The sequence below is a fragment of the Herbiconiux sp. VKM Ac-2851 genome, from assembly GCF_013205105.1.
Classification (GTDB): Bacteria; Actinomycetota; Actinomycetes; order Actinomycetales; family Microbacteriaceae; genus Herbiconiux; species Herbiconiux flava.
Genome location: NZ_JABMLJ010000005.1, coordinates 1 through 53,613, shown reverse-complemented (window position 1 = coordinate 53,613; position 53,613 = coordinate 1). Strand labels below are relative to the sequence as shown.

Sequence of the window (53,613 nt, the reverse complement as noted above, 5' to 3'; positions counted from 1 at the left end):
GACGATGCCGCGTGAGCCGTAGTGCGAGTACAGGTCCGGCAGGTTGCGCCACCGGCAGACGTTGGCTGCCTCATCCAGCACGCCGAGCATCGGCACCGACAGGCGGCCGCCTCGCTGAGTGGTGGCCAGCTCTTCGGCAGCCTCCACAGTGATCGCGGTCAGCGCGGTCACGAGCGGGCCGGCCGAGCCCTGGCCCTCCATCGACAGGCTGTAAAGGGTGTCCCGGCTCCGCACGAAGGCCTCCGGCGAGAACTGCGGCCGCGGGTCGGCGGCCGAGTCTCCACCGAGGGCGGTCACCCACCTGGCTATCTTGCCGATCTTCAAGCAGTCCACCATTCGCGCCGCGGTTCCGTACACGCTGTCGCGGCGCTTCGGCTCGCCGTTCACCTCGCCTGCCACGGCGTCGGCCATGCCGATGAAGCCGTGGCGCTCGAGGATCTTCACGGGCTCGATTTCGCCGGGCCGTGTCGTCCAGGTGAATATCTGCGTGATCGGTCGCCCATCGAGGGCGGCCGCGAGCAGGAAGCCGGCGAGCAGGTTCTCGCCGGCACGGTTGAAGTAGGACGAGTTCTCGGACGCTCCGCCCGTCATCGTCGACGACGCGAAGTGCGCGGCCAGGCGCGCGGCACGGGTGTCGTCGGTGACGTAGGACAGCGGATTCCACCACCAGGTCGGTTCCTCCCGCGCGATGCCCTGCGGATCGAACACCCAGACGGTCGACCCGTCCGCGGCCCGCACGTCGCGGGTGGCGTCCACGACGTCGCGCTTGTTCGATGTCGTGACGACGGCGCCGGGAGCGTCGACGATCGCCGGGATGACGTACGACGTCGATTTGCCGACCCGGGGGCCGGCCACCATGACGATCATGTCCTCCGCGGAGGCGTAGAGCTTCTGCTTGCCCACGATGGTGACGCCGATCGTGACGCCGATCCAGCCGTCGACGCCGAGGCGCTGCGCCGTGGCGCGTGCGTTCTTGGCCGACAGCGAGGCGAGATCCTTCCCCTTGCCCATGAACCGGGCGGCCTCATCGACCCGGGTCCACTTGGATCGGGAGCGGGCGATCGCCACCCACAGCAGAATGCCCAGAGCGACGATGACCGCCGCGGCCGCCACCGCGATCCACGTGGCCGACCCTGGCCAGGTGACCTTGCCGCGGAGAACTCCGAAGAACAGCTCGAACGGGTCGCCGCTGAGGTCGGGATTCACGCCGTCGAGCTTCGACCCCCACGTCACTGCAGCCCACACCGTGCCGAGAACGAGCACCGCCAGCGTTAGCCCCACCAGGAGCAGGATCGTCGATCCTTCGAGCCCGGGTGCGCGGCGCCGGTTCGAGGTGCTCATGCTGCGCCTTCCTCTGCTCGAGCAGCCCCGGGCACTTCCGCCTCGAATTCGCGTTCCACCTCGTCGGCGCTGTCCAAGCCGATCACCGGGTTGGACTCGTCAGGCTCAGGGAACGAATCGGCCGGGTGCCAGAGCTTGTTCGTGTCGTTGATCGCGCGCTCCGCTTCGATGAGCTCGACCTTCACGGGGATGCCCGGGTGGCCACCGACCTTGATCAGGAACTTGCCGCGCCCGGGAGGCTCGGCCTCGCGGCCCGCGCCGGTGTCCCAGGCGCCCGGGTCCTGCCATGAGGCCAGCAGCTCCTGCTCTGCTCGTGACAGCGGGACGGCGCTGGTCAGCATGGGCATCTCCGCGCCGGGCAGACCGCCCGCGATGACCATGCCGCTGCGCTCGACGAAGCCGCGCGCTTTCATCCGGTCGGATTCGGTGGGCAGGGCGAGCAGGTCGCTCATGGTGTGGGAAATCATGGCCAGGCCGACGCCGCGCTGCCGATTGAGGCGGGTGAGCGCGTCGACGCGATCGACCATGCCCTGACCGGCACGGAGGGCACGCCACAGCTCGTCGAGCACCACGAGGTAGTGGCGCCGCGGCTCCAGCCCGGCGTCAGCGAGGGCGTTCGCGATGTTGACCGTGCCGAAGCCGGCAGACCAGCAGGCGAGCAGGATCGCGGCCTGCATGTCGGTGTCGGAGTCGTCGATCGAGGACACGTCGTAGACCACGGGGCGGTCGCGCATCATCGGCACATCGGTGTGGTGGGCGAATGTCTCTCCCAGGCGGCCGCCCGTGGTGAGGCTGATCAGCGACGCTTCCAGCTCTTCGGTGATGCGCCGGTAGCGGTCGTCGTCGCCACGGTCGAGAGCGACCGCGCGCACTTCGGGCGGGGCCTCCTGGATGACCGCCAGCAGGTCACCGAGCACGGGGACGCCGGCCGCCCGCTCGTCGAGCACTTTCAGCGCCCGGTCGATGATCGCCTCTTCGCGGGCGGAGGGTGGGTTCTTCCGCAGGATCGTCAGCAGCGCCGACACCATCGTGTGCCGGCGCCCGTGCGCGTCCGCTAGGACAATCGCTCGCTCTTTCTCCTTGCCGGCAGCTCGCAGCCGCTTGGCGGCCGCTGTGGCTTCGCCGGGGTCGAGGATGTTGAGGTGGCCGCGGCCGCGGCCAAGGGTGATGACCTGGCCGCCAAGGGCCTTGATCATGTCCACGTAGTCGGGTTTCAGATCACCCAGCACCAGGGGCAGATTACCGAGCCCGGCACCGCCCGCGGCCATGCGGCGGATCAGGGTCGACTTGCCCAGGCCGGGAAGGCCGAGGACGAACACCGAGGGGTTGGAGATGAGTCCGGCGTCCTGGAACCACGAAATCGGGTCGGCGCACACGGTCGCGCCCGTGAACAGCTGCAACCCCAACGGAACACCGATCATCGGAGTTCCCGTGCCAACCGAGAACGGGTGCAGACCGCAGACCTGCACGGTGGTTCCGCGCCACTCGTCGACGGGCTGGATGACGGACGCCTCACCTCGAGCACGACCCAGCCACCCGCGAGGCCCGGGCCGCTTCACTGCGGGCTTTTTCTCCCGTTCGCGGTCGGCCTTCGACGGCTTGGCGGGCGCGAGTTCCTTCGGCTTCGACGCGCGGATCTTGCGACGGGTGTTGTCGATCGCGGGCATTACAGCTGCTCCCTGACCTCAGTGGGGATGCGGAGATGCTTCGGCAGCACCAAGCCGAGCGGCAGTGCCGCCGCGAATGCGGAGTCCTGCGAGCCGTGGACGACGCGCAGCCGCAGCCGTGCGGTGGCCGACAGGCTGTCGATCGCCGCTTTCGCGTCGGCCTCCTGCGCGGCATCCGTCACCGTAGCGGTGACGAGCATGCCGAAGTTCACCAGTCCCGCCCCGGACGCCTCCTCCTGAGCGGTCGCCAGTGCATACTTCGTCGCGGTAACGCTCCGAGCAGTGGGCTTATTCGAGGACTGGAGGTTGAACATCGCCGCACGCGCATCCGCCTCGACGAGCGCGGCCGCCTTGGCCGCGTCGATCGGGCGGTACAGCAGCGTGATCCGCTTCCGGGCGACGTCGCGGTGAGGTGCGAGCAGCCTGGCCAGGATGCTCGACGGCACGTTGCCGCGCGGGCCGCCGCTCATCATCCACGTCACCGACAGCGCGGAGTCGTGCCGGTAGGTGTCCCAGTTGGCCTGATGAGCGGTCGGCCCGACCTCTGGCCAGTACAGCTCGGGAGGCTCGCCCGCCGCGTTGGCGTCATCGATCAGCCGGGCGGCCGCGGGGTCGTAGGCCACGCGGATGACCTCGCAGAGCTCCTGGGCGCTCAGCGGGTGCGTCGCCCCGGCGCCGGTGGCGGAGAGCCCTTGAGTGAGGCCGGGAAGCCGTGAGGCGAGCTCACGCCCCATCTCGTCCGGGGTGCGCTTCTTGCCACCGGCCCGCGCGGCCGCGTTGAACGTGATGGCCACGTACGCCTTGATTGTGGCCGATCCGGCCGGGTAATGCTCCACCAGGTCGTTGAGGATGCTCCTGGCGAACTCGGGGGCGTTCGGGTCAATGCGCGAACTCACCTCGCGTCGCAGCCTTGTACCGGTGTCAGGTGCCGTCTCGACCGTCACCGACACCGCCTCGATGCCGGGCTCATCCCCGAGGTTGGCCAGCCACATACCCCACTCGGCCACCCACACATCAACCTGCTCGCGGTCGACAAGCGCGGCACCATCCGGCTCGGTGCCAATGACGACCGTGAAGTCCGACGTGTTCGGCACCTGCACCAGCGCGAACGGCCGGTTGTAGCTGTCGCGCCACTCGGTCAGCCGCGACCCCGCGGCCAGGCCGGGCAGCTGCGTCGTACCCCACTCGGCGCGGCCAAGCGGCCCCGACCGATAGATGTTCGATCCCTTGCTCTTCGTAGCCATCCATCCCACCCGTGTTGTGGCCCGCATCAGCAGACTCTGACCGTGCTTGTCCTTGACGGAAACCGTCAGAAGAAACAGCCCGAACACCAGAGCGGTGAGCAGACCGTTGACGATGGTCGAAACCATCGTCACGATCACACTGAACCCCGCCCCGAAGAACAGGATCGCGGTTCCGATCGTCCCCAGGCCGAGCAGCCCGGCCGTCTTGGGCTTGGTCCAATTCCCGTACGCCGGGGGCGCACCATCTGTCGTTGTCATCGCACGAACTCCCTATGCTCCCGTTGAATCATCCGCGGCCGACTGGACCGCACCTTGAGCGGCATCACCTACGGCCTTGGCTCGCTCCTTGACCATCTGTGCCCCTATCACAACCGGGGCAGCGGGCCCAGCCGCAGCGGTGCCGGCACCCGCGCCCGCAGCAGCACCGCCCGCAGCGGCACCCGCGCCTGCGCCCGCAGCAGCACCCCCACCTGATGCCCCGGCGCTCGCGGCGCCGCCGCCGGCTCCGGCGCTGGCACCTGCGCCAGCAGGTGACGGGACCGGCGCGCGACTACCCCTGCCCGCCGTGGTTGCTCCGCTGGGGCTCGCATCAGCGTTGCCGCCGCCACCGCCGACCCCTCCGCCGCTGTTACCGGAGCTGCTCATCGTGCGGACGGCTCCGCTGGCGACCTCGCCTCCGGCCAGTGCGGCGGCACCGGCAAGGGCTGCGCCCGCGGCACCGCCACCGGCCGTCGCTCCCGTCATCGGCGCAACGAACTTCATCAGCGCCGGCAGTGCGATCAGCGCCATAAGCATGAGTGCGAGGCCGGTGAGGATCGAGTAGATGCCGCCACCGTCTTCTTGAAAGGCGCCTGTGCCGGCGAGACTGAACGCGGCCGCGTAGATCAACGCGGCCGCAGGCTTGTAGAGGATGAAGGCGAGCGTCCAGCCGATCATCTTCCCGAACCACTGCTTGCCCATCTGCGTGTTGGTGAAGCTCGCCGTCAACGGCAACGCGCCCGCGAGCACCACGAGCAGGCCACCTCGGATGACCATCAGGGCAACTTGCACGTAGGTCATCAGCAGCGCGATCGAGCCGAGGATGAGCACGCCGATCACGCCGATAGGCGACGTGGAGGTCAACGTGATCAGCGCGGCCATGTTCGTCCCGAAGCACTGGCTACCGGCCGCAGACACGTCGCACCCGGTCGAGCCTTGAAGAATCCACACCGAGAACTCGTCGGCCGCCGTCGTCGCGAGGATGATGATGCCGAGGCCGGTGCCGGAGACCACCACGAGAGTAACGAGCGACTGGATCAGGTCCTTGCCCGGCTGCGCGCGCTGTTCCCACACCATCCGCACGCCGGCGATGATCACAGACAGGATCGCCAGGCCGCCCACCCAGTACCAGAGCGCATTCTGCAGAAACCCGACCGTCGATGACGACCCTTCCGGAGCCCTCGCAGAGAGCAACCCGCCGACGACAGCAGATGCGCCGGAGATGAGCAGGACGGCGATGAAGATCACGCCGAGCTTGCCGGCGTTGCGGATGCCCTCGCCGCGCCGCGACTGCAACGTGATGAGGGCACCGAGAGCGACGATCGACAGGATGGCGATCGCCAAGCCGATGAACGTCACGTACGAGAGGATCGTCGAGAACTGTTCGGAGCCGGGGTTGTTCGTGGGGAGCACGCCCGTGCCGTTGCCGGCGGTCAGCACCGGCGTGGGCACGTTGACCCACATCGTCCCGATACTCGCCAGAGCCTTCCCCAGCCCCTCCAGCACACGGTTCATCAGCTCCTGCACGGCGTCATTCGACGCCTGCGAGATGATGTCGCCGACACCGCTCGACGCGCACTCCTGAAAGTGCGTTGCGACGTAGAGCGGGTTATCGCATGGGCTGGGCTTAGCCGCCAAAATCAGACCCCCGCCCACGGGATGTAGCCTCCGAGGTTCTGGATCTGCGTCGGCGCGTACGGGAGTCCCGCGTCGGAAATGAGCAGTCTCCAGTCACCGTCCTCCCACCGCACCACCATCGGCAGGCTGATCAGCGCGCCCTGTTGCGTGGTGGAGGACCAGGCCACGTCGATGGTCGCCTCTTCGGCCGTGTAGCTGTTCACCTTGAAGCCAGCCACCTGCAACCGCTCCGTGGACGGTTCGCCCTCCTGGGGGGTGGCCTCCAGTTCGTCACGGACGTCGCCGGCAGCCAGCAGCTCGTAAAGCCGTGATGCGTTCCGTGCGTCCGAACTCACAGCCACGTAGCCGACGACAGCGAACAGCGCTCCCTCGGCCGTATGGGCGTAGCAGGAGCGGAACGTGCCATCGACCTCCCCCGGGCCAGCGTCCGACCCTTCAGCGGGCGCCGCCATTGTGCCCACGAGCTCCCACTCGTTCTCGGGCGCAGTGGTCAGGCTGCTCTCTTCCTCGAACCCCTCCAGGCCGCAGACGCTGGCATCTGCCGAGCTTGGTTCGGTGCTCGCCGCAGCTGTCGGCGCTGCGGTGGTCACTGGGTCGCCGCCGCGGGTGAGTGACGTGACGAGCGCGATGATTCCGGCCAGGACGATGATCCCGACCACGACGGCCGCGGCGATGAATCCGCGGCTCCTGAACGGGCTTTTGGTCTCGGTGCTGCTCATTCGTGTTTTCCTTCGGCAGAGGTGCGGTGGTCTATGAACCGGAGAGGAATCCGACGAGGGCGGTCGCGGCGCCGATGATCATCACGCCGATCAGGATGGCCACGAAGGTCTTGATGTGCTCGCCGCCCTCACCGCGGCGGGAGTTGAACATAAACATCACGGCCACGGCGATCAGAGCGAGGATGGCGGCGATCAGGCCGACCCACTTGGCCCAGCTGAGGATTGTGGCCACGCCCTCGAATCCGGGAGGCGCTACCGGGTCAGGATCGGGCAGCAAGCTGGGGTACTGGCCGGCCGCGGTGAGCACGTGTGCAGCTACGAGCGAGAGAGACAAGGCATGTCCTTTCAGTGGTGAGCAGGAGTGCTCGAGGTTGTGATCTGAAGATCGGAGAACAGCTGGCGGAACTCTTTAGGCAGTGGCGAGCGAGAATCAACTGGGCCGACGCGCCAGGCATCGATCCACGGCAGACGCCACATGTGCGGTACCCCGCCGGCAACAATTCGCTCGAAGTCACGCAGTGGCTTCGGGATACGGCCGGGAGCGTCAGCAATGACCACGAGTCCGGCTAGGTCAATCCCGTCACTCAAAGCGCTGGACGCCCATTCGGTGGCGGCGAGGCGTGCAGCGCTGATACCGGCGTAGTTGCTGCGCGCCACCAGCACCACACGATGCATCGTGCCCGGCGTAATCGGGATCGGCCACGCGTGCCCAGCCGGGCGAGAACCAGCGGCGAGCGTCGCGAGGGTCGACTCCCCCGCGCCCCCGTGCGCACCCAGCCACCAAATCGTGGCGGGCCACACCACATCACGGCGCGGCAGGCGATCTACCACGTTCGGTGTGCGAATACCCGGCTGCGGAGACGACACCCCGGTTCGGGTGCTCTGCGGGCTCAGTGCCTGCCCTGATGGCCCGCCGTTTTCTGTCGCTTGATCCTGATCAGCAAGCCACGGATTTCCAGTCGGCAAGATGACCCCCTTCGCATTTGAGACTTGATTTGACGAAGCTCGTGTTCCTTGCATCAATCTCGACACTGGTAGAACATGACCTAACACCCCCCGTTGAGGGGTGCTCCGAGGCGCGACACTCACATTACCTGAAGCAAACCCAACCGCACGCAATGATACGCATATGCCTATGTTCGGTTACGCTCGAACCCATGAACCTCCCCGTTCCGACCTTCCCCAAGATCGAGGCCACAGTGAAAGCTGACGCAACTGGGACCGTCTCCGTCAACGGGCACGTGCAGGATGTCTCAGGCGCAACGGACTCTGCCGTCCGTGCGGAGATCGTGGCTCTCGTTACCGCAACGGCGATCGAATTCGGGCGCCCCGTCCGGCTTCACACACGTGACCCGTTCGGCGAACAAGACCTTGCAGTGCACCCTGACGGACACATCGAACCCCTGTCGGGACTGGACACCGCTGGAGCCGTAGAGCCGACCGGGGCGCCCACATTGGCACACGCCGACATTTCACGGGCGGCATTGGAGTCCCCAACGTCACAGATGGCTGTGCGTCGGCCGCGGCCAACACTTGATGACCTTCTGCAGTCCCGCCCGCCCGCCCCAATCGGGCCGGCGACGACGGGCTGGCAAAGCGCAGTCCGCAAACTCACCGGCGGTCTCATTAGACCCGCCCCCGGTGCTTTCGAGCTCGCCCACCGCGCCGCCATCGAGCGCGTCTCGCGCAGCCTCAGCGGCCCGCGCACGATCGTTGTCATTAACCCCAAGGGCGGGGCGCACAAGACGACCTCGACCATGCTCCTGTCGGCCACGTTCGGCATCCACCGTGGCGGCTCCGTGCTCGCCTGGGACAACAACGAGACGCGAGGCACGCTCGGGTGGCGCGCCCAGCCGGCCCGCCACCAGAACACGGCCGTTGACCTCCTGCGAGATCTCGACCGCTTCAACGACATTCGCAACGCCCGGGTCGGCGACCTCGACAACTACGTGCGGGCCCAGAACCCCACCCAGTTCGACGTACTCGCCTCCGACGAGGACGCAGCCGCCTCGAGCACGATCGACGCCGGCGCCTTCGAGAACCTACACCAGACCCTCAGCCGCTTCTACCGCGTCATCGTCGTTGACACCGGCAACAACATGCGCGCCTCGAACTGGGAAGCCGCCCTCGCCGCCGCCGACCAGGTGGTCATCGTCTCCACCATCCGCGAGGACACCGCCAACTCAGCCGCCTGGCTCGTCGACGGCCTCTACGAGAAGGGCCACGAGGACAAGGTGCGCAACGCCGTCACCGTGCTCGCCTCCCCCTCGAAAGTGGCCGATCCGCAGCTCGTCCGCCGCCTCGACTCGCACTTCCACTCGCTCACCCGCGCCGTGCACCACGTGCCCCAGGACGACGCGCTGGTCGACGGCGGCACTCTGAACTTCGACGCCCTGGCGCCGGCCACCCGAGAAGCGTGGCTCCAGGTCACCGCCACGGTGGCGGACGGCCTGTGAACCGCGCCGCCGCAGCGCTGCCCCTGATCGCAGCGCTCGCCCTCACCGGATGCGTCGCAGACCCCGTGGACAACACGAGGTCAACCAGCACCATCACCGCGGCGCCGAACGCGTCCACGAGCCCCAACCCCACGCCGCCCGTCGACGACGCCACAGTCATCCCCGTACCCGAGGCCGGCGACGACAGCCAAAAATCGGCGCTCACTGCAGCCGAGAAAGTGGTCGCCACGTTCGCGCAGCCGACGCTTGACCCGGAGACGTGGATGAACAACCTCTACCCGCTGATGAGCCAGGCCGGTGCGGCCGCCTACGAGGGCACCGACCCGGCGAAGGTGCCCGTGCACCAGGTCACCGGCGCCGGCAAGATCCTCGACGGCTCCACGGAGGTGGCGCTGATTGTCGAGGTTCCCACCGACGCCGGCCCCTACAACGTGAGCCTGAGCCGTACCGGCCCGGATGCGCCGTGGCTCGCTGACCGAATCCGGCCCGCGCAGGCGTAGCCCATGGAGGAGCAGAGCAAGGGCACGGAGGCGCTGATCTTCATCGGCGCACCCCTCATCGTGCTCGCCACGCTCTTCCTGCTCGTCGTGCTCGTGTTCACCGGAGGCGGCGCAGCTGCATCGTGCGCCGCGGCCGCGGCCGCGGCCGCGAACGCGATCGACCCCGAGAAGGTGCCCACCGAGCCGGTCGCTGGATTCCAGGGCGACCAGCTCAAGAACGCCGCGTACATCATGAACGCCGCCTCCGCGCTCGGCCTCGACCGTAAAGCGCAGGTCATCGGCGTCATGACGGCCATCGGTGAGAGCACGCTCGTGAACCTCGACTACGGCGACGAGGGCAACGGCGTCACCAACCCGGACGGCACCCCCACCTGCTCGGTGGGGCTCTTCCAGCAACAGTGGTGCCTAGGCACCTGGGGCACGCGAGAGCAGGCCATGGACCCGACCTACGCCGCCACGTCGTTCTTCCAGCGGCTCGTCGGCGTGGCCGACTGGCAGAACCTCGAACCCACCCTCACCATCCACAAGATCCAGGGCAACGCAGACCCGTTCTACTACGCACCGTTCTTCGAGCCAGCCGACGCCATCGTGTCCGCGCTCTCGGGAGGCCCCACCGGCACCGGATGCGCCAGCGGCAGCGTCGTGCTGCCCCTCTCCCCCGGCTTCAACATGACCGACGACTTCGGCCCCCGCGGAGCACCCACAGGCGGCGCATCCAGCTGGCACGCCGCCGATGACCTCCAGCACTGGCCCGGCAACTGCAAAGACCCCATCTACTCGATCGAGAACGGCACCGTAGCGCTCGTCGAGGGCTACCAGGTGTCCATCAAGTCCCCCGCCGGCTACACCGTCTCCTACCTGCACATGGACCTCGCCGATGTCACCGTGAAGGTAGGCGACGCCGTGACCGCTGGCCAGCAAATCGCCCTCACCGGCAACGAAGGCCCCTCAACCGGCTGCCACCTCGATATCCGCATCAACGTCGATGGGAACACCGACCCCCAGGTGGCCACCCTGCCCACCTCAGAGACGCTCGGCGCACCCGTCGCCGGATTCATCGACCCAGAGAAGTTCTTCGCCCTCTTCGGTGTCGAGCTATGCCCCGCCGACAGCTGCACAAGGAACTACTGATGAGAAGAACCGAAAGCATCAGCCCGCGGCCTGCACGCAGTCCACAGTTGGGACGATGTGTCCAAAAGTGCGTTTCGGACCGGGCGCCCGAGAACCGATCCTGGGATGATACTCAATACGAGCCACGACCTGGCCACGCCATGGACGAACGTCAGCTGTGCCACAACTCTGACCGCATCTCCTACAACCGAGACCGGACGACTCATGACACACCCGCCCCCCGCCGACGAGGAAGACGCCTACTGGGCGTCCTATCCGCCAACCTTGACGACCGTACAGGTAGCCAAGATCCTCAGCGTGGGACGCGTCACCGTCTTCACCCGGCTGTCCAACGGAGTCATCCCCGCCTACCAAATCGAGCGCAGTTGGGTGATCTTCCGGGACGAAGTGCGCGCCTGGCTTGCCACCACCAACAGCCGTGCCCCCCAGACCCCCGTCCCGCAAGTGGACGTGCTACAGAGCCTCAACGACGAGCTCACCTACCGCGACCTCATGACCTTATTCTCGAAGTCCAAACCAACCGTCTACCGGTGGATGGAATCTGGCGTGATTCCCGCCTTCCACGTCGGAAGCCGCTGGGTCGTCCAAAAATCGCAGCTGCGACAGGCCCTGCACGACTACAGCAACCAGAAGTCGACCTCAGCCCCCTAACCGGAACTGCGACTCCTCAACGGTGGACAGTTGACTCGTGCGGCTCGAGCGCGCCCAAGCGATTAAGAATCAGATTCAGAAAACCGTCGACACACCGGCCGCCCTCACAGAATCTGATTCTTAACGCCCATAGATTCAATGCCATGACTAGCCAGCGATACCGAGGCGGCCGGCAAAGTAAAGGCGACCGCCAAGCACTCATCTCCCGTGTCGCCACCCCCCTCGGCGAAGCTGTCCGCGAAAAAGCCGAAGCCCGAGGGATGAGCGTCAACGACTACATCGCCTCGGTCCTCGCCCGCGAGGTCGGCATGGCCGAGCTCGCCCCCCAGTCCCCCATCGTGCCCCGCTACCAGGAGTTGCCGATCTCAGAGGTGGCTTAAACGAAAGAGCCCGCCGCAACCGCGACGGGCATCTCCCAATAACAAGCTCGAACCAACCAGCTTCCAGGCACGATGGCTCGAGCTCAACCAGATCAACCAACCCTCACGGGAGGTCTCTCTATGTTCAGGATTGTAGGCTCCGCCACAACTGAGCACAGCGGCAACACCGGCGTGTCACCAAATACCCACGTCCTACAGCTCGCAGCGGCAACCGACCGCGTGCGCCCCCTACCCAAGGAGGCCCGCGTCACAGCCGCTTAACAAGAAGCGGCCCGCCGCAAAGCGACGGGCCAAAGCCTCTCAGCCACGAACCTGCGAAAAGTTTGGCGACCCGAACAGGTACCGCGGCCGATCTACCAGCAAAGACCGGATCATATCCGGGCCATTGCCGTACCCACCCACCGGAGTGGAGGTAACCCCATCGTAACGCGCCAACCCCCAAATAATGCTGCACAGCCGGGCGGTGTGTCACCAAATACCCACCCGTCACAAGATACCCTCACCGCCTGGCAGCTGACCCGCAAGGTCAGCCCCCGCGACCAAGTCCGCATTATGGTCCGCGAAGCCGACGGCCAGCTCCACGCCAACGAATACCCCCACCTGCACCGCCTAAGCCCGCATATACCCAGTACCCCCTGGTGCATGAGACTCGCCGACGAGCAGGGCACATTCCGGCTTCTCTGCTTCGACTTCGATGCCAAGATCGACGAACCCGAGACCGCAGCCGATGACTGCGACGCCCTCAGCACCCTCCTTACCACCCACAACATCCCGCACCTGGTCTGCGAATCGTCCGCGTCCGGCGGCCGGCACATCTGGATCGCCCCCCAAGGCGGCCTCCCTGCCCGCGCAACCGCCGCCCTGGCAACCGCCGCCCGCGCCCACTACCGAAGCCTCGACCACGGCATGCTCCTTAACGCCCGCGAAGGCGCCGCCCGACCGCCCCTATCGCCCCACCGCAACGGAAGCCACTCCAGAGTCCTTCGAGGCGCCATCGACAGCCTTCTTGACGCTACCGCCGAGCGTGCAGCGCTCACAGCACTCACAGCAGCCCTCGAGGACACCGCCCCCAACACCAGGACCGAACAGAGCAGCCCCTCGGGACCCACCAATGACCACAGGCCCCATCGAAAACTCACCGCCTGGGGCCAATCCCACATGGCCACCGTCCGAGGTGGCAGCAATCCCTCCTGGACTGGATTCATGTGCCTCCTGGCCGCTGCAACGGCCGGCTGGACCACCAGTGACATCGAGCACGCCGCCCGCACCGCCCCCGGCATGGAGCACTACCGCACTAAGAACACCGGCCGCGGAACGCGTCGCCCACGAGCAACCCGAGAAGCCACAGAGCGCCTCCACCGGCAATGGGTCAAGGCGCAGGAAATCGCATCGTTCCGCAGCAGCCTGCCGGCCGACACCCGAATCAACGACCTCACCCAGCTCGACACCATCATGGCTACCGCTCAGGCGCTCCTGCAGCGCCTGAGCGCAAGCCCCGGCCGATGGGGACGCACCGAAGCGGCCGTCAGCGAACGTTCCGTCCTTCTCGCTCTGACCTACCTCAGCGTGCACACCGGCAAAACGACCGTCGGTGCCTCAATCCGCGACCTCGCCCTGCTCGCCGGCATCGGCCGCACCACAGTCAACCGCGCCCTCGCAACTCTCACCGCAGACGGATGGATCGAGACCGTCCGAACTGCAGATGGTCCCAACGCGCGCGAATTCAGGGTTACCCCGGACTTTTCCACACCATCCGACAAAGTCCGGTCACAACCACCTAAGAACCCCCGCCCCCCGGGCCAACTCTTCAGCCTTCGCACGGTCATTCTCGACAAGCTCACCCACCTCCTCACTGACGGCCGGCACGACCTCTTCACGCGAGCTGGCTATGGTCACACCGCGGGTCGCGTCTACGCGGAGCTCCGCGATCAGGTAGACGCGATCACAGTCGATGGAGCCGCCCGTTTGCTTGGGCTAGACAGACGAACGGCCGCGACAGCTCTCAGCCGTCTCAGGCACTCACGGCTGGTCATCAAACGGGGAAGTGGCTGGGTGAGGTCAGTTCGAGATCTCCGCGACGCGGCGGCACGCGCGATCGGAGTACTGGGAACGTTGGCGGCTCGCGCTCGACGGTACGCTCTCGAGCGGGAAGTGTGGGCATGGTGGCTCGCAGAATACGACACGATGCACAGCAGCCCCCGGCAACGCGCCACCCGTCCCCACGTGTCAGCCAGACCATTGTTCCGCGACGACGGCTTTGGAGAGCGGACCTGGCCCAGATACCCACGGTCCGCCGACGGTCTAGCCAACCATAGGGAGGCGCGACACTACGTCGAGGCCGGCTACCTCCGACCAGGGAGCCGCTGGACGTTGGGCGACGTTGCCTAGGCCAAACGCGGCTGCAGCGCTTCCCAGCAGCTAGACCTGCCGCTCAATCAGCCGTCACCAAGTACCCACAGCCGCCGGGCTCTATATCGTGGGCATTTGATGACGCGAAGGAGCAAGGTCGGCGATCGCCTGCTCAAGCATCCAGCTATGGGTAGTTGGTGACGCAGTCTGCCAGCAGATCGTGGGTATCTGGTAACGCAGACGAAGGTGTGTATTTCGACCCCTCAACGTCACCAGACACCCCCCGCTAATACCGTGGGTATTTGGTGACAGACGTGGGTATTGGGTGACGAAGCCGTGGGTAAGTCGTGACATCACCGTGGGTGATTGGTGACAGTGGGCCTCGAACCGAGGGGCTCCGATCCCTGAGCTTGAGCGACAGAGAGTCTGCAACTTACATCGCATCTGCGACCTGACGCCTCGACATAGAATCTGCCAACTGCCCATCGCAGGCCGTCTCAGGGCCCTTAGACCCTGCTTTGCATCATCCTGAACGCCGAGCGCCCCTTGAGGGCCTCACGGCGCAAATGTGGACTCGTAACAGAAGCTGACGGGTGGGTAACTGGTGACGACGAGTGGGTAGTTAGTGACGGGGCTCACCCTGGGTACCTAGTGACATGTTCAGCAGCATCGCCGCCGTTTGCCGAGGACTAAAGCAGCTCCACTCTTCGCTTTGTCGGCGGAATATGCGGGCGCGAAGGGCGTAGCACCAGAAACTCCTGAGTCACCTCGACGTTCAACTCGGGATACACCAGTTTCACTTCGTGCAAATTCTTTATGAAAGCCGCCTTGAACTGACGTATTGACCCGTACTGGCCACCGAACTGATCATTCAGCTCTGTCCAGCGAATCTTCGCCGGACGCGTCAGGGTGAACACCCGGTACGTCGCCCATAAATAGATATCGAGCCGCATCGGTGACGAACCCAACGCTCGCATCGCCTCCAGATGCACTGGAACCGGCGCATCAACGATCGACCGGTAGAACGACTCCGATAAGGTCACCGACGATGACCACAATCCCTTGTTCTCGTCACCGACTTCTTTCGAGAACCACAACTGGACGGTGTCGGCGATCTGGAAGTACTTCACCATCTCCCCGCGGCCGCTCTCGTTCATCGCCAGCCCACGCACGAACAGCTGCGAACCGAACAAGCGCTGCAGCTGCTCGGTGAGCCGCTTCGCATCGCGGCCGCCCTTAGCCAGCCCGATCTTCTGCATGAACGTATTCATGCTCGAGCCCAGCTGAAGCACCGGGCTCTGCGTGCGGACCGCCTCAGTCGCGATCCAGGTGAGCGCATGTCGTGGCAGCAACCCGTACGCGAATCCTTCGTACTTCGAGCCGTCCGGATTCGACAGAAGAGCAGGACGCATCGTCAGCTCGACATCGCCGTTCTTCCGAGTCCAATACGGAACGTCGCCCGGGTCGCGGTACGGCAGAGATACTTGAGCCCATACACGGGCGCTGTAGCCCACGAGGGGATTGCTGTCGTCCTGCTCTTGAGCTGCAGCGAAATTCAGAGCCTTCAGGCGGTCGCGCGGAATTCGGGGGACCGCCGGTTCGATGGCGCTCACGACGGATCCGCCTTCTGCGCCCCGCTCCCCCACGTGGTTCGAATAGCGGTTTCGACCGCCGCCCGCAAGCTGATTCCCTCACGGGCCACCACCTCGTCCAGCAACTCGCGGTAATCAAGCGACACGCGAGTGTTCAATTGAACAGCGACATCACGCTTCTTTGGGGGCCTGCTGTCGATCGCTGTCATCGTTCCTCCACAAGAGTTGATAGCACGCTAGCGTGCTATCAACTCTGGCGGCCATCATCCCGTTCGAGCGGATTCAACCGCGGCGCGTCGAAGCGAGGTCCGGGCCACGAAGGACATGCTGACCGGTCAATCCCCTCGGTGTCGTCCTCGTCGACCGGCTCGACCTCGACGGGCTGAGCGTCACCCGCCGCAGCCTGCTCGGCGCGGCGATGACTTCCACGAATTCGAGGAGTAGCCGACCCCCGGCGTGGCAGTCCCCCACTACTGTCACGCCGGGACCACTCCCCCGGCCCCGGCACGGAGGCCGGACCCTCCGCCCGATATCAGAACAGTTTCACCCTGGTATTAGAACGAAAGCAGACCAGTAGGGAGCCGTAGAAGGAACGCCGGCGCCGCCGGCGCACTGCCCTGGCCGGAATGGAGCCGCCCGCGGCGGCACTGCCTCGTCGTCATTTTTCCGTCTGTCTGGCCACTTCACGATAGTTCGCTCCCGGCCCTTCGTGCCCACCGATTCGGACGCGCCCTGACGGGCTTATTTCGCCCGAATCGGCGCGCGCTACGGGCCGTCCGCTCTCAATCGCTGCGCTTGCCAGACAGGCAAAAAAATCGGTTGAGGGAGAGAGAACCCATGAGCACAACCCTTGAAAACATCGTGCGCGGCCACATGGTCGCCTATCTCGTGGGGCGGGTCATCACCTGCCCCGTGGCCGGAACCGTGCTCGACGCGCGCACCGCCGTCGCGTTCACCGATGCCGACGGCGACCCGGCCTACGTCGTGTCCCCCGAGGCATGGGCGGCGATCAAGACCAACCCCACGGCCCGGGCCTACTTCGAGGGCACCCACGGATTCACCCTCCCCGAAAACTAGGAGGCGCCGTGCTGATCCTCACCACACCAGACGGCGACACCATCACCGCCGCAACCGACGTCGAGCTGGCTTCCAAGTGGCTCGACAAGCAGCACGGCGCCAACTGGGCCTCCGGCCTGATCCCGTTCGACGAGCACGACGCCATGAACTCCACCATCGAGGAGCTCGCGCTGATGGCCGACGGAATCTTCCCCGGCTACACCGTCACCGAACCCACCACTTTCGACCACTGAGGAGAGACACCATGACCACCACCGACACCGCCACCCACCGGGGCATCCTTATCGAAGCCGACCAGCTGCAGCATGTCGCCGTGCCAGCCGACCAGACGTGGAAAGCGATTCAGCAGGCGATCGGCGCACGAAACTTCGACGTGGTTCGCTGCCGCGACGGCATCGACCTGTACGTGGACGATGAGGGCGCGATCAACGGGGCGCCGTTTAACCTGCCGCTGACGATCATCGCCCACGCGCTCGGGCACTCCGCCGCCCTGTTCGGCTCCGCCCTCGCGCTGACCGCCGACGCCGAGGGCGATACCCAGGGACTCAGCGACGAGCAGGCCCAGGCCGTCACCGACGCCATCGGGCAGAAGCCCTCCTCCGAGGTCGTCGACGCCGTGGTGGCCACACTGAGCGTGCACCCGGCGTTCCTGCCGATCATCGCCATGCTCCGGTCGATCTGACCAGCCCGGGTGCGGGGCCGCCACGGAGGCCGGCCCCGCACCCTCCACACGCATACCACCAGCCCCGAGGAGGGCCCCATGACCACCGAACCGCCCACCATCCCGCTTCCCCCGAAGGTCGCGGCCGCCGTCGACCTGATCCAAGCCCAGTGCATCCGTGAAGAGTGGATGCTTGCCAGCGACCTCCCCGACCAGGCCACCACCTACCGGTACGTCACCGATTCCTGCTACCTCCCCGAACGCGGCACCGGCTACGGCAAACCCGGCGCCGGGGAATTCGAGGACTACGGCGACGAGTACGCGCACGCCTACCTCATCGTGCTCGCGTGGGAGCGCGTCGAATGGGACCTTCACGAGGACCCCGACCACGAGCACGCGGGTGAGCTGACCCAAAACGAAACGTGGCCAGCCCAGGGTCTCGTGCAAGTGCGAACCCGAGAGCTCTTCTGTCCGTCGAACGGCATGTTGCACCGTCTCGGCGGAACCGTACTCGCCCCGATCTGCCTCGACTGCGAGGTACTCGACTAGCCAAGGCGGCCACCCACCCACCGACTGAGCGCGACCAGCGCGCCGAGCTACTCAGGGCACGCTGATCGCGCTTGCGTGCGCCCGGTCCAGCTCAGATCGCCGCCGGCACGGGACGGAGCCCGCGCCGGCTAAAGGACGACCGGCGCACCGGCCGACTGTTGCCATCGGAGATGACCATTTTTTTGCCGTGAAGCCTTCGGCAGCATACGGTCGGCCAGCCTTCATGCAAGCGCTTTCGCGGCATATCCTTCCTCGCTGCGCTCCCTCGGTATTCCACGGTCGCTTGCACTCCCGCCAGCTCGCCCTAGCGGCGGTAAACCGCCTTCACGGCAAAGAAACGTGAGGGGTGTTTGAGAGGAGAAAGCAATGCGCAAGGTCAAGAACAGCGGGCCCCGCACGTGCCCCGAGGAGCGTCGCGCCCAGGCCGAAGAGCTGCAGGCATCGATCGTGACCGAAATCGAAAAACTGCGCGACAGCGGCGAATGGGAGCGGTACCTGACTTTCGTCCAGGCGTTTCATCAGTACTCGTTCAATAACCTCGTCCTGATCCTCACCCAGTGCCCCACCGCTACCCACATAGCCGGATTCCGCAAATGGCAGCAACTCGGACGACAGGTGCGCAAAGGAGAACGCGGGATCCGGATCTTCGGATTCCGGCAGAAGAAACTCAGTAGCGACGACTCAGGTGAAGGCGAGCAGGCCGAACCAAGCGAGAACAGCGAAAAGACCCTCACCTACTTCCCCATCCTGTCCGTGTTCGACCGGGCACAAACCGACCTTATCGACCCCACACAGCCCGACCCCGCCGAACTGGGCCACCGGCTCACCGGCGGCGACCCAGCAGGCATCTACGACACCACCGTCGACTACCTGACGTCAATCGGATGGACAGTAACCCGCGAAGCGATCCCCGGCGAGGCCAACGGATTCACCACCCGCGACGGGAGCACCCGCATCGTCGTTGACGCCAACCTCTCCCCCGCCCAAGCCGCCAAAACCATCCTCCACGAAGCCGGGCACGTCCTCCTCCACACCGACCAGGATCAAGGAACCCACATCGAGCATCGCGGGACCACCGAGACCGAAGCTGAGAGCGTCGCCCACATCGTCGCCGGGCTCCTCGGCCTCGACACCAGCGCATACAGCATCGGCTACGTCGCCGGCTGGAGCAACTGCGACGCCGACACCATCCGAACCACCGCCACCCGAGTACTCCGAGCAGCCCACACCCTCGCAGACGCCCTCACTGGCGACCCCGAACCGACAGAACCCAACTGATCCCCTGCACCCACCAGGGCCAGCAGAACCTTACATGCTGGCCCCGGTGGGCGCGGGCGAGCGGAGCCGCCGCAGGCGGCGCTCTGTCCCGGTCAGCCCAAGGGGCGGCCCGGACGTAGCTTTCGATCCGTGCCCTCGAACGGACGGCCCCCGTTGTACACGCGCTCCCGGCGGATGCACTCGTTCTCGATGAGTGTCGCGAGCATTCCACCGAAGGACACGTCGCCCTCATCCTCGCCCGTCAGCTTGAACATCGTCCGAGCCCGCATCCGCAGATCCGAGTCGAGCTCAAACGTGACCTTGATCTTATGCCGGCGTGGCTCCGGAGCATCGAACTCCTCCCCGGTTGACCTCTGCACACCGGCAGGCTGCTGCTCAGCAACCGGAGGGTGAGGAATGACGGGTGCCGTTGGGATGCTCGCAACCGGTTGAGCTACGAGAGGCTCGACGGCCGCAGTCTGCTCAGACTCGGCTTCGTAGGTCGACTGAGCGGGCGCCAGCGCGGACTCGATCGCCTGGATGCTCTCAGGCTCGGATTCTACGGCAACCGCGGGCCTGGAGGCTCGGGTCAGACCACGCGCCTTGCGCGGTGGCGGAGGCGGGCCGCCCACAAAACGGGACGCATCATCAGACATTCGTTTCCTCCGCTTCTGCTTCAGCCTCGAGCTCGGTCAACCGGGCCACCAGCTCCTGCGTGATGGCCTGCAAGTCATCAGCAACACTCTTCGAGGACGCAGGTCCCACCCGCTTCGCCGGCTCCCCCTTACGAAGTGACACCCACCACTTGTCGGCCTTCCGCACCTGCTCATCCAGTTCGTGCACAAGAACGCCCTTGTTCCGCGCCGAGTTCGCCACGGCCTCCGCATTGCGGACGAAATTGTCGAAGATCGACTTCTTGGCCGCGTCCCGCTCCTCAGAACCCGCATCATCGCTGACCAGCACCTCGACGATCTGCCCGATGAACTCTTCGCGCACCTTCACCGCCGACGTCGTCGATGAGAACAGCACAATGCCAAGCAGGTCAATGTCCGGATTCAGCTGATATATGGCGCTGAGGCGGTTCGCTGTCAGAGCCAGACCCTCCAGGCTCGCCCGGTCCGTTTTCACCGGAACTAAGACGTAGCGGGCCGCCGCCACAGCGGCAGACTGAATCACATCGCTACTCGGTGGGCAGTCGAGCAAGATGATGTCGTAATCGCCAGCGATAGGTTCCAGCGCCCGCGCAACCGACAGGCGGGCATCTCCCCTCTTCGACGCAGATGTTGGCTGTGGACCGTTCGCGTTCTCGAGCAGGCTGCCCCCCACGACGACATCCAGATTCGGTCGCACCTCGACTGGGTGCAGCTGCTCGTTCATGATCAGCGCTTTCAGTAGATTCGCGCCGTCATCATCCTTCTCCGTGTTCCTATATCCAAGATCCAGTCCGGCATTCCCCTGGTGGTCCAGATCAACGATCAGAACCCGCCATCCCGATGCCGCCAGGAGACCACCAACGTTCGTGGTCAGGGTCGTCTTGCCGACACCGCCCTTGTTGTTGATGACGGCAACGGTGCGTTGCAGAACACTCCGGTCTATCTCAGCCAAGGCGGTCTCCTAAACAAGTAATGCAAGTGATTCTGGCAATCCAGGTAAACCCAGGTTAGCAAGCAACGCTTGCAATGGTGGTATTTCAAGTTCGACCAGTTGTGGGCGCTCGCATCGATCTCAACGAGGTGTTAGCCGACCTTCCTCTCTCATAAATGCTGGTGTTTACGGTATTACCGGGAAAACAATATATGCAATCGAAACCAGTAACACGTGCAAAACCATAAAAACCAGTAATGCAACCAAAGGGTCATCCGGAAGGGCCGCCGCATTCTGGTGCGGAATTCGCTCAGAACGGACGAACAGAGGGCGCCATGGGTAGCCGGCCCATATCGAGGGTCAAATCGGCTCCAAGTACCGCCAGAGGCCGCAGAAACAGTCGCAAAAATTGGTGACTGCGTGCGCGTTTGGGAACCGCATGTTTGGAGGGATCGAGAGAGAATCGAACATCCGTTCGCCGCACGGGGGAGTGCTCGCGGTGAGCTTTCAGAAGTAATCGACACCCGCGCGTTCGAGTCCGTACTGTTGGGTCGCCCTGAAATTGACTGTCGAAGTCGGAGTCGGCGTCGAAGCGGTCGGCTACGGAGTGACCTTGGAGCCTACTTCCGCACTAGGAAACGCTGTCGCATGTTCGATCTCGTTCATGTCAAAGCGAGGCTCGCCACCGGAATCGAAGTTCTAGTCCGCGATGGGGGGATAGCCGCCGTCGCGATGTGGGAGCGCATGCATCCAGAGCATCGCCAAACCGGCCGACTCCAAGGCCGCCGTGGCGGTCTCAATGGCCGTGACCGAGTTGTGCCGACGGTGCTCTAGCTGTCCTGGGACATGACGATCCGGCCTTCGCCACCAAGTCTGCGGAGCGGTCGGAGTGAGGCGCGTACGTCTTCTCTGATCGCGTCCACCGGTTCCGTCGTGGATTCAGGGCGATGGTACGCCGCTGACCTTCGTTCGTTGCGTACTTCTGACCTAGTTGGACCGCTCGCCTCATTATGCCAACAGCTCGTCGGCATAATGAGCCGTATTCAGTTCTCTTCGATATCCCGTTCCAGCGCGGCTGCAAGTTGGGCGGCGTTGGGGAGGCGGCCTGCTCGCTCGCTGGGAGCGACTCGTATGTGTAGGTGGACGCCGCCATCGGTGAGTCTGTGCGTCCGAGCGAGCAGCGGACGGTGTGTTCGTTACGACTACCGCAGATCAGAATCCCTACCGTTGGTGCGTGGGTTTCGCGTCGCAGGCGGTCATCGACGAGAGCGACGTAGAAGCCGAGCTTGCCCGCGTACCCCGGCTGAAGCTTGCCGGTCTTGAGCTCGACGACCAGGTAGCGGATGAAGGCCGACGCGGAAAGCTAGGCCACGGGGGCGGATACCAAGCGATATCAGTTTCAGACCGATATCAATGTGAAAGCAGACTGAAGGCATGGGAGTGCGCGATGCAATCGACACCGGGGGAGTGCGGTCGGCACAGCGGCCGGACGCTAGCGGAGCCGCTGCGCGGCCCTGTAGAGCATGACTGTTCTTCACCTGTCTGGCCGTTCACCGTAGCTCGCTCCACGCCTCCTGTTCCGGGCTTTCGCGGCATATCCTCACTCGCTGCGCTCCCTCCGGTATTCCACAACCCGGCACTCAGGCGCTCCCGCTCACAAACGATTCCCTCTGCCAGACAGGCTCAAAAAAATGTTGGCGGGAAGGGGAGAGGCAATGGCTGAGACAACCGTCACGATCTACACCAAGCCCTCTTGCGTGCAGTGCGCTGCGACCAAAACGAAGCTGGACGCCAAGGGCATCAAGTGGTTCGAGTACGACGTGATCAAGATCGCAGCGGCGCTGGAGTACGCGACCGAAGAACTTGGCTATGCCCAAGCCCCTGTAGTCGTCGTCGACGACCAGAATCACTGGTCCGGATTGCGCCCCGACGTCATCGACAAGCTGTCCTCACCGCACGATAACCGAAGGAGAAGAACCAGTGTCCACACGTACCATCACCGGGAACCTGGCCGCCGACGTCGAGGTCGTCAAGGCCGGAAGCATCAACATCACGAAGCTGCGCGTAATCGAGAACACGGGGAGTACCGGGGAGGCAAGTACTTTGAGCACCCGGACGCCACCACGCATTTCGTCGAGGCCAAGTTCGAGCTGGGGGAGAACGCTGCGGCCACTCTGCACCGCGGAGACGCCGTAACCGTCGTGGGCCGTGAGTACGCGACGAGCTGGGGCCCGGAAGGGAGCAAGACCTACGGGCGCGTGTTCGAGGCCGACCGCATCGGCGTCGACCTCGGGCGCCAGGTCGCCCAGGGTCCGCCGCGTCACCCGCGAGGACGACGGCCAGTAGCCAACGTGATCGGTCGCGTTGTGCTCGTCTTCTCCGACGAGTTGGGCAGCGCCCGACGCGATGCTCTCTTAGCGGCCCTTGCCGCCTACGCCATCGCGCTCGAGCAGGATGCCGGCAGGGCCGGCGCCCGCAGCATGAAGGCGCGGCTTGCCCGCGAACTTCTCGTGGAGATAGAGCAGCAGCTCGACGCTAACCGCCCCAGATCCGGCACCGCCCCCGACCACCTCTCTCTTCCGGCCGGGGGCGTTGCTCTGCCCACATAATGGGGCCATGACCATCCCCGAGCCGATCCGCCTCTGGTGGTACGACGGCCCCGGGGTGCGCGTTATCCGCTACAGCTCCCGGCAATGGGGCATCTACGTTCTGGTCTGTGCTGCCATGATCGGCGCCATTTTCATCCCAGCCGAAAACAGCCTTTCCCAGGGCCTCCACGCCGTCGTGCCGGTCCCTGCCATACCGGCCGGCCTGTTCGCGCTGGCCTGCAACTGCGTCGCCAGTGCCCGCACGAGGCGCTTCCGAGCGGGTATCCGCTAACTCTTCCTCCCGGGATTCGTTTAATCGAACATGCCCTCTGATGTTGGGGGATGGGTCAGAACCGCCGCTATCCCGGCCACGCGATCGACCGCGAGATTGAAGAAGCCGTGACCCGGCCGCAGCCGGTGTCACTCACCGCCGCCGAGGTTGACGCTGAACGCCACCCGATCGTCACCCCGGCTAAGCCCGTACCCGTCGAGGCATGGGTGCGGTTCCATGAAGCGACCGTGCGGCCGCGCTGCGAGGCGATCGCGTGGAACGATTACGCCGTGCAGGTTCGGTGGACGATGCGGAACGGGCGAACCGTCAGCGCGTGGGTGTGGCGCTCAGCCGTCGGAACGCCGCCTGACTAAACCCGTACCCGCACAGCTCGACGTCTAAACAGCCGGAAGGAGGTTTCTCTTGGATGGCAGCACCGCTCCAGCGTTCTACCCCAGCTCAGAGGAGATGATCGCGCGCAGCGACGAGCTGTACCGGAAAGCCGACGCCATCCCGCCCGGCCGGTAGCGATGGGCCGATGGCGTCGAGGTCACCGATCACCCCGAGCTATGGACGGATCGGGACCGCTTGCCGCACCGCGGCATGAACCCGATCGTCTGGGGGAGGATCCAGCGCGACGTCGACGGTCTGACTGTCGACTACGCCGTGAACGCCGCCGGCCACGCCAACGCGGAAGAAGCCGCGCGATCGGTCATCCCCGACGGCTGGACGCTCGTGGGGATCCGCACGCAGCGTCGAATAACCTAGTCAGCGCTCGACACGGTAGGAAAGCACCTGGTAGCCCTCAGACGCCTGCGCGTTCGCCGCTTCCCGAGCCGATTCGTAGTCCGGGGCGCGAGTTGATCGACCTGACACTGGTCGAGCCCATCGTCATCGAGATATCCGCTGATACCGCCTGGTCGGGCAGGTCCTTCCGGTACCTCGTGCGCTACGTCAGAACACGACTCGAACTGCAGCCAGCGGACGTCACCCCGCCCGCTCCGCCAGCGCCGCCAAGGCCTCGTCAGGAGAATTGAACTCACCAAGCTCGAACAGCCGAACCGTTTCGCCTGCATCATCAGCATGGCTGAGGCGGTAGCCGGCGCCCTCGCGCTCAATCCGCCACGGTGTTTCGACTAGTGCATCGCCGACCTCTTCGACCACCCCGTAGTGGTGGTCTTCGATGCCTCGGGCCAGGAACAACATCGCCCGACTGTAGGGCGTATGCGGGCGACCCGATATTTCGGGCCGCCCGGCAAAGAAACACTTAGCCCCAGCTCATCAATAGAACTGGGCAGGGAAGGTAGTGCCCACGAAGACGTAGGCCAGCTTCTTGAATGCCTCCGAGCGCCTACCTGCCTTCTCGAGCTCAATGGCATCCGCAACCCGCTTCGCGTCAGCAGCGAGCATCGTAACGGCGGTCGAGCGGTAGTTTTCCGTCGATGCAGCGCGGAACCGGCCTGTTACCCCTGTGGGGTCGTTCATGTCAGCCAAATTGCTGTTGGCTAGATCACGAATCAAATAGGCGAAGTCGAGATATGGAATGAACGACGATTCCTTTGACATTCGCTGCGCCGCTCGCATCTCCAGGTAGAAGGACGAGACTTTGGCTCCGCTGGTGTTGGCGTACTTCCAGGTCTTCACGAGCCGAGCAAGACCCTTCGCGCCGCCCTGAGGAGATCGATTTTCGTCCGTAACGTAAGCGAGATGCGCGGAGGGAGCGGTCTCTATCCATCCTCCGCCAGGCGCGGGAATGCTGTAGACGGAGTGGTTACCGTTTGAGCGCTCGTAATAGCCGGGAATTACTTCCCAACGCTCATCGCCGCCTGCGAAATCGACGACCACGGCGGGACGGCTAACCCGAATCGGAGTGAACGGGAAAGACCAGGCAAGCGCACTTCGGACTCGTTCGAGTGCGGTGTCGGAGCTTGCGGGGCGGCCCCCGCCGAGACTGACTAGGACGTCCACATCAGAATGCCCTCGAACTGCCGTCCCGTGACGGAAGGAACCGGTCTCTCGTAGTCCAAAATTCTCTAGTTGGGAGAGGGACTTCTCGATAGAAGCACGGTGCCGAGCCGCGGCTGATCGCTCACCTTCCGTCGGCACCTTTCTTGAGAGCAGTGTCTCGAAGGCGGTTGCGATCGTGCGCTCGGGCATCAGTCCGCCGTCTCATCGACGATGACCGTTTGCCCACCGGCTTTGATATTGCGACCGGCTTTGCGGTATGCCCGAGGAGAGATGGGCTCAGCGGACCTGTTCTGCTCGTCCATCCGCTCTGTCAGGCCCTGCAAGATGGCGCGGCCATCTTCGACATTCATCCAGGGTGTGTCGACCAGGCGAGCCCGGCGCGCAGCATTCTGCAGTTCGAGGTATGCATTCGCTGCGGCTGTTGCCACTGTCGCGCGTTGAGAGGCGTTTACGACAGTGAGAACTGCGCCTCCGGCGGCGGCAAAGAGTGCGAGCACTCCTCCTAGGAGGTCGAGGCCGGAGGAGGCAAGAACTAGAGCCCCAGATATTGCGGCAGATCCCGCGGCAAGGGACCCGAGCCAGAGATTTAGCCGTTGCCAGCCCTTCGCTTGCTCGAACTGGCCTTGTGCGCTCCACATGGTGCGGTTCTCGACCTCTGCGAGCTCACGCAGCAGCGCCCGACGTTGCGTGCTGTCGTCGCCATCCATAGCGAGAGAGTAGCGGTACGACGAGAACATATCCGGGCCAACGCGCGCGGTGGGGCAAAGCACCATTTAGTGAGCTGAAGGCGACGATTGATCTTCTGCTCCGTATGGAGTCGGGCCGCTTTCCGCAACATGGCCGGCGCGCTTTCGAGTCCGCGCCGCCGTAAACGATCGGTTCTGCACTAGCGGTGGTGTCGGAAGTAGCTGCCAGGCTGACCCTATGACTGCGCGTAAAGGTCTTTCCCCGCTCGTGTCGCTTGCGACGTCGATGCACTCTCAGCCCGGCGTCTACTCGGTCCTTCTTGGTTCCGGTGTTTCGACTGGGGCGGGTCTCCTCACCGGGTGGGGTGTGGTGCGGGAGCTTGTCGCTCGTGCCGCAGCCGCCGCCAGTCCCGACGATGACAACGCCGTCGCCGCTGCGCGAGCCGACCCTGAGGCATGGTGGGCGCAGCATGGCGATGGAGAACTCGGCTACGCCTCCCTCCTTGAGCAGTTAGCTCCCTCCGCTGCCGCCAGACAAGGCCTGCTTGCAGGCTTCTTCGAGCCCACCGCTGATGAGGACACCCCACCACGACAGCCGAGCAAAGCCCACCACGCGATCGCGAAGCTGGTGCGCCGGGGATCTGTAAAGGTCATTGTCACAACCAACTTTGACCGGCTCATGGAACAGGCTCTCGACGCCGTGGGCATATCCCCGCAAGTCATCTCCCGCCCAGAAGCGGTAAACGGCATGGCGCCCCTTGCACACGCAAAAGTAACTCTTCTCAAGCTTCACGGCGACTATCTCGACCTCGGCACCCGAAACACCCCCACCGAACTATCGGAGTATCCCGCCGAATGGACCGAGCTCCTTCACCAGATCTTTGATGAATACGGACTGATCGTCTCCGGCTGGTCGGCAGACTGGGACGTTGCCCTCGTTCGGTCATTGGAGGAGTCGACGTCGCGCCGCTATCCGCTGTTCTGGGACCAGCGCAGCAGCCGCGGCGAAGCTGCCACGAGGCTCATCGCGGGTCGCGGCGGTATTGTCCTGCCCGTCTCGAGCGCCGACGACTTGTTCACCGAATTGCTTGAGAGCCTCGAGGCTTTGGATCGCTTGTCAGCACCGCCTCTCACTACGGCAATGGCGATCGCGCGGCTGAAGCGATATCTGCCGGACCCGGTCCGGCGTATCGACCTCCACGACTTGGTGATGGGCATCGTAGACGATGTCGTCGAGGCAATCGCTGACTCGCCGCAGGGCGTTTCAGACAGCGGGCAGATCACGTTCGAAATGCTCGACTCCACCATCGACGGTCATCTTCGTTCGATGGATCAGCTAGCGCCAATGCTCATCGAAGGTGTGCGACACGACCCGGAGGGCATTCACGATTCTCTGTGGGTCGATGTGGTGCAGCGCTTGGTAGATGCGGCAACGGCCTACCCCTCCAGTTACGTTCCAGCGCTGCATTCCTTGAGGCGTATCCCCGCCTTCGTTGCCCTTGCCGTGGTCTCCATCACAGCAACGCGGCGAAACCGCGAAGACCTATTGCTATCAATTGTCTCCAATGTCGAGGCCCAGAACCGGCCAGGCGGCGGGGAAGCTAGGGACGCGGCGGAGACCCTTCACTACTTACGTCTGGCTGAGTCGGACCATGTGAAGCAGTTGCCTCGATGGGGCGGCGTTCGATGGATGTACCCCACCAGCCATCTCATGAAAACCGAGATCCGCCACTTCTTCACAGAGTTCATCCCCGCGGATGATGACTTTGACGCCGCCTATCACGGGTTCGAATACCGTCTGAGCCTTCTCCAGCAGCACCTCCGTGACGGAGGTGTCTATCGTCACAACGCGATGAGCGGCGAGTTTGTCGGTGAGAGGGCTTGGTACGGCAACCAGCTGCTCCCTGAAACGGATTTCCGCCGCATGATCGAACGCGGTCACGCAGCGGTGTGGGTGTCATTTTTCGGCACGCCGGAAGCAATGGATGCGGCGCTAATCAATCAGGTCGAGATCCTCAAGGGGTACCGCCGGCACTATTAGGCCGCACGCTCATGGGCACGCCCTGTCACACCCCACGGTGCGAAAACGATCGTTTGTCGGCAGGTCGACCTCGACCGGCTTCAGCCTTGAATTCCCGCGGGCGGCCGTCTGTTCAAAACCCGTTGCCGAAATCAAATCTACCGAAACTGCCTCCTAGAGGTTTTTGGACAGATCGGGTAGAATGTTAACAACCAGATTGGAGCCGTCATGAGCATTGCGCACGCACGTACAGCACCCGCCGCCGACGAGGCCGACGTCGAGCGCCGGATGAGCTTCGCTGACGCCGCTCTCGGCGCCGCCGGCCACGAGGTCACCGACCCCACCGTGCGAGCGATCAGCCGGCGCCTAGCCGCGGGTGAGGTCACGGGGGATGAGGCTGCAGCGCTCGTGAAGTCGCAGCTTCTCGGCGCCCGCTAACCGTGGCAAAGGAGTTTCGTACCTGGGATGACTATTTCATCCCAGGTACTTCCGTTTTAAAGAACGTCGAGGGCATCACCGATGGCGACCAGCTGCGCCGCTACGAGGAAGCCCAGGCGCACGTGCGGCTCGTCGAGCTGGCCGACGCACCTCTACCGGCAGCGTTCGATTACGACCACATGAAGGCCATCCACCGGCACATCTTCCAAGACGTTTACGAATGGGCGGGGGAGGAGCGAGTGGGCCCGGACGGGTTCATGAACAAGGAGGGCCACCTGTACTACGCGGCCGGCCCCGCCCTGACCGAGGCGGCGCACGCGGAGTACGGCAAGCTCGAAAGCAAGGACTTCCTCCGTGGCCTCGGCAAGGTCGAATTCGTCGACGAGCTCGCAGAGCGGTGGGGTGAGTTGAATGTCATCCATAGCTTCCGTGAGGGCAACACCCGAACGCAGTTCGTGTTCTTCTCCCAGCTCGCAGAGAACGCCGGCTACCGGATCGACACGGACGCCTTCAAAGTCGGCTCGCCGCTGCGCGACGAGTTCGTGGCGGCACGGTTCCACAGCCAGGACACCGGCAGCAACGGTCGGCTGGCCGCGGTCCTCTCAAAGGCGGTCGAGCCTATTCAGAGCGGACCGGCCACGCCGCCACCGCTCGACCCTGAGCTGCAGCGCATCGTCGACCTGAACAAGCGGAATTTCCCCACGAGTGCGACGGAGATCCGCGCCCCCGAACCGGGCAGCTCGACACCTGGGCGCGGGCACCTCCCGCCGCGGCAGGGACTTAGCATCGATCACGGATACGGAAGGTAGGAGCTCGTGGCCGTCGTCGGATACACCCGCGTTTCGACCCAGGAGCAGAATCTCCACTCACAGATCGACGCCTTAAAAGCGGCCGGCGCCGACCCTATCTTTTCCGACAAGCTCATCGGCAAGAACGCCGCCCGCCCCGGCCTGATCGACGCGAAAAAGTTCCTCCGTACGGGAGACACCCTTCTGGTGTACTCGACCGACCGGCTCGGCCGGTCGATGATCGACGTCGTGACGATCGTCACGGAGCTGGGGGAGCGGGGCGTGGAATTCAAATCGCTCACCGAACCCTTCGACACCACCACCCCAGGCGGCGAGCTGTTCTTCCACATCTGCGCCGCTTTCGCGCAGATGAACGGGCGCATCATCTCCGATCGCACCCGCGCCGGCCTGGCCGCTGCCAAGGCCCGCGGCCGCAGCGGCGGCCGACCCACGGTCATGACGCCGGAGCGAATCGCGCTCGCCCGTAGGATGCGCGCCGACACGCCTCGAGCGACATGGGAGACGATCGCAGCCGCCCTCGGCGTCGGCGTCTCTAGCGTCCGCCGGGCCCTCGAGCGGGACGACGATGACGGTGCGGCGGTAGCGAGCTGATGGGCGCTCTCACCCAGCTTCCCGAGTGGCCGTGCCCAGAGCCGTGGTGCGACACCGTGTGCGTCGGAGACACTCTCGGCGCGGCGGCGATGAAGCTCTACGAGCACGGTCAGGACGTACACGGTGTGGCGGTCGCGATGTGTGCTGAGTCCGCACCGGTGGGCGACGGGCGGTGCGTGCTCCCGGCTGATCACACATCTTCGCACGAGACTTTCACCGACCCGATGACGTGGGGCCGGTCAGCCTCCGTCGATGCCAGCCCAGGGTCAAGGCCGTCAGAAGCGGTAGAGGCGCCGCGGGGTCAGCTTTCGTCGAGCTGAATGGGTTCGAGTAGTGCCGGGTCGTCCCACTCTGGCCGGGCGCGCACATTGTTGATCGCCTTGCTCACGGGATACGTCGTGATCGTGGACGCCACCTGCTCAGAGGACGCCTTCAACATCTCGAGCGCCTCGGCCGGCTCCGCGAGATCATTCGGGGCGAGCCAGGTATCCCATGTCTCGGGGGTCAGGAAAGCAGGCATCCGGTCATGGATCTCACCCGACGCATCTCGCGCTTCCCGGGTGATGATCGCGAACCGCACGTCCCAATCATCTCCGCTCTTGACCGGCACATAGATGCAGGCTGCCGAGAGCAAATCGGCATCGGAGTGGATGAAGTACGGCTGCTTCTTCCCGGCGATGGTCTTCCACTCGTAGTAGCCGAGCATTGGCACGATCGCCCGTCGGCCGATGAAGGACTTCTTCCAGAGGTTCGAGCTCGTGAGGTTCTCGATCCTGGCGTTGATCTGCGGCGCTGGCGTCTTCAACCATGGTGGGCGGAAGTCCCAGATGGCGTCCCAGTCGACCTCGCGTCCGATCTCCCCCGTGTCGTCGTCGACGCGGTCGCGGATGATGACCGACGGGTTCGTGGGGGCGACGTTGTAGTTCGCCGCCCAGTCGGAAGGGCGCCAGTCCTGCGGCTTCCCACCGGCGTGGACGTAGTCGCTGATGGCCTCATTGACCTTGCCGTCGATCGCGAATCGCCCGCACATGCGTCCCACCGTACAACTCGCATAGCGGCTACTGCGTAGCAGCGTCGACGGAGCGACGCCGTATGGGCGCCGGCGCGGCCGGCGGCAGCCCTTATGGGTTTCTGTGCATCTCCGGGTGGAGACCGTAGTTCGCTCCCGCGTCTGCGTTCCGGGCTTTCGCGGCATATCCTCCCGGGCTGTGCCTGGTCCGGTATTCCACGTCCCGGCACTTCGACGCTCCCGCTCTCACCGGTTCTTCCCGCGGAGACGCACAGAAGAACGATCAGCCAACACTGAGGGAGAACAGATCATGTCGGACATCATCACCATCACTGGGACAGTCGCCACCGACCCCCGCCACATCGTCACCCAGGCGGGCCTGGACGTGTCGAGCTTCCGGCTCGCATCCACCCACCGCCGCTTCGATGCCACCAGCCAGACCTGGGTGGACTCGGACACGAACTGGTTCACCGTCACGGGGTTCCGTCAGCTCGCCGTGAACGCCACCGGCAGCCTCCGCCGGGGTGAGCACGTGATCGTCACCGGGAAGCTTCGCGTCCGCGCCTGGGAGCAGGACGGAAAGACCGGCACCAACGTCGAGATCGAAGCCGGCGCCATCGGACACGACCTCAGCTGGGGCACCACCGTTCACACCAAGAACCCTCGTCGTGAAGACGCCACCGACAGCACCGACACGGTCGACACTCCGACCGGCCAGCACTGACACCACCCAAGGGGGCGCACCAGCGCGCCCCCTTCCTACTCTTTCGAAAGGAACAGTCATGACTAACCTGCCCAACCCCATCCGGGCCACTCACGTCGACCTCTCGCAGACACCCGCTCGAGCCCACGATGCGGTCGACGCTATCCGTCGCGCAGCACCTGCCCCGCTATCGCATAGTGATGCCGTGATCGCGCGTGTCGCATGGTCGGTGATCGTCGAGCCGGGCGACGTCGACGCCGGAACCCTCATCCGACAGCACGGCCCAGTGGCCGCGCTCCGCCTGCTGCTGAACCCGTCAGAGGTTGACGTTCCGGCGCGGCTCATCGAACAAGTGGGGCGGCAATACAACCCGTCCAGGGTCGCCCGCAGACTCACTCTCACTGACCAGCACGAATTCAGCATCCTGACGCCCGAGGATGACGCCTGGCCCGCCGCGCTCCACGACCTCGGAGACGCGGCACCGCTGCTGCTGTGGTGCGACGGCAACCCCGACGTGCTGAACGCAGAGCGGGTGACCGCGATCGCAGGATCAAGGGCTGCCACGAGTTACGGCGAGCATGTCGCCCTCTCCATCACCACCGACCTCGTCGCGGCCGGGCACGCGATTGTCACCGGGGCGGCGTATGGCATCGACGGGATGGCGACCCGCGCCACACTTGCAAACTCGGGAACACCCATCGTCGTTCTCGCCGGAGGAGTTGACCGCCCTTACCCCGCGGGGCACCACGATCTCATCGCCCGCGTCGCCGCCCGTGGTGGCGTGGTGATCAGTGAGCTTCCGCCGTCGTCCGCGCCTACTCGATGGAAGTTTTTGCAGCGGAACCGCATTATCGCGGCCCTGTCTCACCAGGTCGTCATCGTCGAAGCCGGGGCGCGCTCGGGCACCCTCAACGCCGCGGGACACGCCAACGCCATCGGACGTCCTGTGTTCGCGATCCCAGGCCCCATCACCTCGGCCACCAGTGCCGGGTGCCACCGGCTGATCCAGGACGGCCATGCCCGCCTGGCCGTCAGCGCCATCGACCTCGACGTCCGGTGATGGCGGCGGCCGGCCCCACCCCGGGGACCGGCCGTGAGGGGCGGACCCCTCACACACCCCCGCGCAGGCCGAACAACCTGGCGTAGACCGGGCGACCCTGTCGGGGTTACGTTCGGTTCGTGGACGAGGAGATCGAGCGGCCGGCACCGGAGTGCCCACTGTGTGGTGCCCGGATGGTGTGGCACCCGTATGTGACTGAGTCCACTGTCCTTGATGGGTACCGCTGCGGGTGCTTCGAGGGAGGCTGGCGCTTCGCCTAACCGGCCGCCCCAGGGTCTTGGCTCAGGCTGGTGAGGAAGTTCTGCCACCCGGCGTTGGCGTCGTCGGTGGATGGGTAGTTGCCGAGCCAGTAGTCGCCTTCGGGGAGGCCCTGCAGTTTCATGCGGACGTGGAGGGTGACAGTGGTCCCGGCGTCGCTGAAGCGTGGGGTGAGGGCGGTGATGTGTTCCGGGTTGAACCAGAACGCTGCTGTCCCTGCAGGCTTGCCCTTCGCGGGCAGCCACACCAACTGCACCATCACCCCACCCCCTCCATGGTCACGATAACGGGCCACGCTCCGGCCAATCCAGATCGGGGCGTACGTCGTCGTCGCGCGGTTCAGTTGTTGGGGGTGATGGTTGGTCCGGCTTTCGCGCGTGCGAGGTCGAGGCCGATGTGTTGTGCGTCGATGATGCGACCGTAGTGACGGTTGGTGTCCTCGCCCCAGGACTCGGTGTGTTCGGAGCCGATGACGATGACGGCGTCGCCTTTGTTGAGGGAAGCGAGAGCGTTCTGGCCGAGCTCGAAGCGTGCTTGGATGCGGTGGGTGGTGGGGGTGTCGTGGGCGACCCATTCGCCTCGGCGGTAGTCGCCGGTGTTCTCGATGACCCGAAACGACACGATCTCGATCGTGCCAGCGGTGACCGCTTCCGGGTCGGCGGCGAGGTTTCCCGTGATGGTGCGTGTGGACATGATGGTTCTCCTATCGAGTGGTGGTGGCGTACGCGTGGAGCACGAACGTGTTGTAGCGGATGGTGCGGGGGCCGAGGGTGTGGAACGCGGGGCCTTTGTCCTGGGCGCGCCACCGTCGAAGCTCGGTGACCGTGCAGCCGAGGACGGCGGCCGCCATGTTTGGTGTGAGCAGGAGGGGCGTGGTGGGGGCGTTCATGCGGCGATCACTTTGACGAGTTCGTCGATCTTGTCGGGACGGAACCCCGACCAGTGGAACCCGGTGGTGACGACTACCGGTGCCTGCAGGTAGCCGAGCTGCTTGACGTGCTCGAGCGCGTCCATGTCGGTGCTGAGGTCCACGACCTCGTAAGCGATGGCCTTGGTGTCGAGTGCACGCTTCGTCGCGGTGCATTGAACGCAGGCCGGCTTGATGTAGAGCGTGACGGTGGTATCCATCGGTGGTGCTCCTCTCCCTCTTCAACTCATTGCCTTTTGGCACCCGCCAAAAAACTCGTCGGAGGCGCGGAGGCAAGGGACCGTGGAATACCGGAGCGCAGCGAAGCGGAGTGAGGATATGCCGCGAAAGCCCTTGCCGGAGAGCAGCCGGCGCGTACGCTCACCCGGTGCAAAAGGCAACGTGTTGCCGCACGACAAAGCCCCGCCGAGAGCGAAGCTCGACGGGGCTTTGTCAGCAGAACGGAGAGCCGAAGGCTCACACCTCAGACGTGGTGGACGCGGATGCTCGGGACCGGGCACGGCGGCCGACCTGACCCGGTGCACGGACACCCGTCGCCCGAAGCTCCTTCTCTGACCAACCCGCTTTCAGCGCCGCGGTCCACGCCGACTCATGCGCGGTCGCCGCGTCCTTAGCAGCGAGTTCGGCTGCGTCAGCGGTGTTCGCTGCCTCCGCCAGCAGTCGAACCACCTCGACCTTCGCGTTCACTTCCGCTTCGATGAGGGCGCGCGCCTTATCGGCGGCGTCTTGGGCATTCACCAGTGCATCACTCATACCTCGAGATTAACTGGCTGCGAGCCATGTCACTACGTGCAGAATGGCACCCACCGGGTGCAGGCCCGCTGTGCGAGGGCGCTCCATCGGGGCGGAGTCCTAGACGGAGCAAGCTATGAAGTTACCCAGGGTAACTTGCTCGTTCCTCTCGACGCCGCAGCGTTCTCGTGGGCATACTGGACGTATGGTCCCCGAAAATTCGGGGTCGCTGCGCTGGGCCAGGAAGGGCGGTGGAACGATGGCTGAACTCGACAAGGGACGCCTCTTCGGCCGCTCCCGGCGCAAGAACGCCGCCGGTGCTCGGCAGAAGTTCTACAGCGTTTACGTCACCCCCGAAGAGCAGGTGCAGCTGGAGGCCCGGGCGGCGGTTCGTGAGGTGACCGTGCCGCGGCTTCTGTTCGAATCTGCGATGGTGGCGGATGTCGAGACGGACACCGATCGGAAGGCTGCGATCGTGGAGATGTTTGAGGTGCGCCGGCTGCTTGCGAGCATTGCGAACAACGCGAATCAGCTTGCCCGGTTCGCGAACACGGAGGGTGCGTTCCCCGCCGAGGCGGAGTCGATCATCACCGAGTACCGCGCCATCGTTCCTCGCCTGTCGGCCGCGATCGAGACGCTGGCCGACGCATGATGCCCAACATCAGCCGGGGCGATCGGATGGGTGGACTGATGGTCTACCTGGCCGGCGCGGGTCGATCGAACGAGCACGAAGAGCAGCACCTCGTCGCGGGGGATTCCGCGATCGTCACCATGCACGGGTACGGAGTACTCGGCCGCGACAGCGCTTTGGCGATCGCGAAGGATCTCGACGAACCGCGTGTGCGGCTCGGCGTTGACGTTACTCGCCAGGAGCGGATCGCAGACCCGGAGACGGGCGAGGTCACGAGCACCACCGTGCCGGCTGACGTGTGGCACTGCTCGCTTTCGCTCCGTGCGGAGGAAGGGCAGCTCTCCGATGAGAAGTGGGGGGCGATCGCGCAGCAGTTTGTCGACCGCATGGGCTTCGCCACCGAGGGCGGCAGCAGGGCTACGTGCCGGTGGGTTGCCGTCCGTCACGGCCTGTCGACTAACGGCAACGATCACATCCACGTGGCCGTCTCGCTCGTCCGCGAGGACGGCACGAAGGCGAACACACATAACGACTATCAGCGGGCGCAGAACATCTGCCGCGACCTCGAACGAGAACACGGCCTCGAGCAGCTGGAGTCGCGGGAGCGCGGCATCGGAGAGCGTGGCGTGAAGCCGGCCGAGCGTGCTCGAGCAACACGCGCCGGTGCCGAGGTCGGAGTGCACCGCCTCGAGCGCACCGTACTCGCGGCGGCCACCGCGTCACTGGACGAGGCAGAGTTCGTGCGCCGGCTACGCCGCGGGGGAGTGCTCATCAGACCCCGGTTCGCCGCGGGCCGCGACGACGTGGTTGCCGGCTATTCCGTGGCGCTGCGGCCCGAGCCAGACAAGCAGGTCGTCTGGTACGGCGGGGGCCGCCTCGCTCGCGACCTCACCCTTCCCAGGCTGCGCGAGGGATGGCCTGACAGTGTGCACGCGGCCCAGGGCGCCGTCGACGAGTGGAAGGCCACCGCGAAGAACCCGTGGCAGTACCGGCCCGTGACGCCTGGCCGCGAAGAGTCTGCGCCCGACCCGCAGCTGTGGAAGCAGTACACGGCCGAGATGAAGCAGCTCCGCGCGCAGATGCGGGAGGTGCCGATCGATGATCGGGCCAGCTGGGCGCACCTCGCTCGCGACACGGCCGGCGCGTTCGCCGCGTGGTCGCAGCGCGTCGAGGCGACACCCGGGCCGCTCGCTCAGACGGCCCGCGAGCTGTCCCGAACAGCGCAGATCCGCGCCCACCAGTCCAAGCCCCGGCCGGCCGGTCATGTGTCCGTCGCCGGTGCCACGATGATGCTTCTCCAGGCGGCCGACCAGGGCAAGGGTTCGATGGTCGAAGCGCTCATGCTGCGACAGCTCGCCGCGACCGTGCGCGCCGTGATGGAGATGCACGAAGCGGTCGGAGACGCCCAGCGTGCCGCGCAGCTGGACCGCATCCTGCGCGAGCAGTACACCACCGTGCGCGATCGCCTCCCCGCGATCCCCAAGACCGGTGCAGCATCCCAAGGCACCGCCATGCCGGGCCCCGCCGAAGGCATCGACCCCGAACTCGCACGCGTCGTCGAGGTCGCCCAGCGCGGCCAGATCATCCCCGGCACCGGGAACCCGATACCGAACCCGATCGAGCAGCAGCGACCCAGAACCACCGCCACGCCCATCGAGCGCGACGGCCACGAGAGATAACCAAGGAGGCAACGACGATGGCTGAGGACAACGACGGCATGGGCGACGCGCTCGACGGTCAGCTCCGTACGGCGCTTGCCGTAGCTATGCAGCTTGCGCAGCGGTTCGCGCGACTTCGCGAAGAGCTTGCCCGCGCGGCCCAGGTACGCACCGAGCAGCAGACCCGCGAGCTGCAAGCCCGCTTCGACGCCGAACGCTCCGCGGCCGCCGCGAGCCTCGCACCCGTGCACCAGGCCGAGTGGTGGAACCACGCCGGCGTCGACGACATCGCGGCCGCGTACGAAACCGCCGAAGCATGGCGGCCCGTCGACGCCGACATTGCCCGCACCGCAGACCACATGCGTGACGAGCTCCGATCACGCTACGGCGTCGACGTCGACGAACTCGGAGCCGACCCCGCCCGCGTCCGAGACCTGCTCGAGCGCACAGAACGCGATCGCGCAGACGCGGCCGCGCAGCGTGGTGAGAGTGGGAAGGATGCCGCTGAGGGTGCCGTGCTGCTCACCACGGCCGAGCAGCTCGAGCGCGAAGCCGAGCAGCGCGACCAGGAGCAGCGCGAGGCGCAGGTCGACGAGCCGACGCCGGGACTCACCCGCGAAGAGATCCTGGCCGAAGCGGCGGCTAACCGTGACGGCTCCGCTCACGCCTACGACAGCGCGGAACGCCGGCAGCAGAGCGCCGCCCAGCTGGAGAAGTCCGGCCTCGACCCGGAGCTCGTTCGGATGAGGACCGTGACCGACCGCGACAACGCCGTGCCGGCCACCGCGGCAGTGGCCACCAAGCCCGGCAAGCAGAACCGAGCGCGCACCGCGACCAAGACGCCGCGCATGCAGCGCGAACGCGGCGGCCTCAGCCGGTAGGCTCTTCCGGCCGGTCGTCCTCGTCGCTCTCCGCGACGGCGAGGACCGATCGCAAATTGCCGCCATCTTGCGATCAACTCCACACTGGCATGCGGTGGATCAGCGTTTCGGTTCGCTGGTCCATAGTAGAGTCCGGTGACCCGACGCAAATCGGACGATTCGTCCGCCGAGTCGGTCCGTTATGAGTGACGGTTCCTGTTAGAGGTTGCGGGTGCGGTCGACGAGTCGTGCCACGACGGCGTAGAGGTTCCGCCTATTGCGAATGTTCTGACCGTGCTGACCGACAAGGAGCTTATGAGCGACAAGACAGTTGACGCCGCCCCAGGTGATGGCCGGGACGAAACGCCGAACGAGCGCTATGACCGCAACTGGTCCGAGCTGCTTCAAGAGTTCCGGGTCCTGCAAACCGGAACCCAGATCCTTGCCGGGTTCCTGCTGACCCTCCCGTTTCAGCAGCGGTTCACGGAACTGAGCGCCCTCGACCACACCCTCTATCTGGTGCTGGTCGTGCTCGCCGCTGTTCTGACCCTGCTCGCTCTTGCCCCTGTGACGTTGCATCGCCTTCTGTTCCGGCAGAGAGCGAAGAAGGAACTGGTGCAGGCATCGAGCGTCATCCTCATCGCTTGCCTCGCGGCTGCATCGATACTGTTCATCGGCATCGTGCTGTTCGTGTTCGATTTCGTTATCTCACCGGAAGCAGGGCTTTGGGCCGGCGCCAGCGTGCTGGTATTGGTTCTCCTCATCTGGATCGCAGGCCCACCGGCCCTTCGAATACTGCGCCAACGCAACAGCGACGCCAAGTAGGACAGCCGCGCTGAGGCATTCAAGAACGCCCGATGTGGCCATCACGGTTGTCAGTGAGGGCGGCGATTCCACTCGCTGCTGCCTTGGCGGAGAGTGGTTCCCAGGGCAGCCCGGCGTCGGGTTCGGCTTGGAGTTCGGGGCCGTACCGGGTCATCGAGCCGATGTCGTGGGGGCTCTTGTCGGGATCGACGGCGACCAGGTGGAAGTCGGTGTTGTGGGTGCGGAGTACTTGCTCGAAGTCGGCTGGGGTGGCAAGGCCGGGGGATTCGACGCCGTGTTGGAACATGGTGACGGAAGCTTGCTCATACCGACCGTCAGCTAGGTAAGCGTCGAGGGAGTTCAGCGCCTCTCGGACAGGAAAGTATGTCCAGAACGGGACGCGGCCGGTGGCGAAGGTGCGCCAGGGGTCTGCGATGACGAAGGAAGAGACGAGCAGTTTGTCGGCTGCACCGCCGCGGGCTATGGTCCATTCACGGATGGTGTCGGCCACCGGGGCGGATGCCTCCTGGGGGCCGGGAAGGACCACGCGAATAAGGGGATGATCGTGTGTGGCGCACCACTGGGCGACGGCATCGGTGAAGTCTGGGTCTGCGCCCCATTCGGCTTCGGGCGCGACGGTGGTAGCCGCGGGAGTGTGAGGCCGGGCGAGATGCTCTTCCGGAGTCAGTCCGCCACGGCCTCCCGTTTGGAACACGTGGCGGGGTCCGGCTTCGGTGACGGGCCAGGTTGAGCGGTCATCGACGAGGAAGACTGGTGCGCCAGGGGCGAGCCTGGTGTCGAGGAATTCCCGGTATGCGGGCGGGAGCTGAGTGTATTTGGTGCGGAAGTACGCCATCCGTGTCGTCATGAGCGCGTCTTGAGCCATGTCGTGCATCTGATGCAGCCGCACGTGTGGGTTCGCATCCAGAAATCGCGGCCCGAATTCTTTGCCGAATTCCAGCGCCCGGTTGGGGCGGTCGCCGTCGCCGACGTGGTGCACGGGTATTAGCACGGTGCCGGGGAGCCACGGTGCGCCCATCGCGGCGGCGAGGTGCATGATTGCCCCGTTGCTCGCTCCGACTACCACCGCTGGATACGTCTCCGCCGCGAAAGGTTCAGCGAAGCTGTTGGCGACCGAGTCCATATCGACCTCGGGCAGCGTGTCCGGGTTGATGCCTTCCGCGCCGCCGATGCGGGTGTAGAGGCTGCGGAGGATCGGCCATGGGAGGTGCCCTGCGGCCCGGATGGCGCCGGCGTAGAGTTCCGAGTTCCCGAGGTGGGGGAAGGGCTGGTGGTTGAGGGCGGCGACGAGAGCTGCGTGGAGTTCGCTGGCGGAATCGAATGTTGCGACGACCTTTTTCGGGTCAAGACTCACGACACATCTCCTCGATCAGGTCGGCGAATCCGGTCGGGTCGCCGTAGGGCCATGAATGCGGCTGGTCATCAAGCGGGATGAAACGAGCGCCGGCGCCGGCTGCGAGCTGACGGGCCCATTCTCGGGTGGTGAGTGGATCATGCCCGGTGTGCACGATGGTGGCGGGCACGTGGACGTGCTGCAGTTCCTCCTCTAGGTGCAAGCGCATCGCTCCACGCATCCCTCGGAGGACACGGATCACTCCCGCGCGCGCCCAGTCCGGGACGTGGTTGCGCAAGCCCGGCCCGTTGGGTCCTTCGCTCCCGAAGAACCAGGCCCTCAGCAGTGGTGGCCAGGTCCGCCTTATCGGATCGACCGTGGGGCTGACCAGCAGCAGACGCGCAACGGATGACGAGTTCGAGGCCGCGACCGCCGCCGCTTCTGTACCGATAGACAACCCGACGAGAACATCGACGCGTTCTCGGCGCTCGATCAAGTCGTGCGCCAGGAGTTCCCCATAAGCCCGCACGTCGACCGGTGTTCCGCGCCAGCTCGCCGGTCGCAGAAGATCCACCCGATGACCGCGGCAGCGCAATTCCGCGACGGCGGCGTCAGCGTAGCGGCGCACCGCCAGCCCGGGAACGATAATCACACGAGCCATAGATTCCTACTTCACCCCGTAGATGCTCACCAGCCCATATTGGGCTCAGCCTACGTCGATTCTTCGCACACGGCTGGTAGCTCTAACCCTCTTGCTGACCTCGGCTTTGGCCAAAACCGCGCAGTTCGCTTCAGAAGGTGAGGGTGCGGTCGACGAGCTGTGCCGCGACGTCGTTGACGTTCTGCTTGTGCGTTCGGGCGTATTCGCGGAGCTCGATGAAGGCGTCTTCGGGATGAATGCCGTGCAGTTGAGCGAGAACTCCCTTGGCTTGCTCGATCACGACCCGGGCGCGCAGCGTAAGGCTGAGCTGCTGCTGCAGCAGATCGGTGTCGTGCAGAACCCGCTCGTGGAGGATGCTGATGGTCGCCGCGTCCGCGAGGGTCTGAGCGGCGCGCAGGTCGCGGTCATCCGGATGGGTCGTGTGGTCGCCGTAGAGCGAGAGGACGCCGATCGTGGTTTCGCGGAACCTCATCGGCATCGCGACCACCGACTCCAGGCCGAGCGCGAGTGCGGCATCCCGGAATTCCGCCCACTCCGGTGGTGAATCGGCGATGTGCGGATCGGAGACAACCTCACCGGTCAGGTAGCACTGGTGGCAGGGGCCGGCGTCGGCGCCGCGCTGCATGGTCTCGACCAGGTCACCGTTCTCCCGAGTGGAGGTGACCACTTCCAGGCGGTTGCCGTCGTCGGCGAGGAGCAGTCCGACCTCGGCGGCGCCGGTGATGTCTTTGCAGATCTCGACGACTGTTTGGAGGAGTTCGATGAAGTCGCAGTCGTGCACCAGCGTGTGGGTGAGCGTGGCGAACGCGTCGTTGAGGCGGCGTTCTTTCTCGGCATGCGTCATCATCGGTCCTCACTGCCCATGCTAAGCGGCTCGAACGTCAATCGTCTCTCCAGAATTTCTGCGGCCACGTGCCGCATGGTCGTGTTCTCGGCGAACGCGTGACCTCGGATGAGGAGCTCTGCCTCGACTGCGGAGACATCGGCTTGAACGATGACCATGCCGGTTGCCTGATGAATGGTGCGTCGGGAGTGCAGCTCGGGCAGCGGGTCGCTGCTGTCACTGGCGCGTTCCAACGCGCGCCGCAGAAGCAGCGCACTTACCGTTCTGGCGAGAGCTTCGGCTTGTGTGCCCTGCTCGGCGGTCAGCTCCATAGGGGTCCGGGAAAGAAAGGTGATGGCGCCTATGTCGAGGTGTCCGATGCGGAGCGGGAAGACGAACATCGCGCGCACGTCTTCGCGCGCGATTGCTTCGGAGAACGCGGTCCACACCCGCTGGGGTGCGTCACGAAGATTCGGCTCGAGTACGGGAAGCGATTCGTGGAGGGTATCCCAGGCGGGGCCCTCGCCGAGGTCGAGCTGCAATTCGTCGACGCGTGCCGCGAGCGGGTCGGTGGCCGACACCGTCGTCGCAGGAAGAATACCGAGAGTCATTACCGAAACGCTGGAGATGGAGAAGTGGGGAGCGATCAGGTCAGCGATGGAGGCCTCATCACCGGTGTAGTGCCGGAGTAGGTCGAGGGTGTCGCTGAAGGAACCGCTCATCACCTGACCGTAGCGTCTTTGCACAGCCACTGCTGACCTCCCGCGTCACGGTCAACCGCATGGTGCAACGGGCGACACCGCCCGCGCGCTCACCGATGCACTGGAGGTCGGGTACCGCCACGTGGACACCGCGAGTTACTACCGCAACAAAAGCCGGCGTCCGCGAAGCGGACCGCACCTCCGTGGGACTGTTCGACTGTGAATGTGATGTCACCATCAGCCCGCCGTCACAGCAACGGCTCGTCCTGTTCCGAACGGATACCAGTGGAAAATTAGGCAATGCTGCAGGTCATCGGTACATAACAACTCCAGCTCAATTGCCCGCACGAGTGTTGTACCCGTCACCCGGTCCTCAGCCGCCGGCTTCACGCTGTCGGGTGGGGGCAGCGAGTGGTGTGCGGCGGCGGCGCCGCTACGTGGTCACCGTTCGTGACTTTATACGCCTGCTTCTGGTGTGTTCTTGTGGTGCATCCGCAGATGTGCGGGTGCGGGTGCGGCAGTCAGGTTCTGCAAGCCGACGACTCGCAGTAAGTCTAGTTGCTCACGCGCTCCTGTTCCCACGATGGGAAAGAAGGCGATGACCTGCAGGCCGGTGTCGGGTGTGAGCACGATCTCGCAGCTCAGGTCGAGCACCCCGACTTCGGGGTGCTGCACTCGTTTGTGATCGAAGCGCCGCAAGGCGACTTCGTGGTTCTGCCACAGCTCGGCGAACTCATCGCTGACCTGTTCGAGTTCAGCGACGAATCGCTCGACGTCGGGGTCTCCGGCGCGGAGAGACGATGTCGCTCGCAGATCTCTTACGTGAGCTAGGGAATGCGACGCCCAGTCTTCGTCGGGGAACCGCTGTCGAACGCTGGGGTTCGTGAACCATTCCCACACCAGGTTCCCTGCGCGTGGGTCCGCTGTCCTCTCCGGTTCTCGGAAGTGGCCGAGGAGCACGGTCGCGAGTGTGTTCTGGAGGAGGACGTCGCCGAGGTCGGTGCAGATCATGGCCGGTACATCATCGAGGCGGTCGAAGAGCTGCTGCAATCCGGGACGGATGTGGCGCACCGAGCCTGACGCAGGCGGTAACTGGCCGGCGAGGCGGAAAAAGTGGTCGCGTTGATCGTCGTCCAGGCGCAACGCCCTCGCCACGCTTGCGACGACCGATTCGGACGGGTTTGCTCCGCGTGCCTGCTCAAGGCGGGCGTAGTAGTCGGTGGAGATCCCGGCTTGGAGAGCGACTTCGTCGCGGCGCAGTCCCACGGCACGACGTCGGTGGCCCCCGGGCAGGCCGAGGTCGGCCGGGCTGAGAAGTTCCCGACGGCGACGCATGAAGTCACCCATCCCGGCACGATCGATCATGACTCAAGTCTCTCCCGCCGAGGACCGCGCAGACCAGGACAATTTGACCCTGGATGGGCTGAGCCTGGTTGGCGCCGCAGCCGGACGGGACGATGGTGTCATGCCTGACAACGCGACCCCTGCAACCCGACCGACCCAAACGGTACTCATCACCGGCGGGACAAGTGGAATCGGCTTGGCCGCAGCCCGAACTGTGCTCCGCTCCCCAAACGGCCCCTGGCACGTGATCGTCGCCAACCGAGACCCCGCCCGCGCACGGGCCGCCGTTGAAGAACTCACCCGGTCAGCCGCAACCGGCAACACCGTGGAGTCCCTCGCCGTCAACCTTGCCTCCCTCTCCTCGGTGCGCTCGTTCGCGGGCGCACTCACAGCCCGCGTGCGTTCTGGCCAGGTGCCTCCGATACAGGCCGTGATCTGCAACGCCGGAGTGCAAGCCGGCACGGAGCTGACCCTCACCGCCGACGGATACGAGTCGACCTTCGGAGTGAACCATCTGGCGCACTTCCTCCTCGTGAACGAACTCGTTCCGGTGCTGCAGGCGCCGGCGCGGGTGGTCGTGGTTGCGAGCGACACCCACGATCCCGCCATGAAGACCGGCGTTCCCGCTCCCGCATGGAGCACGGCGACCGACCTGGCCTACGGCCGGCTTGGGCCACTCGGTCAGAAGGATTCGGCGTTCATCGCCGGACAGCGCCGCTACAGCACCTCGAAGCTGGCCAACATTGTGTTCACCTACGAACTGGCCCGTAGACTGCCCGCCGGCATCACCGCGAACGCGTTCAACCCAGGGCTTGTGCCCGGAACCGGGCTGCAACGATCCGCTCCCGCCCCGGTGCGATTCATCTCCCAGCACATCCTGCCCCGGATGACGTGGCTGGTGCGCCGGGTGGTGACCCCGAACGTGCACACGGCCGAAGAATCCGGCAGCGCACTCGCACGACTCGCGATCGACCCCGCCCTCGCCGGTACGACCGGGAAGTACTTCGACGGCCGTGAGATCGCGTCCTCCTCCGCCGAGTCCTACGACATGCCCCGAGCGACAGAGCTCTGGGAGACCAGCACGGAACTCGCTCACCCCTGACCCGCTCACCCTCAGCTCTCCACGGGATGATTGCAGGTGGTGGTCGTGGTTCTCCATCAGCATCTCGACCGTGGGGCGCACGCATCAAGGCGCCCCTTAAGGTCGATGGCCGACGCCGTAGCCGCAGGAAGGTGCGGTCGATCGGGGCCTGATGCAAGGCCTGTTGGCCGGGTGGGAGGCAGGCGTACGGTGTGCGCATGGACGGTAGAGCGCAGAAGATCCTCATTCTCGGCGGCGGTTACGGTGGGCTGTGTGCCGCGCGCACGTTGCAGCGCGAGAGCACCGCGCCGCTCGCCATCACGGTCGTGGATCCGAGCCCGTACATGACCTACCAGCCGCTGCTTCCCGAGGTCGCCGGCGGCCATGTGCATCCGGGCGATGTCACGATCCCGCTTCGTCGCGCCCTTCGCCGCTGCCGGATCGTGCGCGGCTCGGTCGTCGGCATGGACACGTCGGCGAAGGGTGTGACGGTGCGACGGATCGACGGATCGGAGGCGGTGCTGCCCTACGACCAGGTGGTCGTGGCGATGGGCGCGGTCACCCGGGTGTTCCCCACTCCGGGGCTGGAGGAGTTCGGCATCGGCTTCAAGACGGTCGAGGAGGCAGTCTTCGCGCACAACCACGTGCTCGAGCAGATCTCCCTCGCAGCCAACACGCCGGACGACGACGAACGCCGCCGGGCGCTCACCATCTTCTTCGTCGGCGCCGGCTACACCGGGGTCGAAGCCCTCTCAGAGCTGCAGAAGCTGAGCCTGCTCGCCCTCCAGGACTACCCGCAGCTGAATCGTGGTGAACTGCGCTGGATCCTGATCGAGGCGCTGGACCGGGTCGCGCCCGAGGTCGGGCCCGAGCTCTCGGCCTGGACGCTTAAGCACCTCCGCGGCCAGGGGATCGACGTGCGGCTGAAGACCACCGTGAAATCCTGCGAAGGCGGGGATGTGGTGCTCTCGACGGGGGAGACCATCTCCGCGAACACCCTGATCTGGACGGCGGGCGTGCAGCCGAATCCGATTCTTGAGGCCACCGATCTGCCGCGCGGCCCCAAGGGTCACGTGATGGCCGACGCGACGCTCGCCGTCGTCCGGGATGACGGGTCGCGGGTCGACGGCGTTTGGGCGATCGGCGACATCGCGCAGATACCGGACCTGACCGCATCCGAGCAGCCGGCGTACTACCCGCCGAACGCGCAGAACGCGATGCGCCAGGGGCCCGTCGTCGCGCGCAACATCCTTGCTACCCTCCGCCGCGAGGCGGTGGAGGAGTACCGGCATCCGTCGCTCGGAACCGTTGCGAGCTTCGGGATCGCGACCGGGGCGGCGAACATCAAAGGCGTCAAGCTGCGTGGTCTTCCCGCGTGGCTGGCTCATCGCGGCTACCACCTCCTGGCTCTTCCGACGTTTCGGAAGAAGGTGCGCGTGCTGCTGGGCTGGGTGGCCGAAGCACTCACCGGATCCGAGACGACCCCGCTGCGTACGCTCGAGCATCCTCGGCGCGCCTTTCACGCCGCGTTCGTGAAGCACGAAGACAGCACAGGCACGTGACCCCTCGGCCCGCACGCGTCGAGTTTTCGGATGCTCAGGGCGACGTTAGGCGGCGGTGGGCGTCTTCGCGTAGGAGTCGGAGACGCTTGTAGTAGGCGGCGAGCCGGGAGACCAGGAACGCGGACGCGATGATCGAGATCGATGATCCCAGCAGCACGGCGAGGGTTCCTTCGTCGGCCACTTCCGGGTTGTTCACGAAGGCGAGTTCGTTCATCAGCAACGACACGGTGAATCCGACACCTCCGAGGGCGCCGGCCGTCAGCAGGGCTTGCGGGGTGAGGTTCGGGCGGCGTTCGCGTGGCCCGACAAAGCTGGAGAGCCACCCGCCGATGCTGATGCCAATGATTTTCCCGACGGGGAGGGCGATCAGGATGCCCCAGAACGGGGCGGCGAGCTGCGACGGTGCGACCTGAGGAATGGCGACGAGCGCTGCGGAGAACGCGAACAGTGGCAGGATGACGCCGTTGGTGGCCGGTTCGAGTTGGTGTCGCACGTGCATCGCGGGTTTCCGCACCATGATGAGACCGAGGGCCACTCCGGCGATCGTGGCATGCACCCCGGACAGGTACACCAGCGACCAGGTGGTCAGCGCGACCGCGACCATGGCGACGGCGGCGAGCGTTTGGTAGCGGGTGCTGAGCAGGTGGCTGAGGAGCCCGAAGGCCGCGACTCCGATGGCGGCGAGTCCGATGTAGAGCAGATTGGGGTCGGCGGTGAAGAACACAGCGATGATGATGATCGCGACGATGTCGTCGAGGATCGCAAGGGCGAGGATGAAGATCCGTAGCCTGGACGGGATTCCCTTGCCGAATACCGCGAGTACGCCGAGTGCGAAGGCGATGTCGGTCGCGGTGGGGACGGGCCAGCCGCCTGCGTATCCGGAGCCGGCGGTGACGGCGAGGTAGACAAGTGCCGGCACGATCACCCCGCCGAGGGCGGCGATGGCCGGGCGGACGGCTTTCGACACGGAATTCAGTTGGCCGACGGTGAGCTCGTTCTTGAGTTCGACCGCGACGACGAAGAAGAAGACGGCCAGCAGCCCGTCGCTGATCCAGTGTCCGACCGAGAGGTCCAGTGGTGTGCCGGGGATAGCGAGGTGAGCGTCTTGGAGTTCCATGAGCGCAGGTCCGATGCCGGTGTTGGCGAGAATGAGGCCGAGAGCGGCGGCGGCGAGGAGGAGGAACGCGGCGACTCGTTCGGAGCGGATGAAGCCCATGCGGTGGTCCTTGCTGCCCAGTTGTGGGCGTCAGTCGATCGTCGGAGCGATCCCGTGATCGCCCGCCGACCAGACTTCCCGGCTCACCATGGTCGAGCCTAGCTTCTGGCGTGTGCGTTCGCGGTGTCGGGTGAGGGGCGTCTAGTCTGCTGGTGGTGTGCCGGGAAGTCTGGTCGGCGGGTGGCCCAGGTCAGGTTGCTCAATTCGAGTGAGTGAGAGAGCGAACCTGTGCACCCGAACCGACCAATTGTTGTCGTCTACGGCGATCCTCTTCCCGATGAGCTGATCCGGCCGCTTGCGGTCCGCGGCATCGGGGTTGTCCATCCGTCGCGCCCTTCCGGGGTTCCGGATGCGGGCCACATCGGTGCCCTCGTCGTGCAGGTGACCCCGGAGTCGGTGCAGGGCGCGGTGGAGCCGCGGGCGTGCCGGCGTCGCACCCGGTCGGTTTTGGAGGATCTGGCCCGGTTGGTGCCTGCGCACTGCGCGATCGTGCTGCTGGTGCGTAATCCGGGCGGAGCAGATTCGAACCTGTACTTGGTGGGTGTGCGCGCCGAGTTGGCCCGGTTCAGGAAGCGCAGTGCCCGGGCTCTGGGGGTTCCGGCTGTTGTGAATGCTGTCATCGTCCCGGGCGCACCGGATGTCGATGATTTGGCCGACCGGATGGCGGAGTTCTTGGGTGGTCCTGGTGGTGTGTCGGGGGAGGTGGTTCACTCAAGAAGCGCCGACTCGCATCTGCCCGCTCGGACGGACTCTTTCCGGGAGGGTTGATGACGTTCACTCGTGTGGCTCGTACCCGTCGGGCACGTGATCCCCTCCGTCTTGCGATTGCGACGAGTCGGCTGGCGAAGATCTCGCCCGCTCTGCTTGCTCTGGCTATTTTCCTGCTTGTCGCGTTGCTGTTCACCGGGCTCCTCACGCTCCCGATCGCGGCGGCCGACGGGCGTGCGACGGTGTTGCACGATGCGATGTTCACCGCGTTCTCCGCTGTCACCGTCACGGGGCTCGTCTCCGTGGACACCGCTGAGCACTGGTCGTTCTTCGGCGAGTTCGTGATCCTTCTGGGCATCCAGATCGGTGGCCTCGGAATCATTACCATCGCCCTGCTGCTGTCGCGGGCGGTGACCCGGAGCTTCGGCGTGCAGGTGCGGATCTTCGCGCAGCAGGGTATCGGCGCCAGCAAGCTCGGTGAAGTCCAGTCGCTGCTGCGCATCGTCATCCTCACTACCCTCGTGCTCGAGGGAACCCTCGCACTGGTGCTCATCCCGCGGTTCATCATGCTCGAAGGGTGGGCGCACGGAATCTGGGATGGTCTCTTCTACGCCATCTCCGCGTTCAACAACGCCGGCTTCGCACCGAACCCGGGCGGGCTGATGGCGTACGACGGCGACTTCTGGATCACCATCCCCGTGATGATCGGGGTGTTCGTCGGCAGCTTCGGCTTCCCGGTGTTCCTCGTGCTGATGGTTTCGAAGCATCACTGGCGCCGGTGGTCGCTGCACACGAAGCTGACCCTCACGACAACGATCGTGTTCCTTCTCCTCGGGGCATTGGCGTGGGGCGTGTTTGAGTGGTCGAACACCGCCACCATCGGCGACATGACCGTGGGAGAGAAGATCTTCCATTCCCTGTTCGCGTCGACGATGATGCGCTCGGGCGGGTTCTCCCTGACGGACTACGGCGAATCCAATCCGGTGACGCTGCTGGTGACGGATGCGCTGATGTTCGTCGGCGGCGGCTCCGCGTCGACGGCCGGCGGCATCAAGGTCACCACTATCGCGGTGCTGTTTCTCGCGATCGTCGCCGAGGCCAAGGGTGACAAGAACGTGATGATCTTCGGCCGCACCATTCCCCAGGGGGTGCTGCGGGTCGCGATCAGTGTCACCTTCCTCGGCGCCACCCTGGTTCTCGTCGCGACGGGCCTGATCATGACGGTCAGTGATGCGCCGTTGGATCGGATCCTGTTCGAGGTCATCTCGGCGTTCGCGACTTGTGGTCTGTCTGTGGGGCTCAGCGAGGAGTTGCACCCGGTCGGGTTGTATGTGTTGACGGCGCTGATGTTCGCTGGCCGGATCGGACCGATCGGCCTGGCCTCGGCTCTCGCGATCCGCCGCCGCAACCTGCTGTTCCGCTACCCCGACGAGCGCCCGGTGATCGGCTGACCGTCACAGTTCCACAACGGTCCGCCCACAGGCGGTAGGGGAGTGGGTACTGTGGCTGCCATGGCTAAGGCCCGCACCCGCGAGACGCTTCGGATCGGCGCCGTGCTCACCCTCTTCACGGTGACCGCGGTTCTGATCAGCGGCATCAGCTTCAACATTGCCGCAACCTCGCTCCCCACACCTGCTGACTTCGGCACCGCTGTCGCCCCGACCACCGAACCTCCGGCCCTCGACGGTTGATCACGCTCGCCGCTAGAGAGACCGCCGCCGAAGGACAGTGATTGCGAAAGCGATCTCGCCCGTGCCGGCGAGGAGGATCACCACCCACAGGCTTTAGCCGCCACTGACGAACGCAAACCCAGACACCACCGCGATCAGGAGGCCTGGCGCCAGTCCGGACCAGGCCAACAGGTACCAGGGCCCAACCGATCCGGGCAAGCCGCGCAGCCTGAGCCCAGTCACAGTACGAGTCGTGTGAGCACTGCGATCGCGCCGACGACGAGTGACACGGCGATGACACTCACGCATATGCCGATCAGGGTGAGGTCGTCCGGATCGCGACGGGGCTTCGGGGCAGGAGTGGTCATGGGCGGTACGCGCCGGCAGCGAGGTGTGGATGCGGGCCATTGTGTCGGACGGCTGGGGGAGGGTGAGTGGGTCGAGCAGCATGACGGTGAGCTCATCCGGGGAGTCTGTGTGGATGGTTCGTTCGGCGGCCCAGATGTTGCGGGCGGCCTGGGACGCGCCGGCGCGGATGGCGGTGGTGAAGTAGTCGACGAAGCTGCCGAGTTCGGGCACCGGCTGGCCGGAGCGGAGGGCACTGACAAGGCGACCCAGCGTGAAGTCGAACAGGAACCCGCTGCCGGCGTCCCATTCCTCACCGGCCGCGTGACGGGTGGTTTCAACGACGAATTTCCACTCCCGAACCCCCGCCCCGCGGGCGAGAAGAAGGGTGGTCCTGGTGAGGTAGATGTCCTGGATGCGGGTGACATCTTCGAGGAGACAAGGGGCCGGGATCATATGTGTGCGGGGTCGCAATCGGGTTCTGTGCCAAGCGCAGTACGATCACGGAGAACCCGGAGTGATGACTGTCCCAGCGGATGGTCAGAAACATTTGTACGATAGCAACAATTGCAAGCGGTGTGAAAGAGTGGAGTGGAATCGTGACCGAACGCCGGGCTGACGACGAAGCCGTGGAGGCGACCCTGGTCGCGTCGCGAGCCCTGCTCGGTGTCGTGGCCCGGTCGATGACCGAAGCGCTGCACGAGGTCACGATCACCCAGTTCCGCATCCTGGTCGTCCTGACATCGACCGAGTCGCTCCGGATCGGCGCACTGGCCGAGCGGATGTCGGCGAACGTATCCACGTTCTCCCGCACAATCGACCGGATGGTGACTCATGGCTGGGTTGACCGTGCCACCAGTGCGGACAGCCGCCGCGAGGTCCTCGTGAGCATCACCGCCACGGGTCGCGCGATCGTCGACGACGTCACGGCGCGTCGTCGGAGCGAATTAGCCGACATCCTCGACCGGATGCCTCTGGCGGAGCAGAAGGCGTTGTCGGCCGTTCTGACGTCGTTCGCCGTGGCGGCGGGAGAGCCGCACAGTGTGGAACTGCTGGTTCTCGGTCTATAGCCCCAAGATGAGGGCATCTTCCAGAGGGCCCTCCCCTGCGGCCTCCGCGAAGAGCTCGAATGCGGTCAGAATCGATTGCTGCTCGGCGGGTGTGAGGGTCGACAGGATGCTGCTGAGTTCGGTGCGTCGGCGCTCCGTGATCTCATCGACGATGGCCCTGCCTTCGGGAGTGATCTGAACGCGAGTCGCCGATTCATCAACGGCTCCCGTGATCGTGACGAATCCCGGTATTGCCAGCGAATCGATGTTCGATTCGACGAGATTCGGAGCCATCTTCTGCTGAGCTGCGAGCTCTGCCATTGTCTGTGGACCCTGACTGGTCAGAGAGACCAGGAGGCGCACTTCGGGGAGGGTGACGGATGTGAGGGCGCCGGCGACCGAGCGGGCCACGATCGCGAGAAGGGCCCGGGATGCCGTGAGTGCAGCGTTGACGACGTCGTTGGATGGAAGGGTCATGTCATGCGCCTGTTTCATGAATCGATGAGCGTCAGTTCATTCTCGCCCGCCAGAACCGAACGAGACGAGATCGTTTCCCGCTCGTAACCTGCCCCAGTGCCTCAGCTTTCGATGACGTCCACGTTGTCGAGGTCGATCGACTCCAGCCACACCTCGCGTGGAAACGCCGCAGGCAAGGGCAGCGTCCGCGATCCTGCCGAGCTGCGGAGGTGCTGGATGACGGCGGTCAGCATGCTGGTCTGTTTCGTCGCGGCGGCCGCTCGAGGGTTCAGGACCGGCGGATCGGTCCACAACTCGATCGCGCGGTCTGCATCTTCGCTCTGCACGGCGGCCACGAAGTCGACCGTGAACTGGTCGAGCAGCCCGTCAGCGGAATCGGTGATCGGATTGGTTGGATGCGCGCTGAAGCGTGCGGCGGTGTAGGCGAGGAGGAATGCATTGCAGTGCTGCCAGGACTCCTCCGATTCGAAGCGGATGCGGGCGAGGTCTTCCTCCCACACGGACTCGCTGGCTTGGTCGGTGAGGAGACGGGAGATCAGCTCGACCATCGACGCCTGGATGCGTTGCTGGGTCTGTTGAAGCAGGGCGTTCCGTTCCACGGTTCTCTCCGAATCTAATGAGTGCTTGTGTGCAACTGTTGTATCTATGCAAGCATGGATGGGTGCTGGTTCCCACACAACGACACTGATCGGAAGGAAAAACCATGCTCACCGTTACCGAGAACGCCGCCACCGTCATCAAAGGCCTCGCCGCCCGAGTCGAGGGTGCCGAGCATCCCGGACTCCGGATCGGCGCGTCAAATGATGCCGCGGGCTTCGCCGTCGAACTCACCGCTGAGCCGGTCGCCGGCGACGAAGTCATCGAGCGCGACGGCTCGCGTGTGTTCCTCGATCAGACCGCCGTTCCGAAGCTGTCCGACAAGGAGCTCGACGCCCTCATCGAAGAAGGAAGCGTGCGCTTCTCGCTCCGCAACCAGAGCTGAAACCGGGGCACCCGGCGCCGCCGGGGTCTCATCCATCACAACGGATCGTCCGGCACGTACCTGCCGGTGAAGGAGAAATGAATCATGGCATCTGTCACCTTTGACAAAGCCTCCCGGATCTACCCGGGCGCGACGCGCGCCTCGGTGGACAAGCTCGACCTCGACGTCGCAGACGGTGAGTTCCTCGTTCTCGTCGGCCCTTCCGGCTGCGGAAAGTCGACCTCTCTGCGCATGCTCGCCGGCCTCGAAGAGGTCAACGAGGGCCGCATCCTGATCGGCGACCGCGATGTCACCGACATCCCGCCGAAAGACCGCGACATCGCGATGGTCTTCCAGAACTACGCCCTCTACCCGCACATGACGGTCGCCGAGAACATGGGCTTCGCGCTCAAGATCGCGGGTATCGGCAAAGACGAGCGCGCCACCCGCGTTCTCGAGGCCGCCAAGCTGCTCGACCTCGAGCCCTACCTCTCCCGGAAGCCGAAGGCGCTCTCCGGTGGTCAGCGTCAGCGCGTCGCCATGGGCCGCGCCATCGTGCGTCAGCCCCAGGTGTTCCTGATGGACGAGCCGCT

At 65.2% G+C, this 53,613-nt stretch carries 61 protein-coding genes and 1 pseudogene (1 of these 62 only partly in view); 32 read left to right on the top strand and 30 right to left on the bottom strand.

Going from position 1 to position 53,613, the window contains the following annotated elements; all coding sequences use genetic code 11:
• From HQQ85_RS20210 to HQQ85_RS20180, 7 genes are all read right to left on the bottom strand, one after another.
• A protein-coding gene (locus HQQ85_RS20210; protein WP_173184565.1) for a type IV secretory system conjugative DNA transfer family protein crosses the window boundary here: on the bottom strand, window positions 1-1,341 show its 5' portion. 477 nt of this gene lie to the left of the window's left edge; the window shows 1,341 of its 1,818 coding nt (coding positions 1-1,341); its start codon is at window positions 1,339-1,341; its stop codon lies beyond the left edge, outside the window.
• On the bottom strand, window positions 1,338-3,008 hold the full coding sequence (locus HQQ85_RS20205; RefSeq protein ID WP_254069630.1) for an ATP/GTP-binding protein: 1,671 nt from the start codon (window positions 3,006-3,008) through the stop codon (window positions 1,338-1,340). The genes HQQ85_RS20210 and HQQ85_RS20205 overlap by 4 nt, the downstream gene beginning before the upstream one ends.
• Window positions 3,008-4,510, bottom strand: a complete 1,503-nt coding sequence (locus HQQ85_RS20200) for an SCO6880 family protein (RefSeq protein WP_173184564.1) — start codon at window positions 4,508-4,510, stop codon at window positions 3,008-3,010. Before HQQ85_RS20200 ends, HQQ85_RS20205 begins: the two co-directional genes overlap by 1 nt.
• A gap of 12 nt (window positions 4,511-4,522) precedes the next feature.
• A complete protein-coding gene (locus HQQ85_RS20195) occupies window positions 4,523-6,166 on the bottom strand; it encodes a hypothetical protein (RefSeq protein WP_173184563.1) in 1,644 nt (547 codons plus the stop codon).
• Window positions 6,151-6,867, bottom strand: a complete 717-nt coding sequence (locus HQQ85_RS20190) for a hypothetical protein (protein WP_173184562.1) — start codon at window positions 6,865-6,867, stop codon at window positions 6,151-6,153. Before HQQ85_RS20190 ends, HQQ85_RS20195 begins: the two co-directional genes overlap by 16 nt.
• Before the next feature lie 31 nt (window positions 6,868-6,898).
• Window positions 6,899-7,099, bottom strand: a complete 201-nt coding sequence (locus HQQ85_RS20185; RefSeq protein WP_216851941.1) for a hypothetical protein — start codon at window positions 7,097-7,099, stop codon at window positions 6,899-6,901.
• Between the two features lie 113 nt (window positions 7,100-7,212).
• Window positions 7,213-7,833, bottom strand: a complete 621-nt coding sequence (locus HQQ85_RS20180; RefSeq protein WP_173184561.1) for a DUF6668 family protein — start codon at window positions 7,831-7,833, stop codon at window positions 7,213-7,215.
• A gap of 152 nt (window positions 7,834-7,985) precedes the next feature.
• Between HQQ85_RS20180 and HQQ85_RS21260 the strand changes: the two genes are divergently transcribed.
• The 5 genes from HQQ85_RS21260 to HQQ85_RS20155 all read left to right on the top strand — a co-directional run bounded on the left by HQQ85_RS21260 (window position 7,986) and on the right by HQQ85_RS20155 (window position 14,373).
• Window positions 7,986-9,323: a MinD/ParA family protein gene (locus HQQ85_RS21260; protein WP_371741988.1), complete on the top strand. Its 1,338-nt coding sequence runs from the start codon at window positions 7,986-7,988 to the stop codon at window positions 9,321-9,323.
• Window positions 9,320-9,823 carry a hypothetical protein gene (locus HQQ85_RS20170; RefSeq protein ID WP_173184558.1) on the top strand — a complete coding sequence of 168 codons (504 nt, stop codon included), beginning with the start codon at window positions 9,320-9,322 and terminating at the stop codon, window positions 9,821-9,823. Before HQQ85_RS21260 ends, HQQ85_RS20170 begins: the two co-directional genes overlap by 4 nt.
• A 3-nt stretch (window positions 9,824-9,826) precedes the next feature.
• On the top strand, window positions 9,827-10,954 hold the full coding sequence (locus HQQ85_RS20165; protein ID WP_173184556.1) for a M23 family metallopeptidase: 1,128 nt from the start codon (window positions 9,827-9,829) through the stop codon (window positions 10,952-10,954).
• A gap of 264 nt (window positions 10,955-11,218) precedes the next feature.
• The gene (locus tag HQQ85_RS20160; protein ID WP_173184554.1) at window positions 11,219-11,605 is read left to right on the top strand and encodes a helix-turn-helix domain-containing protein; all 387 of its coding nucleotides are present in this window, start codon (window positions 11,219-11,221) and stop codon (window positions 11,603-11,605) included.
• A 1,022-nt stretch (window positions 11,606-12,627) separates the two neighbouring features.
• Complete coding sequence (locus HQQ85_RS20155; protein ID WP_254069628.1) at window positions 12,628-14,373, top strand: GntR family transcriptional regulator; 1,746 nt, start codon at window positions 12,628-12,630, stop codon at window positions 14,371-14,373.
• A 650-nt stretch (window positions 14,374-15,023) separates the two neighbouring features.
• Here the strand turns inward: HQQ85_RS20155 and HQQ85_RS20150 are convergent.
• Together HQQ85_RS20150 and HQQ85_RS20145 are read right to left on the bottom strand one after the other, a co-directional pair.
• A complete protein-coding gene (locus HQQ85_RS20150; protein WP_173184550.1) occupies window positions 15,024-15,947 on the bottom strand; it encodes a replication protein RepA in 924 nt (307 codons plus the stop codon).
• Window positions 15,944-16,135: a hypothetical protein gene (locus tag HQQ85_RS20145; protein WP_173184548.1), complete on the bottom strand. Its 192-nt coding sequence runs from the start codon at window positions 16,133-16,135 to the stop codon at window positions 15,944-15,946. Before HQQ85_RS20145 ends, HQQ85_RS20150 begins: the two co-directional genes overlap by 4 nt.
• A gap of 628 nt (window positions 16,136-16,763) precedes the next feature.
• Between HQQ85_RS20145 and HQQ85_RS20140 the strand changes: the two genes are divergently transcribed.
• The 5 genes from HQQ85_RS20140 to HQQ85_RS20120 all read left to right on the top strand — a co-directional run bounded on the left by HQQ85_RS20140 (window position 16,764) and on the right by HQQ85_RS20120 (window position 19,491).
• Window positions 16,764-17,003: a hypothetical protein gene (locus tag HQQ85_RS20140; protein WP_173184546.1), complete on the top strand. Its 240-nt coding sequence runs from the start codon at window positions 16,764-16,766 to the stop codon at window positions 17,001-17,003.
• 8 nt (window positions 17,004-17,011) lie between these two features.
• Window positions 17,012-17,236: a hypothetical protein gene (locus HQQ85_RS20135; protein ID WP_173184544.1), complete on the top strand. Its 225-nt coding sequence runs from the start codon at window positions 17,012-17,014 to the stop codon at window positions 17,234-17,236.
• Window positions 17,237-17,247: 11 nt separating this feature from the next.
• Entirely contained in the window at window positions 17,248-17,685 is a 438-nt protein-coding gene (locus HQQ85_RS20130) for a DUF3846 domain-containing protein (protein ID WP_173184542.1), read from the top strand.
• A 78-nt stretch (window positions 17,686-17,763) separates the two neighbouring features.
• Window positions 17,764-18,213 (top strand): hypothetical protein, encoded by a 450-nt coding sequence (locus HQQ85_RS20125; protein ID WP_173184540.1) that lies wholly within the window; start codon window positions 17,764-17,766, stop codon window positions 18,211-18,213.
• A 366-nt stretch (window positions 18,214-18,579) separates the two neighbouring features.
• Window positions 18,580-19,491, top strand: a complete 912-nt coding sequence (locus HQQ85_RS20120; RefSeq protein WP_173184538.1) for an ArdC-like ssDNA-binding domain-containing protein — start codon at window positions 18,580-18,582, stop codon at window positions 19,489-19,491.
• Between the two features lie 92 nt (window positions 19,492-19,583).
• On the opposite strand, the gene HQQ85_RS21255 is transcribed toward HQQ85_RS20120, so the two are convergent.
• The 3 genes from HQQ85_RS21255 to HQQ85_RS20105 all read right to left on the bottom strand — a co-directional run bounded on the left by HQQ85_RS21255 (window position 19,584) and on the right by HQQ85_RS20105 (window position 22,390).
• Window positions 19,584-19,850, bottom strand: a complete 267-nt coding sequence (locus tag HQQ85_RS21255) for a hypothetical protein (protein WP_173184536.1) — start codon at window positions 19,848-19,850, stop codon at window positions 19,584-19,586.
• Between the two features lie 268 nt (window positions 19,851-20,118).
• Window positions 20,119-21,075: a ParA family protein gene (locus HQQ85_RS20110; RefSeq protein WP_173184534.1), complete on the bottom strand. Its 957-nt coding sequence runs from the start codon at window positions 21,073-21,075 to the stop codon at window positions 20,119-20,121.
• 775 nt (window positions 21,076-21,850) lie between these two features.
• Window positions 21,851-22,390: a PDDEXK nuclease domain-containing protein gene (locus HQQ85_RS20105; protein ID WP_173184722.1), complete on the bottom strand. Its 540-nt coding sequence runs from the start codon at window positions 22,388-22,390 to the stop codon at window positions 21,851-21,853.
• 379 nt (window positions 22,391-22,769) lie between these two features.
• On the opposite strand from HQQ85_RS20105, the pseudogene HQQ85_RS21250 reads away from it, so the two are divergent.
• From HQQ85_RS21250 to HQQ85_RS20085, 4 genes and pseudogenes are all read left to right on the top strand, one after another.
• Window positions 22,770-23,006, top strand: a pseudogene (locus tag HQQ85_RS21250) (glutaredoxin family protein); the annotation flags it as partial.
• A 664-nt stretch (window positions 23,007-23,670) separates the two neighbouring features.
• Window positions 23,671-23,934 (top strand): hypothetical protein, encoded by a 264-nt coding sequence (locus HQQ85_RS20095; RefSeq protein ID WP_173184533.1) that lies wholly within the window; start codon window positions 23,671-23,673, stop codon window positions 23,932-23,934.
• Window positions 23,935-23,984: 50 nt separating this feature from the next.
• Window positions 23,985-24,287, top strand: a complete 303-nt coding sequence (locus HQQ85_RS20090; protein ID WP_173184531.1) for a hypothetical protein — start codon at window positions 23,985-23,987, stop codon at window positions 24,285-24,287.
• Window positions 24,288-24,516: 229 nt separating this feature from the next.
• Window positions 24,517-24,681 (top strand): hypothetical protein, encoded by a 165-nt coding sequence (locus HQQ85_RS20085; protein ID WP_173184529.1) that lies wholly within the window; start codon window positions 24,517-24,519, stop codon window positions 24,679-24,681.
• A 219-nt stretch (window positions 24,682-24,900) separates the two neighbouring features.
• Here the strand turns inward: HQQ85_RS20085 and HQQ85_RS20080 are convergent, their stop codons facing one another.
• The 3 genes from HQQ85_RS20080 to HQQ85_RS20070 all read right to left on the bottom strand — a co-directional run bounded on the left by HQQ85_RS20080 (window position 24,901) and on the right by HQQ85_RS20070 (window position 26,588).
• Window positions 24,901-25,119 carry a hypothetical protein gene (locus HQQ85_RS20080; protein ID WP_173184527.1) on the bottom strand — a complete coding sequence of 73 codons (219 nt, stop codon included), beginning with the start codon at window positions 25,117-25,119 and terminating at the stop codon, window positions 24,901-24,903.
• Between the two features lie 75 nt (window positions 25,120-25,194).
• A complete protein-coding gene (locus tag HQQ85_RS20075) occupies window positions 25,195-26,070 on the bottom strand; it encodes a nucleotidyltransferase (protein WP_173184525.1) in 876 nt (291 codons plus the stop codon).
• On the bottom strand, window positions 26,070-26,588 hold the full coding sequence (locus HQQ85_RS20070; protein WP_173184523.1) for an SLATT domain-containing protein: 519 nt from the start codon (window positions 26,586-26,588) through the stop codon (window positions 26,070-26,072). The genes HQQ85_RS20075 and HQQ85_RS20070 overlap by 1 nt, the downstream gene beginning before the upstream one ends.
• A 217-nt stretch (window positions 26,589-26,805) precedes the next feature.
• Between HQQ85_RS20070 and HQQ85_RS20065 the strand changes: the two genes are divergently transcribed.
• The 4 genes from HQQ85_RS20065 to HQQ85_RS20050 all read left to right on the top strand — a co-directional run bounded on the left by HQQ85_RS20065 (window position 26,806) and on the right by HQQ85_RS20050 (window position 30,425).
• A complete protein-coding gene (locus HQQ85_RS20065; RefSeq protein ID WP_173184521.1) occupies window positions 26,806-28,608 on the top strand; it encodes an SIR2 family protein in 1,803 nt (600 codons plus the stop codon).
• A 207-nt stretch (window positions 28,609-28,815) separates the two neighbouring features.
• Window positions 28,816-29,025 carry a hypothetical protein gene (locus tag HQQ85_RS20060; RefSeq protein ID WP_173184471.1) on the top strand — a complete coding sequence of 70 codons (210 nt, stop codon included), beginning with the start codon at window positions 28,816-28,818 and terminating at the stop codon, window positions 29,023-29,025.
• Between the two features lie 2 nt (window positions 29,026-29,027).
• Complete coding sequence (locus HQQ85_RS20055) at window positions 29,028-29,834, top strand: Fic family protein (RefSeq protein ID WP_173184520.1); 807 nt, start codon at window positions 29,028-29,030, stop codon at window positions 29,832-29,834.
• Between the two features lie 6 nt (window positions 29,835-29,840).
• Window positions 29,841-30,425, top strand: coding sequence for a recombinase family protein (locus HQQ85_RS20050; RefSeq protein WP_173184519.1), 585 nt, complete (start codon window positions 29,841-29,843; stop codon window positions 30,423-30,425).
• A gap of 301 nt (window positions 30,426-30,726) precedes the next feature.
• Here the strand turns inward: HQQ85_RS20050 and HQQ85_RS20045 are convergent, their stop codons facing one another.
• Window positions 30,727-31,455, bottom strand: coding sequence for an SOS response-associated peptidase (locus HQQ85_RS20045; protein WP_254069637.1), 729 nt, complete (start codon window positions 31,453-31,455; stop codon window positions 30,727-30,729).
• A 289-nt stretch (window positions 31,456-31,744) separates the two neighbouring features.
• Between HQQ85_RS20045 and HQQ85_RS20040 the strand changes: the two genes are divergently transcribed.
• Both HQQ85_RS20040 and dprA read left to right on the top strand, forming a co-directional pair.
• Window positions 31,745-32,158, top strand: coding sequence for a single-stranded DNA-binding protein (locus HQQ85_RS20040; protein WP_173184517.1), 414 nt, complete (start codon window positions 31,745-31,747; stop codon window positions 32,156-32,158).
• A gap of 58 nt (window positions 32,159-32,216) precedes the next feature.
• A complete protein-coding gene (dprA, locus tag HQQ85_RS20035) occupies window positions 32,217-33,197 on the top strand; it encodes a DNA-processing protein DprA (RefSeq protein WP_173184516.1) in 981 nt (326 codons plus the stop codon).
• 256 nt (window positions 33,198-33,453) lie between these two features.
• Here dprA and HQQ85_RS20030 read toward each other — a convergent pair whose 3' ends face one another.
• The 5 genes from HQQ85_RS20030 to HQQ85_RS20010 all read right to left on the bottom strand — a co-directional run bounded on the left by HQQ85_RS20030 (window position 33,454) and on the right by HQQ85_RS20010 (window position 35,136).
• Complete coding sequence (locus HQQ85_RS20030; RefSeq protein WP_173184515.1) at window positions 33,454-33,714, bottom strand: hypothetical protein; 261 nt, start codon at window positions 33,712-33,714, stop codon at window positions 33,454-33,456.
• A gap of 80 nt (window positions 33,715-33,794) precedes the next feature.
• A complete protein-coding gene (locus tag HQQ85_RS20025) occupies window positions 33,795-34,148 on the bottom strand; it encodes a single-stranded DNA-binding protein (protein ID WP_173184513.1) in 354 nt (117 codons plus the stop codon).
• Between the two features lie 10 nt (window positions 34,149-34,158).
• The gene (locus HQQ85_RS20020; RefSeq protein ID WP_173184511.1) at window positions 34,159-34,344 is read right to left on the bottom strand and encodes an AlpA family transcriptional regulator; all 186 of its coding nucleotides are present in this window, start codon (window positions 34,342-34,344) and stop codon (window positions 34,159-34,161) included.
• The gene (gene nrdH / locus HQQ85_RS20015) at window positions 34,341-34,583 is read right to left on the bottom strand and encodes a glutaredoxin-like protein NrdH (protein WP_173184509.1); all 243 of its coding nucleotides are present in this window, start codon (window positions 34,581-34,583) and stop codon (window positions 34,341-34,343) included. Before nrdH ends, HQQ85_RS20020 begins: the two co-directional genes overlap by 4 nt.
• A gap of 256 nt (window positions 34,584-34,839) precedes the next feature.
• Window positions 34,840-35,136, bottom strand: coding sequence for a hypothetical protein (locus HQQ85_RS20010; protein ID WP_173184507.1), 297 nt, complete (start codon window positions 35,134-35,136; stop codon window positions 34,840-34,842).
• A gap of 238 nt (window positions 35,137-35,374) precedes the next feature.
• Here HQQ85_RS20010 and mobC point away from each other — a divergent pair, with 238 nt between their 5' ends.
• The 4 genes from mobC (at window position 35,375) to HQQ85_RS19990 (ending at window position 39,089) form a co-directional block, all read left to right on the top strand.
• Window positions 35,375-35,767 (top strand): plasmid mobilization relaxosome protein MobC, encoded by a 393-nt coding sequence (mobC, locus tag HQQ85_RS20005; protein WP_173184505.1) that lies wholly within the window; start codon window positions 35,375-35,377, stop codon window positions 35,765-35,767.
• Window positions 35,764-37,425 carry a relaxase/mobilization nuclease domain-containing protein gene (locus HQQ85_RS20000; protein WP_173184503.1) on the top strand — a complete coding sequence of 554 codons (1,662 nt, stop codon included), beginning with the start codon at window positions 35,764-35,766 and terminating at the stop codon, window positions 37,423-37,425. Before mobC ends, HQQ85_RS20000 begins: the two co-directional genes overlap by 4 nt.
• 38 nt (window positions 37,426-37,463) lie before the next feature.
• Window positions 37,464-38,285 carry a hypothetical protein gene (locus HQQ85_RS19995; protein ID WP_173184501.1) on the top strand — a complete coding sequence of 274 codons (822 nt, stop codon included), beginning with the start codon at window positions 37,464-37,466 and terminating at the stop codon, window positions 38,283-38,285.
• Window positions 38,286-38,558: 273 nt separating this feature from the next.
• Complete coding sequence (locus tag HQQ85_RS19990; RefSeq protein ID WP_371741982.1) at window positions 38,559-39,089, top strand: DUF6328 family protein; 531 nt, start codon at window positions 38,559-38,561, stop codon at window positions 39,087-39,089.
• A 19-nt stretch (window positions 39,090-39,108) separates the two neighbouring features.
• On the opposite strand, the gene HQQ85_RS19985 is transcribed toward HQQ85_RS19990, so the two are convergent.
• From HQQ85_RS19985 to HQQ85_RS19965, 5 genes are all read right to left on the bottom strand, one after another.
• Window positions 39,109-40,443: a hypothetical protein gene (locus HQQ85_RS19985; RefSeq protein ID WP_173184499.1), complete on the bottom strand. Its 1,335-nt coding sequence runs from the start codon at window positions 40,441-40,443 to the stop codon at window positions 39,109-39,111.
• A complete protein-coding gene (locus tag HQQ85_RS19980; protein WP_173184497.1) occupies window positions 40,433-41,083 on the bottom strand; it encodes an alpha/beta hydrolase in 651 nt (216 codons plus the stop codon). The genes HQQ85_RS19985 and HQQ85_RS19980 overlap by 11 nt, the downstream gene beginning before the upstream one ends.
• A 130-nt stretch (window positions 41,084-41,213) precedes the next feature.
• Window positions 41,214-41,927 (bottom strand): GAF and ANTAR domain-containing protein, encoded by a 714-nt coding sequence (locus HQQ85_RS19975; RefSeq protein ID WP_173184495.1) that lies wholly within the window; start codon window positions 41,925-41,927, stop codon window positions 41,214-41,216.
• Window positions 41,927-42,628, bottom strand: coding sequence for a GAF and ANTAR domain-containing protein (locus tag HQQ85_RS19970; RefSeq protein ID WP_173184493.1), 702 nt, complete (start codon window positions 42,626-42,628; stop codon window positions 41,927-41,929). Before HQQ85_RS19970 ends, HQQ85_RS19975 begins: the two co-directional genes overlap by 1 nt.
• Window positions 42,629-43,063: 435 nt before the next feature.
• On the bottom strand, window positions 43,064-43,972 hold the full coding sequence (locus tag HQQ85_RS19965; protein ID WP_216851939.1) for a helix-turn-helix transcriptional regulator: 909 nt from the start codon (window positions 43,970-43,972) through the stop codon (window positions 43,064-43,066).
• Here HQQ85_RS19965 and HQQ85_RS19960 point away from each other — a divergent pair.
• Together HQQ85_RS19960 and HQQ85_RS19955 are read left to right on the top strand one after the other, a co-directional pair.
• Window positions 43,941-45,053, top strand: a complete 1,113-nt coding sequence (locus tag HQQ85_RS19960; protein WP_216851938.1) for an SDR family NAD(P)-dependent oxidoreductase — start codon at window positions 43,941-43,943, stop codon at window positions 45,051-45,053. The two genes, HQQ85_RS19965 and HQQ85_RS19960, sit on opposite strands and share 32 nt — an antisense overlap.
• A gap of 197 nt (window positions 45,054-45,250) precedes the next feature.
• Entirely contained in the window at window positions 45,251-46,594 is a 1,344-nt protein-coding gene (locus HQQ85_RS19955) for an NAD(P)/FAD-dependent oxidoreductase (protein WP_173184714.1), read from the top strand.
• A 34-nt stretch (window positions 46,595-46,628) separates the two neighbouring features.
• Here the strand turns inward: HQQ85_RS19955 and HQQ85_RS19950 are convergent, their stop codons facing one another.
• On the bottom strand, window positions 46,629-47,810 hold the full coding sequence (locus HQQ85_RS19950; protein WP_173184491.1) for a Na+/H+ antiporter NhaA: 1,182 nt from the start codon (window positions 47,808-47,810) through the stop codon (window positions 46,629-46,631).
• A 228-nt stretch (window positions 47,811-48,038) separates the two neighbouring features.
• On the opposite strand from HQQ85_RS19950, the gene HQQ85_RS19945 reads away from it, so the two are divergent.
• Genes HQQ85_RS19945 through HQQ85_RS19935 form a run of 3 tightly spaced genes read left to right on the top strand, consistent with a single transcriptional unit; the run spans window position 48,039 to window position 50,209 of the window.
• Window positions 48,039-48,578, top strand: a complete 540-nt coding sequence (locus HQQ85_RS19945) for a hypothetical protein (RefSeq protein ID WP_173184489.1) — start codon at window positions 48,039-48,041, stop codon at window positions 48,576-48,578.
• Entirely contained in the window at window positions 48,578-49,969 is a 1,392-nt protein-coding gene (locus tag HQQ85_RS19940) for a TrkH family potassium uptake protein (RefSeq protein WP_173184487.1), read from the top strand. The genes HQQ85_RS19945 and HQQ85_RS19940 overlap by 1 nt, the downstream gene beginning before the upstream one ends.
• A 60-nt stretch (window positions 49,970-50,029) precedes the next feature.
• Window positions 50,030-50,209 (top strand): hypothetical protein, encoded by a 180-nt coding sequence (locus tag HQQ85_RS19935; RefSeq protein WP_173184485.1) that lies wholly within the window; start codon window positions 50,030-50,032, stop codon window positions 50,207-50,209.
• A 93-nt stretch (window positions 50,210-50,302) separates the two neighbouring features.
• Here the strand turns inward: HQQ85_RS19935 and HQQ85_RS19930 are convergent, their stop codons facing one another.
• On the bottom strand, window positions 50,303-50,989 hold the full coding sequence (locus tag HQQ85_RS19930) for a hypothetical protein (RefSeq protein ID WP_173184483.1): 687 nt from the start codon (window positions 50,987-50,989) through the stop codon (window positions 50,303-50,305).
• A gap of 143 nt (window positions 50,990-51,132) precedes the next feature.
• Between HQQ85_RS19930 and HQQ85_RS19925 the strand changes: the two genes are divergently transcribed.
• Window positions 51,133-51,603: a MarR family transcriptional regulator gene (locus tag HQQ85_RS19925; protein WP_173184481.1), complete on the top strand. Its 471-nt coding sequence runs from the start codon at window positions 51,133-51,135 to the stop codon at window positions 51,601-51,603.
• Here the strand turns inward: HQQ85_RS19925 and HQQ85_RS19920 are convergent.
• Both HQQ85_RS19920 and HQQ85_RS19915 read right to left on the bottom strand, forming a co-directional pair.
• Window positions 51,598-52,059, bottom strand: a complete 462-nt coding sequence (locus tag HQQ85_RS19920; protein ID WP_173184479.1) for a MarR family winged helix-turn-helix transcriptional regulator — start codon at window positions 52,057-52,059, stop codon at window positions 51,598-51,600. The genes HQQ85_RS19925 and HQQ85_RS19920 overlap by 6 nt on opposite strands.
• A 101-nt stretch (window positions 52,060-52,160) precedes the next feature.
• Window positions 52,161-52,658: a hypothetical protein gene (locus HQQ85_RS19915; RefSeq protein WP_173184477.1), complete on the bottom strand. Its 498-nt coding sequence runs from the start codon at window positions 52,656-52,658 to the stop codon at window positions 52,161-52,163.
• Window positions 52,659-52,762: 104 nt separating this feature from the next.
• On the opposite strand from HQQ85_RS19915, the gene HQQ85_RS19910 reads away from it, so the two are divergent.
• Together HQQ85_RS19910 and HQQ85_RS19905 are read left to right on the top strand one after the other, a co-directional pair.
• Window positions 52,763-53,041, top strand: a complete 279-nt coding sequence (locus HQQ85_RS19910) for an adhesin (RefSeq protein WP_173184475.1) — start codon at window positions 52,763-52,765, stop codon at window positions 53,039-53,041.
• An 84-nt stretch (window positions 53,042-53,125) separates the two neighbouring features.
• Window positions 53,126-53,613: ABC transporter ATP-binding protein (locus HQQ85_RS19905; protein ID WP_173184473.1), on the top strand; the 488-nt coding region annotated here is incomplete at its 3' end.

What these genes read in the sequence shown, in the direction of transcription:
- HQQ85_RS19940 (WP_173184487.1), top strand. Translation starts at nt 48,578, where the DNA reads ATGACGTTCACTCGTGTGGCTCGTACCCGTCGGGCACGTGATCCCCTC.
- HQQ85_RS19965 (WP_216851939.1), bottom strand. Translation starts at nt 43,972, where the DNA reads ATGATCGATCGTGCCGGGATGGGTGACTTCATGCGTCGCCGTCGGGAA.
- HQQ85_RS19950 (WP_173184491.1), bottom strand. Translation starts at nt 47,810, where the DNA reads ATGGGCTTCATCCGCTCCGAACGAGTCGCCGCGTTCCTCCTCCTCGCC.
- HQQ85_RS20165 (WP_173184556.1), top strand. Translation starts at nt 9,827, where the DNA reads ATGGAGGAGCAGAGCAAGGGCACGGAGGCGCTGATCTTCATCGGCGCA.
- HQQ85_RS19920 (WP_173184479.1), bottom strand. Translation starts at nt 52,059, where the DNA reads ATGACCCTTCCATCCAACGACGTCGTCAACGCTGCACTCACGGCATCC.
- HQQ85_RS20045 (WP_254069637.1), bottom strand. Translation starts at nt 31,455, where the DNA reads ATGTGCGGGCGATTCGCGATCGACGGCAAGGTCAATGAGGCCATCAGC.
- HQQ85_RS20200 (WP_173184564.1), bottom strand. Translation starts at nt 4,510, where the DNA reads ATGACAACGACAGATGGTGCGCCCCCGGCGTACGGGAATTGGACCAAG.
- HQQ85_RS19960 (WP_216851938.1), top strand. Translation starts at nt 43,941, where the DNA reads ATGAAGTCACCCATCCCGGCACGATCGATCATGACTCAAGTCTCTCCC.
- HQQ85_RS19995 (WP_173184501.1), top strand. Translation starts at nt 37,464, where the DNA reads ATGGGCGACGCGCTCGACGGTCAGCTCCGTACGGCGCTTGCCGTAGCT.
- HQQ85_RS20070 (WP_173184523.1), bottom strand. Translation starts at nt 26,588, where the DNA reads ATGGATGGCGACGACAGCACGCAACGTCGGGCGCTGCTGCGTGAGCTC.
- HQQ85_RS21260 (WP_371741988.1), top strand. Translation starts at nt 7,986, where the DNA reads ATGATACGCATATGCCTATGTTCGGTTACGCTCGAACCCATGAACCTC.
- HQQ85_RS20040 (WP_173184517.1), top strand. Translation starts at nt 31,745, where the DNA reads ATGTCGGACATCATCACCATCACTGGGACAGTCGCCACCGACCCCCGC.
- HQQ85_RS20205 (WP_254069630.1), bottom strand. Translation starts at nt 3,008, where the DNA reads ATGCCCGCGATCGACAACACCCGTCGCAAGATCCGCGCGTCGAAGCCG.
- HQQ85_RS20010 (WP_173184507.1), bottom strand. Translation starts at nt 35,136, where the DNA reads ATGAGTGATGCACTGGTGAATGCCCAAGACGCCGCCGATAAGGCGCGC.
- HQQ85_RS20000 (WP_173184503.1), top strand. Translation starts at nt 35,764, where the DNA reads ATGATGCCCAACATCAGCCGGGGCGATCGGATGGGTGGACTGATGGTC.
- HQQ85_RS20090 (WP_173184531.1), top strand. Translation starts at nt 23,985, where the DNA reads ATGGGTCAGAACCGCCGCTATCCCGGCCACGCGATCGACCGCGAGATT.
- HQQ85_RS19970 (WP_173184493.1), bottom strand. Translation starts at nt 42,628, where the DNA reads ATGAGCGGTTCCTTCAGCGACACCCTCGACCTACTCCGGCACTACACC.
- HQQ85_RS20125 (WP_173184540.1), top strand. Translation starts at nt 17,764, where the DNA reads ATGACCACCGAACCGCCCACCATCCCGCTTCCCCCGAAGGTCGCGGCC.
- HQQ85_RS20075 (WP_173184525.1), bottom strand. Translation starts at nt 26,070, where the DNA reads ATGCCCGAGCGCACGATCGCAACCGCCTTCGAGACACTGCTCTCAAGA.
- mobC (WP_173184505.1), top strand. Translation starts at nt 35,375, where the DNA reads ATGGCTGAACTCGACAAGGGACGCCTCTTCGGCCGCTCCCGGCGCAAG.
- HQQ85_RS20085 (WP_173184529.1), top strand. Translation starts at nt 24,517, where the DNA reads ATGAACCCGATCGTCTGGGGGAGGATCCAGCGCGACGTCGACGGTCTG.
- HQQ85_RS20080 (WP_173184527.1), bottom strand. Translation starts at nt 25,119, where the DNA reads ATGTTGTTCCTGGCCCGAGGCATCGAAGACCACCACTACGGGGTGGTC.
- HQQ85_RS20140 (WP_173184546.1), top strand. Translation starts at nt 16,764, where the DNA reads ATGAGCACAACCCTTGAAAACATCGTGCGCGGCCACATGGTCGCCTAT.
- HQQ85_RS20020 (WP_173184511.1), bottom strand. Translation starts at nt 34,344, where the DNA reads ATGAACGCCCCCACCACGCCCCTCCTGCTCACACCAAACATGGCGGCC.
- HQQ85_RS20130 (WP_173184542.1), top strand. Translation starts at nt 17,248, where the DNA reads ATGACCACCACCGACACCGCCACCCACCGGGGCATCCTTATCGAAGCC.
- HQQ85_RS20190 (WP_173184562.1), bottom strand. Translation starts at nt 6,867, where the DNA reads ATGAGCAGCACCGAGACCAAAAGCCCGTTCAGGAGCCGCGGATTCATC.
- nrdH (WP_173184509.1), bottom strand. Translation starts at nt 34,583, where the DNA reads ATGGATACCACCGTCACGCTCTACATCAAGCCGGCCTGCGTTCAATGC.
- HQQ85_RS19910 (WP_173184475.1), top strand. Translation starts at nt 52,763, where the DNA reads ATGCTCACCGTTACCGAGAACGCCGCCACCGTCATCAAAGGCCTCGCC.
- HQQ85_RS19935 (WP_173184485.1), top strand. Translation starts at nt 50,030, where the DNA reads ATGGCTAAGGCCCGCACCCGCGAGACGCTTCGGATCGGCGCCGTGCTC.
- HQQ85_RS20145 (WP_173184548.1), bottom strand. Translation starts at nt 16,135, where the DNA reads ATGACAGCGATCGACAGCAGGCCCCCAAAGAAGCGTGATGTCGCTGTT.
- dprA (WP_173184516.1), top strand. Translation starts at nt 32,217, where the DNA reads ATGACTAACCTGCCCAACCCCATCCGGGCCACTCACGTCGACCTCTCG.
- HQQ85_RS19980 (WP_173184497.1), bottom strand. Translation starts at nt 41,083, where the DNA reads ATGGCTCGTGTGATTATCGTTCCCGGGCTGGCGGTGCGCCGCTACGCT.
- HQQ85_RS20095 (WP_173184533.1), top strand. Translation starts at nt 23,671, where the DNA reads ATGACCATCCCCGAGCCGATCCGCCTCTGGTGGTACGACGGCCCCGGG.
- HQQ85_RS19955 (WP_173184714.1), top strand. Translation starts at nt 45,251, where the DNA reads ATGGACGGTAGAGCGCAGAAGATCCTCATTCTCGGCGGCGGTTACGGT.
- HQQ85_RS20120 (WP_173184538.1), top strand. Translation starts at nt 18,580, where the DNA reads ATGCGCAAGGTCAAGAACAGCGGGCCCCGCACGTGCCCCGAGGAGCGT.
- HQQ85_RS20025 (WP_173184513.1), bottom strand. Translation starts at nt 34,148, where the DNA reads ATGTCCACACGCACCATCACGGGAAACCTCGCCGCCGACCCGGAAGCG.
- HQQ85_RS20060 (WP_173184471.1), top strand. Translation starts at nt 28,816, where the DNA reads ATGAGCATTGCGCACGCACGTACAGCACCCGCCGCCGACGAGGCCGAC.
- HQQ85_RS19975 (WP_173184495.1), bottom strand. Translation starts at nt 41,927, where the DNA reads ATGACGCATGCCGAGAAAGAACGCCGCCTCAACGACGCGTTCGCCACG.
- HQQ85_RS20065 (WP_173184521.1), top strand. Translation starts at nt 26,806, where the DNA reads ATGACTGCGCGTAAAGGTCTTTCCCCGCTCGTGTCGCTTGCGACGTCG.
- HQQ85_RS19930 (WP_173184483.1), bottom strand. Translation starts at nt 50,989, where the DNA reads ATGATCCCGGCCCCTTGTCTCCTCGAAGATGTCACCCGCATCCAGGAC.
- HQQ85_RS20030 (WP_173184515.1), bottom strand. Translation starts at nt 33,714, where the DNA reads ATGGTGCAGTTGGTGTGGCTGCCCGCGAAGGGCAAGCCTGCAGGGACA.
- HQQ85_RS20155 (WP_254069628.1), top strand. Translation starts at nt 12,628, where the DNA reads ATGAGACTCGCCGACGAGCAGGGCACATTCCGGCTTCTCTGCTTCGAC.